Origin of the sequence: Amaricoccus solimangrovi, from assembly GCF_006385685.1 — a bacterium.
GTDB classification, from domain to species: Bacteria; Pseudomonadota; Alphaproteobacteria; order Rhodobacterales; family Rhodobacteraceae; genus Amaricoccus; species Amaricoccus solimangrovi.
On record NZ_VFRP01000014.1, the window covers coordinates 55,950 to 111,458 of the forward strand.

At 70.6% G+C, this 55,509-nt stretch carries 46 protein-coding genes (1 of these 46 cut by a window edge); 21 read left to right on the forward strand and 25 right to left on the reverse strand.

The genetic code is table 11. The features are described 5' to 3' along the window. From FJM51_RS14340 to FJM51_RS14375, 8 genes are all read left to right on the forward strand, one after another. Window positions 1-398, forward strand: the final stretch of a protein-coding gene (locus FJM51_RS14340) for a carbohydrate ABC transporter permease (protein WP_438502758.1). The gene continues 490 nt to the left of window position 1, outside the view; only the last 398 of its 888 coding nucleotides appear in the window; its start codon lies off the left edge, out of view; its stop codon occupies window positions 396-398. Window positions 399-469: 71 nt separating this feature from the next. Beyond that, window positions 470-1,555, forward strand: coding sequence for an ABC transporter ATP-binding protein (locus FJM51_RS14345; protein WP_140454869.1), 1,086 nt, complete (start codon window positions 470-472; stop codon window positions 1,553-1,555). Between the two features lie 14 nt (window positions 1,556-1,569). After that, window positions 1,570-3,954, forward strand: coding sequence for a glycoside hydrolase family 2 protein (locus FJM51_RS14350; RefSeq protein ID WP_140454822.1), 2,385 nt, complete (start codon window positions 1,570-1,572; stop codon window positions 3,952-3,954). Between the two features lie 16 nt (window positions 3,955-3,970). After that, on the forward strand, window positions 3,971-4,726 hold the full coding sequence (locus FJM51_RS14355; RefSeq protein WP_140454823.1) for a sugar phosphate isomerase/epimerase family protein: 756 nt from the start codon (window positions 3,971-3,973) through the stop codon (window positions 4,724-4,726). A gap of 3 nt (window positions 4,727-4,729) precedes the next feature. Continuing rightward, window positions 4,730-5,869 (forward strand): Gfo/Idh/MocA family protein, encoded by a 1,140-nt coding sequence (locus FJM51_RS14360; protein ID WP_140454824.1) that lies wholly within the window; start codon window positions 4,730-4,732, stop codon window positions 5,867-5,869. A gap of 15 nt (window positions 5,870-5,884) precedes the next feature. Beyond that, a complete protein-coding gene (locus FJM51_RS14365; RefSeq protein ID WP_140454825.1) occupies window positions 5,885-6,289 on the forward strand; it encodes a hypothetical protein in 405 nt (134 codons plus the stop codon). Window positions 6,290-6,300: 11 nt separating this feature from the next. Then, window positions 6,301-7,332, forward strand: coding sequence for an L-glyceraldehyde 3-phosphate reductase (gene mgrA / locus FJM51_RS14370; protein WP_140454826.1), 1,032 nt, complete (start codon window positions 6,301-6,303; stop codon window positions 7,330-7,332). Further along, window positions 7,329-8,930 carry a glycoside hydrolase family 43 protein gene (locus FJM51_RS14375; RefSeq protein WP_140454827.1) on the forward strand — a complete coding sequence of 534 codons (1,602 nt, stop codon included), beginning with the start codon at window positions 7,329-7,331 and terminating at the stop codon, window positions 8,928-8,930. Before mgrA ends, FJM51_RS14375 begins: the two co-directional genes overlap by 4 nt. A 37-nt stretch (window positions 8,931-8,967) precedes the next feature. On the opposite strand, the gene FJM51_RS14380 is transcribed toward FJM51_RS14375, so the two are convergent. The 6 genes from FJM51_RS14380 to FJM51_RS14405 form a co-directional block, all read right to left on the reverse strand. Further along, window positions 8,968-9,906, reverse strand: coding sequence for a substrate-binding domain-containing protein (locus FJM51_RS14380; RefSeq protein ID WP_140454828.1), 939 nt, complete (start codon window positions 9,904-9,906; stop codon window positions 8,968-8,970). Between the two features lie 56 nt (window positions 9,907-9,962). Further along, window positions 9,963-10,967, reverse strand: coding sequence for an ABC transporter permease (locus FJM51_RS14385; RefSeq protein ID WP_140454829.1), 1,005 nt, complete (start codon window positions 10,965-10,967; stop codon window positions 9,963-9,965). Then, window positions 10,964-12,490, reverse strand: coding sequence for a sugar ABC transporter ATP-binding protein (locus FJM51_RS14390; protein WP_140454830.1), 1,527 nt, complete (start codon window positions 12,488-12,490; stop codon window positions 10,964-10,966). Before FJM51_RS14390 ends, FJM51_RS14385 begins: the two co-directional genes overlap by 4 nt. After that, entirely contained in the window at window positions 12,487-13,662 is a 1,176-nt protein-coding gene (locus FJM51_RS14395; protein WP_140454831.1) for a Gfo/Idh/MocA family protein, read from the reverse strand. The genes FJM51_RS14390 and FJM51_RS14395 overlap by 4 nt, the downstream gene beginning before the upstream one ends. Next, window positions 13,659-14,723, reverse strand: a complete 1,065-nt coding sequence (locus FJM51_RS14400) for a sugar phosphate isomerase/epimerase family protein (RefSeq protein WP_140454832.1) — start codon at window positions 14,721-14,723, stop codon at window positions 13,659-13,661. Before FJM51_RS14400 ends, FJM51_RS14395 begins: the two co-directional genes overlap by 4 nt. A gap of 121 nt (window positions 14,724-14,844) precedes the next feature. Next, entirely contained in the window at window positions 14,845-15,870 is a 1,026-nt protein-coding gene (locus FJM51_RS14405) for a LacI family DNA-binding transcriptional regulator (protein WP_140454833.1), read from the reverse strand. A 146-nt stretch (window positions 15,871-16,016) separates the two neighbouring features. On the opposite strand from FJM51_RS14405, the gene FJM51_RS14410 reads away from it, so the two are divergent. After that, window positions 16,017-16,625 carry a 4'-phosphopantetheinyl transferase family protein gene (locus FJM51_RS14410; RefSeq protein ID WP_140454834.1) on the forward strand — a complete coding sequence of 203 codons (609 nt, stop codon included), beginning with the start codon at window positions 16,017-16,019 and terminating at the stop codon, window positions 16,623-16,625. A gap of 6 nt (window positions 16,626-16,631) precedes the next feature. On the opposite strand, the gene FJM51_RS14415 is transcribed toward FJM51_RS14410, so the two are convergent. The 6 genes from FJM51_RS14415 to FJM51_RS14440 all read right to left on the reverse strand — a co-directional run bounded on the left by FJM51_RS14415 (window position 16,632) and on the right by FJM51_RS14440 (window position 22,968). Further along, window positions 16,632-17,171, reverse strand: a complete 540-nt coding sequence (locus FJM51_RS14415; protein WP_140454835.1) for an RNA polymerase sigma factor — start codon at window positions 17,169-17,171, stop codon at window positions 16,632-16,634. 119 nt (window positions 17,172-17,290) lie between these two features. Beyond that, window positions 17,291-18,556 (reverse strand): lysine N(6)-hydroxylase/L-ornithine N(5)-oxygenase family protein, encoded by a 1,266-nt coding sequence (locus FJM51_RS14420; protein ID WP_181164563.1) that lies wholly within the window; start codon window positions 18,554-18,556, stop codon window positions 17,291-17,293. Further along, complete coding sequence (locus FJM51_RS14425; protein WP_140454836.1) at window positions 18,553-19,608, reverse strand: GNAT family N-acetyltransferase; 1,056 nt, start codon at window positions 19,606-19,608, stop codon at window positions 18,553-18,555. The genes FJM51_RS14420 and FJM51_RS14425 overlap by 4 nt, the downstream gene beginning before the upstream one ends. A gap of 11 nt (window positions 19,609-19,619) precedes the next feature. Continuing rightward, window positions 19,620-20,489 (reverse strand): alpha/beta hydrolase, encoded by an 870-nt coding sequence (locus FJM51_RS14430; RefSeq protein WP_140454837.1) that lies wholly within the window; start codon window positions 20,487-20,489, stop codon window positions 19,620-19,622. Continuing rightward, complete coding sequence (locus tag FJM51_RS14435; protein ID WP_140454838.1) at window positions 20,486-21,646, reverse strand: PLP-dependent transferase; 1,161 nt, start codon at window positions 21,644-21,646, stop codon at window positions 20,486-20,488. The genes FJM51_RS14430 and FJM51_RS14435 overlap by 4 nt, the downstream gene beginning before the upstream one ends. Then, a complete protein-coding gene (locus tag FJM51_RS14440) occupies window positions 21,643-22,968 on the reverse strand; it encodes an MATE family efflux transporter (RefSeq protein WP_181164564.1) in 1,326 nt (441 codons plus the stop codon). Before FJM51_RS14440 ends, FJM51_RS14435 begins: the two co-directional genes overlap by 4 nt. A 133-nt stretch (window positions 22,969-23,101) precedes the next feature. Between FJM51_RS14440 and FJM51_RS14445 the strand changes: the two genes are divergently transcribed. From FJM51_RS14445 to FJM51_RS14455, 3 genes are read left to right on the forward strand one after another with little or no spacing between them, the layout of a single operon-like run. Further along, window positions 23,102-23,305: an MbtH family protein gene (locus FJM51_RS14445; RefSeq protein ID WP_140454840.1), complete on the forward strand. Its 204-nt coding sequence runs from the start codon at window positions 23,102-23,104 to the stop codon at window positions 23,303-23,305. Continuing rightward, window positions 23,302-27,165, forward strand: a complete 3,864-nt coding sequence (locus tag FJM51_RS14450) for an amino acid adenylation domain-containing protein (protein ID WP_210240293.1) — start codon at window positions 23,302-23,304, stop codon at window positions 27,163-27,165. Before FJM51_RS14445 ends, FJM51_RS14450 begins: the two co-directional genes overlap by 4 nt. 59 nt (window positions 27,166-27,224) lie before the next feature. Beyond that, entirely contained in the window at window positions 27,225-29,330 is a 2,106-nt protein-coding gene (locus FJM51_RS14455) for a TonB-dependent siderophore receptor (protein WP_140454841.1), read from the forward strand. 46 nt (window positions 29,331-29,376) lie between these two features. Here FJM51_RS14455 and FJM51_RS14460 read toward each other — a convergent pair whose 3' ends face one another. From FJM51_RS14460 to FJM51_RS14485, 6 genes are all read right to left on the reverse strand, one after another. Further along, window positions 29,377-30,147 (reverse strand): ABC transporter ATP-binding protein, encoded by a 771-nt coding sequence (locus FJM51_RS14460; RefSeq protein ID WP_140454842.1) that lies wholly within the window; start codon window positions 30,145-30,147, stop codon window positions 29,377-29,379. Beyond that, entirely contained in the window at window positions 30,144-31,136 is a 993-nt protein-coding gene (locus FJM51_RS14465; RefSeq protein WP_140454843.1) for an iron chelate uptake ABC transporter family permease subunit, read from the reverse strand. Before FJM51_RS14465 ends, FJM51_RS14460 begins: the two co-directional genes overlap by 4 nt. After that, complete coding sequence (locus FJM51_RS14470) at window positions 31,133-32,119, reverse strand: FecCD family ABC transporter permease (RefSeq protein WP_140454844.1); 987 nt, start codon at window positions 32,117-32,119, stop codon at window positions 31,133-31,135. Before FJM51_RS14470 ends, FJM51_RS14465 begins: the two co-directional genes overlap by 4 nt. After that, window positions 32,116-33,108 carry an iron-siderophore ABC transporter substrate-binding protein gene (locus tag FJM51_RS14475; RefSeq protein WP_140454845.1) on the reverse strand — a complete coding sequence of 331 codons (993 nt, stop codon included), beginning with the start codon at window positions 33,106-33,108 and terminating at the stop codon, window positions 32,116-32,118. Before FJM51_RS14475 ends, FJM51_RS14470 begins: the two co-directional genes overlap by 4 nt. 245 nt (window positions 33,109-33,353) lie before the next feature. Next, a complete protein-coding gene (locus FJM51_RS14480; protein WP_140454846.1) occupies window positions 33,354-35,426 on the reverse strand; it encodes an NAD(+) synthase in 2,073 nt (690 codons plus the stop codon). 105 nt (window positions 35,427-35,531) lie between these two features. After that, window positions 35,532-36,308: a DeoR/GlpR family DNA-binding transcription regulator gene (locus FJM51_RS14485; RefSeq protein WP_140454847.1), complete on the reverse strand. Its 777-nt coding sequence runs from the start codon at window positions 36,306-36,308 to the stop codon at window positions 35,532-35,534. Window positions 36,309-36,579: 271 nt separating this feature from the next. On the opposite strand from FJM51_RS14485, the gene glpD reads away from it, so the two are divergent. The 7 genes from glpD to FJM51_RS14520 all read left to right on the forward strand — a co-directional run bounded on the left by glpD (window position 36,580) and on the right by FJM51_RS14520 (window position 44,283). Continuing rightward, window positions 36,580-38,172 carry a glycerol-3-phosphate dehydrogenase gene (glpD, locus tag FJM51_RS14490; RefSeq protein ID WP_140454848.1) on the forward strand — a complete coding sequence of 531 codons (1,593 nt, stop codon included), beginning with the start codon at window positions 36,580-36,582 and terminating at the stop codon, window positions 38,170-38,172. Window positions 38,173-38,226: 54 nt separating this feature from the next. Then, window positions 38,227-39,321 (forward strand): ABC transporter ATP-binding protein, encoded by a 1,095-nt coding sequence (locus FJM51_RS14495; protein ID WP_140454849.1) that lies wholly within the window; start codon window positions 38,227-38,229, stop codon window positions 39,319-39,321. A 2-nt stretch (window positions 39,322-39,323) separates the two neighbouring features. After that, a complete protein-coding gene (locus FJM51_RS14500) occupies window positions 39,324-40,397 on the forward strand; it encodes an ABC transporter ATP-binding protein (RefSeq protein WP_140454850.1) in 1,074 nt (357 codons plus the stop codon). Beyond that, window positions 40,397-41,269 carry a carbohydrate ABC transporter permease gene (locus tag FJM51_RS14505; protein WP_140454851.1) on the forward strand — a complete coding sequence of 291 codons (873 nt, stop codon included), beginning with the start codon at window positions 40,397-40,399 and terminating at the stop codon, window positions 41,267-41,269. The genes FJM51_RS14500 and FJM51_RS14505 overlap by 1 nt, the downstream gene beginning before the upstream one ends. Further along, on the forward strand, window positions 41,269-42,072 hold the full coding sequence (locus FJM51_RS14510; RefSeq protein ID WP_140454852.1) for a carbohydrate ABC transporter permease: 804 nt from the start codon (window positions 41,269-41,271) through the stop codon (window positions 42,070-42,072). The genes FJM51_RS14505 and FJM51_RS14510 overlap by 1 nt, the downstream gene beginning before the upstream one ends. Continuing rightward, window positions 42,072-42,482: a DUF2160 domain-containing protein gene (locus FJM51_RS14515; RefSeq protein WP_140454853.1), complete on the forward strand. Its 411-nt coding sequence runs from the start codon at window positions 42,072-42,074 to the stop codon at window positions 42,480-42,482. Before FJM51_RS14510 ends, FJM51_RS14515 begins: the two co-directional genes overlap by 1 nt. Window positions 42,483-42,576: 94 nt before the next feature. Next, entirely contained in the window at window positions 42,577-44,283 is a 1,707-nt protein-coding gene (locus FJM51_RS14520) for an ABC transporter substrate-binding protein (protein WP_181164565.1), read from the forward strand. A 37-nt stretch (window positions 44,284-44,320) separates the two neighbouring features. On the opposite strand, the gene FJM51_RS14525 is transcribed toward FJM51_RS14520, so the two are convergent. The 6 genes from FJM51_RS14525 to FJM51_RS14550 form a co-directional block, all read right to left on the reverse strand. Beyond that, on the reverse strand, window positions 44,321-46,213 hold the full coding sequence (locus tag FJM51_RS14525; RefSeq protein WP_140454855.1) for a bifunctional sugar phosphate isomerase/epimerase/4-hydroxyphenylpyruvate dioxygenase family protein: 1,893 nt from the start codon (window positions 46,211-46,213) through the stop codon (window positions 44,321-44,323). A 68-nt stretch (window positions 46,214-46,281) separates the two neighbouring features. Continuing rightward, window positions 46,282-47,121, reverse strand: a complete 840-nt coding sequence (locus FJM51_RS14530; protein ID WP_140454856.1) for a shikimate dehydrogenase family protein — start codon at window positions 47,119-47,121, stop codon at window positions 46,282-46,284. 64 nt (window positions 47,122-47,185) lie between these two features. Next, window positions 47,186-48,577 (reverse strand): MFS transporter, encoded by a 1,392-nt coding sequence (locus FJM51_RS14535; RefSeq protein WP_140454857.1) that lies wholly within the window; start codon window positions 48,575-48,577, stop codon window positions 47,186-47,188. A 185-nt stretch (window positions 48,578-48,762) separates the two neighbouring features. Beyond that, the gene (locus FJM51_RS14540; protein WP_140454858.1) at window positions 48,763-49,692 is read right to left on the reverse strand and encodes a LysR family transcriptional regulator; all 930 of its coding nucleotides are present in this window, start codon (window positions 49,690-49,692) and stop codon (window positions 48,763-48,765) included. A 119-nt stretch (window positions 49,693-49,811) separates the two neighbouring features. After that, on the reverse strand, window positions 49,812-50,696 hold the full coding sequence (locus FJM51_RS14545; protein ID WP_140454859.1) for a sugar phosphate isomerase/epimerase family protein: 885 nt from the start codon (window positions 50,694-50,696) through the stop codon (window positions 49,812-49,814). 109 nt (window positions 50,697-50,805) lie between these two features. Next, window positions 50,806-51,813, reverse strand: a complete 1,008-nt coding sequence (locus FJM51_RS14550) for a LacI family DNA-binding transcriptional regulator (protein ID WP_140454860.1) — start codon at window positions 51,811-51,813, stop codon at window positions 50,806-50,808. Window positions 51,814-52,035: 222 nt separating this feature from the next. Here FJM51_RS14550 and FJM51_RS14555 point away from each other — a divergent pair, with 222 nt between their 5' ends. Then, on the forward strand, window positions 52,036-53,064 hold the full coding sequence (locus tag FJM51_RS14555) for a sterol desaturase family protein (RefSeq protein ID WP_140454861.1): 1,029 nt from the start codon (window positions 52,036-52,038) through the stop codon (window positions 53,062-53,064). 129 nt (window positions 53,065-53,193) lie between these two features. Here FJM51_RS14555 and FJM51_RS14560 read toward each other — a convergent pair whose 3' ends face one another. Continuing rightward, the gene (locus FJM51_RS14560; protein WP_140454862.1) at window positions 53,194-54,225 is read right to left on the reverse strand and encodes a LacI family DNA-binding transcriptional regulator; all 1,032 of its coding nucleotides are present in this window, start codon (window positions 54,223-54,225) and stop codon (window positions 53,194-53,196) included. A gap of 122 nt (window positions 54,226-54,347) precedes the next feature. Here FJM51_RS14560 and FJM51_RS14565 point away from each other — a divergent pair, with 122 nt between their 5' ends. Beyond that, window positions 54,348-55,478 (forward strand): fatty acid desaturase family protein, encoded by a 1,131-nt coding sequence (locus FJM51_RS14565; protein WP_233713132.1) that lies wholly within the window; start codon window positions 54,348-54,350, stop codon window positions 55,476-55,478. The last annotated feature ends 31 nt before the right edge of the window (window positions 55,479-55,509 follow it).

Sequence of the window (55,509 nt, forward strand, 5' to 3'; positions counted from 1 at the left end):
CGATCTTCGGGATGCCGATCCTGACGCTGCTCTTCCGCAACTACTTCGCCTCCGTGCCGGAGGAGCTCTTCAAGGCCGCGCGGGTGGACGGGGCCGGGTTCTGGGGGATCTACTTCAAGATCATGCTGCCGATGAGCCTGCCGATCTTCGTCGTGGCGATCATCCTGCAGGTCACCGGCATCTGGAACGACTTCCTCTTCGGCGTGGTCTACACGAAGCCCGACACCTATCCGATGACGGTCCAGCTCAACAACATCGTCAATTCGGTGACGGGCGTGAAGGAATACAACGTCAACATGGCGGCGACGATCATCACGGGGCTCGTGCCGCTCACGATCTACTTCATCTCCGGCAAGCTTTTCGTGCGCGGCATCGCCGCGGGCGCGGTGAAAGGATGAGCGCCATGATCGCACAGCAGAGCATCGACGCGCGGCGGGTTCCCGAGGCAGAGGAGCGCCGGGTGATCGGGATGCCGGGCGCGGCGCGCGCCAGCAGCGTCTCGGTCAGGGATCTGCGGCTCGCCTATGGCGCGCTGACCGTGCTCGACCGGCTGAGCCTCGACATCGCGGAGGGCGAGTTCATCGTGCTGCTCGGCCCCTCGGGCTGCGGCAAGTCGACCCTGCTCAACTGCGTCGCCGGGCTCCTCGAGATCACCGACGGCCAGATCTGGATCAAGGGCCGGAACGTCACCTGGGAGGAGCCGAAGGACCGCGGCATCGGCATGGTGTTCCAGTCCTACGCGCTCTATCCGCAGATGACGGTGCGCGGCAACCTCGCCTTCGGCCTCAGGAACGCCGGCCTGCCGAAGGCCGAGATCGAGACGCGCATCGCGCGGGCGGCGGAGATCCTGCAGATCGAGCCGCTGCTCGAGCGCAAGCCCGCCGCGCTCTCGGGCGGGCAGCGGCAGCGCGTCGCGATCGGCCGCGCGCTGGTGCGCGACGTCGATGTGTTCCTGTTCGACGAGCCGCTCTCCAACCTCGACGCGAAGCTGCGCTCCGAGCTCCGGGTCGAGATCAAACGGCTGCACCAGCAGCTGAGGAACACGATGATCTACGTGACCCACGACCAGATCGAGGCGCTGACGCTCGCAGACCGGATCGCGGTGATGCGCGGCGGGATCATCCAGCAGCTGGCGGATCCGAAGACGATCTACAACCGGCCCGCGAACCTCTTCGTCGCCGGCTTCATCGGCTCGCCCGCGATGACCTTCCTGAAGGGCCGGATCGCGGAGCGGGGCGGCGCCAGCTTCTTCGAGGCGGGCGGCGCGGCCATCGCGCTCGACGGCTATCAGGGCGAGGTGCCGCCGGCGGGGCGCGAGGTGATCCTCGGCGTGCGGCCCGAACATGTGAGCGTGGGCGCGGAGGGCGCCCCGGCGACGGTCGATATCGACGAGCCGATGGGATCGGACAGCCTGCTGTGGCTGACCTTCGGCGGACAGTCGCTCTCGGCGCGCGCGCCGGCGGAGCACGGGTTCGGCCGCGGCGAGAAGGTCGGTCTCGGCTTCGACATCTCCAAGGCGTCGCTGTTCGATCCACGCAGCGAACAACGGCTCTGAACCCCGGAAAGACCATGCTGGACCTGACAGGCGACTGGACGCTCCGCGACGCGGAAGGCGAATACGCGACGACCGCGCGGCTGCCCGGGGATGTGCATTCCGCGCTCCAGGCCGCCGGAATGATCCCGGATCCCTACGCCGGGCGCAACGAATACGATCTGCGCTGGATCGCGGATCGCGACTGGATCCTGTCGCGACGGTTCGAGGATACCGGCGGGGCGCGGCTGCTCCATTTCGACTGTCTCGACACCCTGGCGGAGGTGCGGCTGAACGGCGCGCCCGTGCTCGAGGCGGCGACGAGCTTCCGGGGGCACGACGCGGCGGTGGAGACGCTCGCGGGCGAGAACCGGATCGAGATCACGCTGCGCTCGAATACCCGCGCGGCCGACGCGCTGGCGGCGGCGCAGCCCTTCCCGGTGCCCTATCACAGGGACAACTGCCCGATCCCGAACGGCAACATGCTGCGAAAGCCGCAGTGCGATTTCGGCTGGGACTGGGGTATCGCGCTGGCGCCGACCGGGGTTCATGGCCGGATCGCGCTGATCGGACCGGAGGGCGAGATCGCCGGGCCGGTGGTGGAGCAGGTCCACGAGGGCGGGGCGGTCCGGTTGCGCGTCCGCGCGCGGCTCAGAGGCTTCGCGCCCGGCGCGGCGCCGTGGCGGATCGCGGTCGGCAGCGCCGAGGCCGCGGGCGAGATCGATCCGGCGGCTAGCGAGCCGGTGGCCGAACTGGTGCTCGGGAACCCCGCGCTCTGGTGGCCCTCGGGATACGGGGAGCAGCCGCTCCACGCGCTGGAGATCGCCGTGGGCGGTCAGCGCCGGACCTTCCCGCTCGCGATCCGCGACATCCGGCTGGTCTCCGAGCCCGACGCGGCGGGGCGGAGCTTCCTCGTCCGGGTCAACGGGCGCGACGTCTTCTGCCGGGGCGCGAACTGGGTTCCGGCGGATTCCCTGCCCGGGCGGATCACCCCGGAGAGGACCACCGCGCTGCTCCGCTCGGCGGCCGGGGCCGGGATGAACATGATCCGGGTCTGGGGCGGCGGGCGCTACGAGCCGGACTCATTCTACGAGACCTGCGACGCGCTGGGGCTCCTCGTCTGGCAGGACTGCATGTTCGCCTGCCATCTCTACCCGGCGACCGCGGAATTCCTCGGCGAGGTGGATCGGGAGATCCGCGAGCAGGCGGCGCGGATCGGGCATCACGTCGCGCTCTGGTGCGGCGACAACGAACTGCTCGGCGCGCTGAACTGGTTCGAGGAATCCCGCGCGAACCGGGACCGCTACCTGGTCGCCTACGACCGGCTCAACCGGACGATCGAGCGCGCGCTGGTGGAGACGCTGCCGGGCGCGAACTGGTGGCCGTCGAGCCCCTCGCCGGGTCCGATGTCCTTCGGCGACCCATGGCACGACGACGGGGCGGGTGACATGCATTTCTGGTCGGTCTGGCACGAGGGCCGCGACTTCGAGCATTACCGCGACGTGAAGCCCCGCTTCTGCTCCGAATTCGGCTTCCAGTCCCACACCTCGCTTCCGGTGATCCGGAGCTTCGCCTCGGAGGCGGATCTCAACATCGCCTCGCCGGTGATGGAGAGCCACCAGAAGAACGCCGGCGGCAATGCGCGGATCGCGGAGACGATGTTCCGCTACTTCCGCTTTCCGAAGGATTTCGCGAGCTTCGTCTGGCTCTCCCAGATCCAGCAGGGCGTCGCGATCAAGACCGCCGCGGACTACTGGCGGAGCCTGAAGCCGCGCTGCATGGGCGCGCTCTACTGGCAGCTCAACGACACCTGGCCGGTGGCGAGCTGGTCGAGCCTCGATTACGGCGGCGGCTGGAAGCTCACGCATCATATGGCGGCGCGGTTCTTCCGGCCGGTCAACGTGGTGGCGATCCCCGAGGGCGGCGCGATCCGGCTCGTCGGGGTGAACGACACGGCCGGGCCGGTGGAGATCGGCGCCGAGGCCTTCGCCGTGACGCTCGAAGGGATGGCGCGGCCGCTCGCCACTGCCGGAGGACGCGTCGGAACCGAGGCCGCGCACTGCCTCGCGGAGCTGCCGCGCGACGCGCTGGCGGCGGGGGAGATCCTCGCCTTCCGCTGGAGCGCCTCCGACGGCGCGTCCGGCGGCGACATCCACGTCCCCGAACGCTGGAAGAACCTCGACCTCCCCGATCCCGGCGTCACGCTCGCGCTCACGCGGGAGGAGGGCGCGCTCCGCGCCCGGCTCTCGGCGCGGGCGGTGGCCTTCTTCGTGACGCTCGAGGCGTCGAAGCCCGGCCGGTTCTCGACCAATGCCATCACGCTCTTTCCCGGCCACGCGGCCGAGATCGTCTTCACCCCGGAGGATGGCGACACCGCCGGGGTGACCCTGACCACCCGCGACCTCCATTCGAGCTTCGCCTGACCCCGGAGACCACCCGATGACCGATTTCTCCTATCAGCTCTATTCGTCGCGCAACTTCCCGACCCTGGCGGACACGCTCGCGATGCTGGCGGCGGCCGGCTACAAGGGGGTGGAGGGCTATGGCGCGCTCTACGCCGACGATGCGAAGGTCGCGGAACTGACCGCCGGTCTCGCCGCGCACCATCTGCGGATGCCCACCGCGCATTTCGGCCTCGACATGCTGGAGAACGAGCCGGAGAAGGTGCTCGGCATCGCGAAGGCGCTCGGGATCGAGACGATCTATTGCCCCTTCCTGCCGCCCGACCAGCGCCCGACCGACGGCGCCGGCTGGCTCGCCTTCGGCGCGCGGCTCCAGGCGGCCTCCGAACCCTATCGCGCGGCTGGGCTCGGCTTCGGCTGGCACAACCACGATTTCGAATTCGTCCCCGCCGCCGATGGCGTGATCCCGCTCGAGGCGATCTTCGAGGGCGGCCCGGATCTCGAATGGGAGGCGGACATCGCCTGGATCATCCGGGGCGGCGCCGACCCGATGGAATGGATCCAGACGCACGGGCGCCGGATCACAGCCGTGCATGTGAAGGACATCGCGCCCGAGGGCGAGAACGCCGACGAGGACGGCTGGGCCGACGTGGGCGCCGGCACGGTCGACTGGAAGGCAATCATGACGGCGCTGGAGAACCGGCAGGTGAAGGCCTTCGTGATGGAGCACGACAACCCGAAGGACCACGCGCGTTTCGCCGCGCGCTCCATCGCCAATGCGAAGGAGTTCTGAGCCATGGGCGAGAAGCTCGGGATCGGGATCGTCGGCTGCGGCAACATCTCCACCGCCTATTTCCGGCTCGCGCCGCTCTTCCGCGGCCTCGCGGTCCGCGCCTGCGCAGACATCTCCGCCGCCGCCGCCGAGACGCGGGCGGCCGAATTCGGCGCGCGGGCGGAGACGGTGGAGGGGCTGCTCGGCGCGCCGGACGTCGATGTGGTGATCAACCTCACCATTCCGGCGGCGCATTTCACGGTGACGAAGGCGGCGCTCGAGGCGGGCAAGCACGTCTATTCGGAGAAGCCCTTCGTGCTCACGACCGGGGAGGGTCTGGAACTGCGCGCGCTCGCGCGGGCGAAAGGGCTCGCCGTCGGCTCGGCGCCCGACACCTTCCTCGGCGGCGCGCATCAGCAGGCCCGCGCGCTGATCGACGAGGGCGCGCTCGGCACGATCACCGCCGGCACCGCCTTCGTGCAGAGCCACGGCATGGAGCACTGGCATCCGAACCCGGATTTCTTCTTCCTGCCGGGCGGCGGGCCGATGCTCGACCTCGGCCCCTATTACATCGCCGATCTTGTCAACCTGATCGGCCCGGTCCGCCGCGTCGCCGCGATGACGGGCGCGGCGACGCCCACCCGCACCATCGCGGTCGAGGGGCCGCGCAAGGGCGAGACGATCCCGGTCGAGACGCCGACGACCGTGCAGGCGCTGCTCGAATTCGCGAGCGGCGCGCATGTGATGGTCAACACGAGCTGGGACGTCTGGGCGCATCGCCACGGCCAGCCGATCGAGCTCTACGGCACCGAGGGAACGCTCTTCGTGCCCGACCCGAACTGGTTCGGCGGCAAGCTCGAAATCGGCGGCCGCGACGGGGAGGTGCGCGAGGTCACGCCTTGGGACCACCCCTTCGGCGTGCCGAACGACACGCGGCCGGGGGGCACCTTCGCGAACTACCGCGCCGCCGGGCTCGCCGACATGGCGGCGGCGATCCTCGAGGGGCGCGACGCGCGCTGCGGGCTCGACCGGGCGCTCCATGCGATCGACGTGATGAGCGCGATCATGCGCTCCGGCGAGACCGGCGAATTCGTGACGCTCGAGACCACCTGTACCCGGCCCGAACCGCTCGATCCCGAGGCGGCGCGGGCGCTCTTGGCCTGAGGGAGGAACCTTGTCATGCGGATTCTGCGCAGGCCGTCCCAGCTTCTGCTCTCCGCCGCCGAGGCCCATGAGATCATCGTCTGGCTCTACGGCTCTACGCAGGTTCCCGTTAGCCAGATAACCGCGGACGACCGTGGCTTCGCGCAAGCAATGCTTCAAGACATGCTCGAGCGCAGTTTCGAGATCGGTTTCGTCGAGGCGCTGTTCCGCTCCCTGGCGAAGCTCCCTCAGGGCCCGCGCAAAATCATTTCGAGCTTCCTGATAGGAGCAGGCAAGAACCTGGTGAAGTACGGCAAACGCGACGACCTGGAGACCATGATCCGAGAGCCCCGGATCTACCAGATGGTCAAGGACGACACCGTGCGACACACTCGCTCGGCATGGAACGTGCGCGAGCAAACGGGCGAGTTGACCTATTGAAGGAGCCCCTTATGAGCTACGTTCCGGCCGACGACCGCTACGAGCGGATGGTCTATCGCCGCTGCGGCGCGAGCGGGCTGACGCTGCCCGCGATCTCGCTCGGCCTCTGGCACAATTTCGGCGAGGACACGCCGCACGAGACCAGGCGGGCGATCGTCCGGACCGCCTTCGACCGCGGCATCACCCATTTCGACCTCGCCAACAACTACGGGCCGCCCCCCGGCGCCGCCGAGACCGCCTTCGGGGAGATCCTGCGCACCGATCTGAGGGGCTATCGCGACGAACTCATCATCTCGTCGAAGGCGGGCTACCTGATGTGGCCGGGGCCTTACGGCGAATGGGGGAGCCGGAAGTACCTGATCGCCTCCTGCGACCAGAGCCTGAAGCGGATGGGCCTCGACTACGTCGACATCTTCTATTCGCACCGCTTCGACCCGGACACGCCGCTCGAGGAGACGATGGGGGCGCTCGATGCGATCGTGCGCTCGGGCCGCGCGCTCTATGCCGGGATCTCCTCCTACTCCGCGGCCAAGACCCGCGAGGCGGCGGCGATCCTGCGGGATCTCGGCACACCCTGCCTGATCCACCAGCCGAGCTACAACATGATCAACCGGTGGGTGGAGCGCGACGGGCTCAAGGAGACGCTGGCCGAGCTCGGCATCGGCTCGATCGCCTTCACCCCGCTCGCGCAGGGGATGCTGACCGGCAAGTATCTCAAGGGCATTCCCGAGGGCAGCCGCGCGACGCAGGGCAAGTCGCTCGCGCCCGAATTCCTGAACGACCGGGTGATCGAGAACCTCCGCGCGCTCGACGCCATCGCCTCGCGCAGGGGCCAGACGCTGGCGCAGATGGCGATCGCCTGGGTGCTGCGCGGGGGCGCCATCACCTCGGCGCTGATCGGCGCCTCGCGGCCGGGCCAGGTCGAGGATTGCGTCGGCGCCGTCGCGAACCTCGATTTCACCGAGGAGGAACTCGCCGAGATCGACAGCTACGCCGACGAGGAGAGCATCAACCTCTGGGCGCGGTCGTCGGAGGCGGAATGATCCGGAACCCGATCCTCAGGGGCTTCAACCCCGATCCCTCGGTGGCCCGGGTTGGGGAAGACGTCTATATCGCGACCTCGACCTTCGAATGGTACCCGGGCGTCCGGATCCACCATTCGCGCGACCTCGTGAACTGGCGCCTCGTCGCCCGGCCGCTCGACCGGGCGGCGCAACTCGACATGCGCGGCGCGCCGGACAGTTGCGGCGTCTGGGCGCCCTGCCTCTCCTTCGCGGACGAGCTGTTCTGGCTGATCTATACCGACGTCAAGCGGTTCGACGGAAATTTCAAGGACGCGCACAACTACCTCGTCACCGCGCCGAGCGTCACCGGGCCGTGGTCGGATCCCGTCTATCTCAACTCCTCCGGTTTCGACCCGTCGCTGTTCCACGACGATGACGGGCGCAAGTGGCTCCTGAACCAGCAGTGGCGGCACCTGACGGACGGGGTGGGCGGCCAGCCGCGACATCCGGCCTTCGACGGGATCCTGGCACAGGAATACGATCCCGTCGCGCGGCGGCTGACCGGGCCGATCCGCGACATCTTCGCCGGATCGCCGCGCGGGCTGGTGGAGGGGCCGCATCTCTTCAAGCGGGAAGGGTGGTACCATCTCACCGTCGCGGAGGGCGGCACGGGTTATGACCACGCCGTCACCATGGCCCGGTCGCGGCGCCTGACCGGGCCTTATGAACTGCACCCCGACACGTTCCTGATGACCTCGAAGGACGTGCCCGACGCGCCGCTCCAGCGCGCCGGGCACGGGCAGATCCTCGAGATGCCCGATGGCGCGGTCTATCACACGCATCTCTGCTCCCGCCCGCTGCCCGGCACGCGGCGAAGCCCGCTCGGGCGGGAGACCGGACTGCAACGCTGCGTCTGGGGCGAGGATGGCTGGCTCCGGCTCGCACAGGGCGGCCTCGTCCCGGCGGTGGAGGTGGACGCGCCGGCGGGGGCCGCTTCCCCCGAACCGTCGCGGCCGGTCGAATACCGGTTCGTCGGGGTGGCCTTGCCGATGGATTTCCAGTGGCTCCGCACGCCATATCCCGGGCGGCTGTTCACGCTGACTGGCGATGCGCTGCGGCTGCACGGCCGCGAGTCGCTCGGAAGCTGGTACGAGCAGGCGCTGGTGGCACGGCGGCAGGAGCATCACGCGTATCGCGCCGAAACCCGGCTCGCCGCCTTCGCGCCCGACACCTACCAGCAGGCGGCGGGGCTGACGACCTATTACAACCGCTTCAAGCTCCACGCGCTGATGGTCTCGCACGACGCCGCCGCGGGAGGCCGGACGCTCACGATCATGTCCTGCCCCGGCGACTGGCCGGATGGCCGCCTCCGTTATCCCGCCACGCCGCTCCCGCTGCCCGACGGCCCGCTCGACCTCGCGGTCGAGGCGCGGGGCGCGACGCAGCGCTTCTTCTGGCGCGGGGGCGGGGAGTGGCAGCCGTTTGGCCCGGAACTCGACGCGAGCGCGATCTCCGACGAGGCCGGCCGCGGCGAGCACGGATCCTTCACCGGGGCCTTCGTCGGCATGGTGGCCTTCGACACATCGGGCCGCGGCTGCCCGGCGGATTTCGCCTCGTTCCGCTACGCGCCGCTCTGAGCGGGGGCGCCGCCGGGTCCGGTGGCGCCCGCCTGGATCAGAACGGAGAGTCGGGGAAGTAGAACTCCTCGGCGTTGTCCTTGGTGATCAGCGTCGCATCGAGGATGTAGTTGCCGCGCACCGGCACCTGATCGTAGAAATTCGCCACCGTCAGCTCCATCGCCGTCGCCACCATCGCCGGCGGATAGAGCACGTCGACCGGGATCATCGGATCGCCGTCCGCGACCTTCTTGATCATCTCCTTCATGCCGGCGCCACCGATCACCATCTTGATGTCGGTCCGGCCGGATTGCTGGATCGCCTCGAGCACGCCCACGGCCATGTCGTCGTCCTGGCACCAGACCGCGTCGATCTTCGGGAACTTGGTGAGATAGTCCTGCATCACCTTGAAGGCGTCGTCGCGCGACCAGTTGCCGAACTGCTTGTCGAGCACGTTGATCCCGGACCCCGCGATCGCCGCGTCGAAGCCCTGCTGGCGCTCCTCGTCGATCACGATCGGCAGGCCCCGGATCACCACGACGTCGCCGCTCCCGAGGTTCTCCTTCAGGTATTCGCCGGCGACCCGGCCGAGTTCGGGGTTGTTGCCCGCGACGTAGAGATCCTGAATCGTCGGGTCGGAAAGCGCGCGGTCGACCACGGTGACGAAGATGCCCTGGTCCTTCACGCTCCGGATCGGGTCGGTCAGCTCGTCGGAATTGTGCGGCAGCGTCACGAGCGCGTCGACGCCCTGCGTCACCAGATCCTCCAGCGCGTTCGCCTGGCTCGCGCCGTCGGGCGAGGTCTTGACGATGATCTTCAGACCCGGATGCGCCGCTTCCAGCAGCTCCTTCGCGCGTTCGGCGTGATAGACCACGCCGCCGGTCCAGCCATGGTCGGCGGCCGGGATCGAGACCGCGATGGTCACGTCCTTGTCCTGCGCGCTCGCCATTCCCGCGACGAGGGCGGCGGTGGCGAGGCCGAGCAGCAGTTTCTTCATTGTCTTCCTCCCTGAACGAGCCGTGTTCCGACGCGGGCGGCCCGATACCCCGGCGGTCAGCGCCCGCGCGAGAGCGCGCGCTGGACCAGCATGGCGACGATGATGATGGCGCCCTGCACGGCGCCGATCAGGTATTCGCTGACAAGGTCCGAAAGGACCATGATGTTGCCGATCAGCTCCAGGATCAGCGCGCCGCAGACCGTACCCCAGATCCGGCCGACGCCGCCCCGGAGCGCGGTGCCGCCGATCACCACGGCGGTGATCGCCTGCAGTTCCCACATGAGCCCGGTGGTCGCGGTGGCGGAGCCGAGCCGCGGGACGTAGACGAGCACCGCGATCGCGACGCAGACGCCCTGGATCACATAGGTGAGCGTCCGGACCCGCCCGACCGGAATACCGGAATAGCGCGCCACCTCCTCGTTCGAGCCGACCGCGATCACGTGGCGGCCGAAGGCGGTCCGGTTCAGGATGACCGCGCCGAGGAGCGCCACGACGAGGATCACGATGACGGGCGCCGGCACGCCCCAGAGCTCGCCGAAATAGACCGGACGATAGGCCGCGCGCACCTCCTGGCTCCTGACCGCGATCGAGCCGCCCTCGGCGAGCCAGACCGTCAACGCGCGGAAGATGCCCATCGTGCCGAGCGTGACGATGAAGGGTTCGAGCCGGCCGAGCGTCACGAAGAGCCCGTTCGCGAGCCCGCAGAGCGCGCCGGTGACGAGCGCCATCGTCATCGCGAGCGCGATCAGCGCGACGTCGCCGCCGACGGGCGCGGCGTTGATGAAGAGGATCATCGTGCCCGCGACGAAGGCCGACATCGAGCCGACCGAGAGGTCGAGCCCGCCCGCCGAGATGACGAAGGTGGCGCCGACCGCGATGATCGCGATGAAGGCGGAGCGCGAGAGCACATTGAGCAGGTTGTCGACCGAGACGAAATTCGGATTGAGGCTCGCCCCGAACAGGATCAGCGCCGCGAGCGCGACGAAGGGCGCGACCGCGCGCAGGTCGAGGTCGCGCCAGGAGCGCCGCGCGGGGCGCGAGGCGACCGGGGTTTCGCTCATGCGCTCTCCGCCATCATCGCGGCCTCCTTCTCGCTGGCGCCGGTCGCGAGGACCGCGATCTCCGTCTCCGTCATCCGCGCGCCCGCCAGTTCGCCCACGATCCGCCCCCCGCGCATCACGAGGACGCGGTCGCAGATCCCGATCAGTTCCGGCATTTCCGAGGAGACCACGATGACCGACTTGCCCGAGGCGGCGAGCGCGGCGATCCAGCGATAGATCTGCTCCTTGGTGCCGATGTCGATGCCGCGCGTCGGCTCGTCGATGATGACGACCTCCGGCTCGAGCAGCATCATCTTGGCGAGCAGCAGCTTCTGCTGGTTCCCGCCCGAAAGCTGGCCGGCGTCGAGGGCGCGGGAACGCGCGCGGATGTCGAAATCGGCGATGGCCCTGTCGAGCGCCGCCGCCTCGCGCCCCCGGTCGACGAGCCCGGCGCGGGTGAAGCGGGCGAGAGCGGCGAGCGTCAGGTTCACGGTCAGGTCCTGGCCGAGCAGCAGGCCCTTTCCCTTGCGGTCCTCGCTGAGATAGACGACGCCCGCGCGCTGGCTCTCGCGCGCGTCGTGGAAGCGGACGGGCGCGCCCCGCAGCCGGAGCCTGCCCCGGCCCGGACGAAGCCCCGCGATGCCCTCCATCAGTTCGGTGCGACCGGCGCCGACGAGGCCGGCGAAGCCGAGGATCTCGCCCCGGCCGAGGCGGAAGCGCGCGCCCGAGACGAAGCCCGGTACGTCGAAATCCTCGACCTCGAGCACCGGGGCCGCCGTCTCCGGCGGCGCGCGGTCGGGATAGAGTTTCGAGACGTCGCGCCCGACCATCAGCTCCGCCATCGCATGCGGGTCCAGCCCGGCGGCGGCCCGCGTCGTGACGAGCGCGCCGTCGCGCAGCACGGTGACCTGGTCCGCGATCGCCTTCACCTCCGGCAGCCGGTGCGAGATGTAGAGCACCGCCGCTCCCCCGGCGCGGATCTCGCGGATCACGCCCAGCAGCGCCTCGGTCTCGCGCGGGGTCAGCGAGGCGGTCGGCTCGTCGAAGATCACCACGCGCCGCGTCCCGAGCAGCGCGCGGGCGATCTGCACGAGCTGGCGCTGCGCGATCGAGAGCCGGCGGACGGCGATGCGCGGGTCGAGCGCGGCGCCGAGCGCGGCGACCGCCTCGGCGGCGCCCGCGTTCATCGTGGGGTCGTCGACGAAGGGGCCACGCCGGATCTCGCGGCCGAGATAGATGTTCTGCGCCACGGTCAGATCCGGCGCGAGCAGGATCTCCTGATGCACCAGCACGATGCCGAGCGCCTCCGCCGCCACGGGCCCGGCAAAGGCGACCCTCGCCCCGTCGAGCCGGATCTCGCCGCCCGAGGGTGCGAGATGGCCCGAGAGAAGCTTCATCAGCGTGGACTTGCCCGCGCCGTTTTCCCCGATGACCGCGTGGACCTCGCCCGGCATGAGGGTCAGATCGATGCCGCGCAGCACCTCGATCCCGCCGAAGGATTTCGACAGGCCGCGCGCTTCGAGCACCGGCGCCGGCGCGCTCATCCGATCGGCGTCCAGCGGTTGCCGGCCTGGGACGAGGCGACCGCCGCGGCGATGAAGCGCATGCCGGCGAGTCCGTCCCGGACGGTGGGATAGGTGACCTCCGGCGGCGTCTCCTCCCCCGCCCGCGCCGCGCGGATCGCGCGCGCGGCCTCGGCGTAGATCGTGGCGAAGCCTTCGAGATAGCCTTCCGGATGGCCGCCGGGGATGCGCGTCACCCGCGCCGCCGCCGGCCCCGCGCCCGCGCCGCCCCGGGTCAGCAGCTGCCTCGGCTGTCCGAGCCGGGTGAACCAGAGCCGGTTCGGCTCCTCCTGCGCCCATTCGAGCCCCGCCCTCGTGCCATAGATCCGGAGCCGGAGCGCGTTCTCGTTGCCGACCGCGACCTGGCTCGCCCAGAGCATTCCGCGCGCCCCGCCCGGATAGCGCAGCAGGATCTGCACGTCGTCGTCGAGCGCGCGGCCGGGGACGAAGGCGGTGAGCTGCGCGAGCAGTTCCTCCGCCTCCATCCCCGCGACGAAGCAGGCGAGGTTGTAGGCATGGGTGCCGATGTCCCCGATCGCGCCGCCGGCGCCCGAACGGGCCGGATCGGTGCGCCATTCCGCCTGTTTGGAACCCGACCGCTCCAGCGGCTCGGAGAGCCAGTCCTGCGCGTATTCGACCTGTACGAGCCGGATCTCGCCGAGCTCTCCCGAGGCGACCATGTCGCGCGCCTGCCGGATCATCGGATAGCCGGTATAATTGTGCGTGAGGATGAAGAGCCGCCCGGATCCCTCCACCTTCCCGACCAGATCCTCCGCCTCGTCCACGCTCAGCGTCATCGGCTTGTCGCAGATCACATGGATCCCCGCCGCGAGAAAGGCCTTGGCGACGGGCGCGTGCATGTGGTTCGGCGTCACGATCGCCACCGCCTCGATCCCGTCGGGGCGCCGCGCCTCCGCCTCCGCCATCTCGGCGTAGCCCGCGTAGCTGCGCTCCGGGTCGAGGCCGAGTTCGGCGGCCGAGGCGAGGGCGCGTGCCGGATCGGAGGAGAGGGCGCCCGCGACGAGGTCGAACTGGTCGTCGATCCGGGCGGCGATGCGATGGACCGCGCCGATGAACGCGCCCTGGCCGCCGCCGACCATGCCGAGCCGGACGCGGCCCGCGCCCGCTTCCGCCTTCGAGGCTTCGATGGTCATCGCGCGCCTCCCAGCCCGAGGATCGTCCGGTTCGCTGCCTCGTCGGTTCCGCCGGCGGCGAAGTCGTCGAAGGCGTGCTCGGTCACGCGGATGATGTGGGCGGCGATGAACCCGGCCCCCTCCCGCGCGCCGTCCTCCGGATGCTTCAGCGCGCATTCCCATTCGAGCACGGCCCAGCCGTCGTAGTCGGAAGCGGCGAATTTCGAGAAGATCGCGCCGAAATCCACCTGCCCGTCGCCGAGCGAGCGGAACCGTCCGGCCCGGTCGACCCAGTTCTGATAGCCGCCGTAGACGCCCTGCCGCCCGGTCGGGTTGAACTCCGCGTCCTTCACGTGGAAGGCGCGCACGCGCTCCATGTAGATGTCGAGATAGTCGAGATAATCGAGCTGCTGCAGCACGAAATGCGACGGGTCGTAGAGCAGGTTCGCCCGCGGATGCCCGTCCACCCGCTCGAGGAACATCTCGTAGGTGACGCCGTCGTGCAGGTCCTCGCCCGGATGGATCTCGTAGGCGACATCGACGCCCATCTCCTCGGCATGGTCGAGGATCGGGCGCCAGCGCCGGGCAAGCTCGTCGAAGGCGGTCTCGACGAGCCCGGCCGGCCGCTGCGGCCAGGGATAGAGATAGGGCCAGGCGAGCGCGCCGGAGAAGGTCGGATGCGCCGAAAGGCCCAGATGGCGCGAGGCGGTCAGCGCGCGCTTCACCTGATCGACGGCCCATTCCTGCCGGGCGGTGGGGTTCCCGCGCACTTCCGGCGCGGCGAACCCGTCGAAGGCGCTGTCATAGGCGGGATGCACCGCGACGAGCTGGCCCTGGAGATGGGTGGAAAGCTCGGTGATCGCGAGCCCGTGGCCGGCGGCGACGCCCGCGATCTCGTCGCAGTAGTCCTTCGATTCGGAAGCCTTCGCCAGATCGAAGAGCCGCGCGTCCCAACTCGGGATCTGCACCCCCTTGTAGCCGAACGAGGCGGCCCAGCCGCAGATCGCATCGAAGGAATCGAACGGCGCGGCATCCCCCGCGAACTGGGCGAGGAAGATCCCCGGCCCCTTGATGGTCCTCACGCGTGTCTCCTCCCTGTCACGGCCGCGCCCTTCGGAGCTTCGGTTCGGGGTGTCGCCGGTGTGGTTTCCCGATCCGTGGCCTGTGCTTTGTGAGGAGCGTACATCATCCCCGGCAACGCCGCTACGGGGCATTGTCGCGGAGATAGACCTCGACGCGGATCCGCTCCTGGGCCTCGTTGAGGGGGGCGCCCTCGGCCGCCGCGCGGAGGATCCTGAGCGCGCTGCGCGCCTCGTGGCCGGCGTCCTGATGGATGACCGCCTGGATCAGCCCCGCGCGCAGCGCCGCGCGCGTATGCGGTGTCAGTTCGTGCGCGACCGCGAGCGGACGCCCGCTCTCGGGCAGGGCGCGCAGGAGGTCGATAACGCCCCGGTTGCCCGCGCCCATGTTGTAGAGGCCCGCGATCCCAGGCTCCCGGGCCATCAGCGCGGCGAGCGCCGCGCGCGTCGCCGCCGCGTCGTCCCGGCCCTCGATCACCGGCAGCGGCGAGAGGCGGGGGAATTCCGCCCGCGCCACCTGCTCGAAGCCCATCCGCCGCTCGACGTGATCGCGCACCAGCATCGAGCCGGCGACGAGCGCGACCGTACCCCCACGCGGTCCGAGGAACCGGCCGAGCAGACTCGCGGCGGTGCGGCCGGCGGCGACGTTGTCGATGCCGACGTAGCGGCTTCTGGGCGCGAAGGGCACGTCGGAGACGAGGGTCACGACCGGCACCCCGGCCGCGGCGAGCCGGACGAGCGCGTCCCGTGCCACCGCCGCGTCGGTGCCGACGAGCGCCACGCCGGACACCTCGCCGGGCGCGAGCGCATCGAGCGCCGCGGCCAGCGCCTCGCCGTCGAAGGGCGGGACGCCGACCACCTCGACCGCGACCCGCGCCGGCCGGACCTGCTCCCCGAGCGCGCGCGCCTCAGCCTCCAGTTCGCGCATGAAGGTATTGGGGCCGGTGGGGATGAGGAAGACGAAGCGGTAGTCGCGCCGCCGCGACAGGTTGGCCGCCGCGAGGTCGCGCACGAAGCCGAGCCTCGCCACCGCCGCCTCGACGCGCAGGATCGTCCCGGCGCGGACGCCGGGGCGCCGGTTCAGCACGCGGTCCACGCTCGCGAGGCTCACCCCCGCCTCCCGCGCGACGTCGCGGATCGTCGGTCGCATCCCGAAGGCCCTCTCGCCGCCGAAGGGGACAGCATCGCACGGCGCCTGAGGTACGCCAATCGGAATCGAGCCCGGGAGCGCGACGCCATCCCCGCTCGCCTGGGCCGATGAATTGGGGGATACCGGGCTTCGATGAGGAGGACGGGATGACCGCTGCGACGCCGAGAGACCCGCGCGCCGGGCTTGCCTTCACGATCGAGATCGGCGCGTCCGCCGGTGTGATCGTCGCCGCGAGCGAACGGCGCGCCGCGATCGCGGCCGCGCGCCGCCGGCTCGGGCTGCCCGAAGGGCCGGTCGGACGCGAGGCGCGGGGCGCGCCGGTCTGGCCGGCGGGACAGCGCGGCTCGCTCAGCCACTGGGCCGGGATCAGCGTCTGCCTGCTCACGCGGGGGGAAAGCGTGGATCCGGGCGTCGATCTCGAGGGTTTCGCCGACGCGCCGACGCGCGGGGCGATCCGTCAGGAGGCGCTGAGCCCGACGGAGGCGGGGCGGCTCGACGCAGCGCGCCTGCCGGAGGGAGCCGGGGAGGCGCTCGTCTTCTCGGCGAAGGAGAGCTTCTTCAAGGCGGTCTATCCCCGGATCGGCCGGCGGATCGGCTTCGACGCGGCCGAGCTTCACGAGACGCCGGGCGAGGGGCGCCTCGCCCTGCGGGTGACGCGCCGCCTCGCCGCCCATCTGCCCGCGGGCCGCGTGCTCCGCCTCGAGTTCCGGATCCTCGACGGGGCGGTGCTCACCTGGCTGACGCTGCGGAGGTGAGCGCGCTCAGGCGGGGGCTTCCAGACCGGCGCGGAGCCTGTCCTGCGCGCGCGCGATGATCGCGTTGACCCGCGCCGGGGAGAGGCCGATCCGCGCGGCGATGTGCTTCTGGCGCGCGTCCCTCAGCCGATGCTCGATCAGGATCTCCCGGTGCAGGGGTGGCAGGCGGCTCAACTCGTCCGCGAGCCGCGCCAGCGCCTGACGGTCCGCGAGGCATTTCTCGGCGCAGGGCAGGTCGCAGGTGAATTCCGCCTCCTCCGCCATCGGCGCGGCCGGCTCCCGGCCGGACCGGCGGGCCTGGTCGAGCGCGAGATTGCGCACGACGCGGCGCAGCATGCCGCGCGGGCAGATGACCGGGCAGCCGAGCGCCTCGCTTTCCAGACATCGTATCGCCGCGTCCTGCAGCACGTCCTCGGCGCGGTCGCGGGATCCGAGGATGCGCGCCGCGTCCGCGAGGAGCACCGCGCGCTCGGCGATGAGACAATCGAGAAGCCGGCGCCGGACCGCGACGGCGACCGGCTCCGGACGAACGGAGGCGTGCGGCATGAACTCACCCTGCCAGGCAATGGACCGAAATGCGTCTGCCTGGCCGCGGGGCTGAGTGGACGGAAGCCGTTATAGGCGCCGCCGCGCACTTGTCAAAGCCGAAGGGCGGCGGGCCCGTGCTATTCCGCGGCCAGCGCGAAGCCGCGGTGCCCTTGCGCCTCGATGGCCTCCGCGATCTCGTCGGAACGCAGCGCGAGGACGGAGAGCAGCGTGTCTCCGACGCCATGGGTCGGCTCGCTCTGGCCCTGGACGAAGACGGCGGGGCCGAACCCCGCTGCCATCGGCAGGCGATAGTCGCGGGCGGGCGGCGCGCCGGTCCACCAGTCGCCGATCCCGCCGAGCAGGGCGCGGTCGATCCCGCGGCGGTAGCCGGTGGCGAGGATCACCAGATCGTAGCCGGCGCGGGTCTCCCCTTCCGCGCCGACAAGGCGCAGGCGGATGCCGTCGGCGTCCTCGGCGGCGGCGAGAACCGAGGTCCGGGCGCGAAGCGCGAGGCGGTCCTCGCCGCGCACGGACTGTTCGTAGAGCAGATCGTACATGGTCGCGATCAGGTCATGGTCGACGACCGAGTAGTTGGTGGGCTGGGCCTCGGCGAGCCGCCGTTCGCGCGCCTCGGGCGGCAGGGCGTGGAAGCGGCCGGTCTCCTCCGGGTGGAAGATCTCGTTCACGAAGGGCGAGTCGTCCGACGGCCTCGGCGCGCCCGCGCGCAGGATCATCTCGACCCTCGGCGCCTCGGGACGGCCGGCGAGATCGGCGAAGATCTCGGCGCCGCTCTGCCCGCCGCCGATCACCGCGATCCGCGTCCCCGGCCGGAGCCGGGCCGCGACGCCGCCGAGGTAGTCTCGGGCGTGGAGCACGCGCGCCGAGCCGCGCAGCGCGGCGAAGGGCTCCGGCCAGTACGGCCGCCCGCCGGGCGCGAGCACGAGGTTGCGCGCGAGGAAGTGTTCGCGCGCGCCCGAGGCGCTCTCGGCCGAGACCCGGAGCGCGGAGATCTCGCCGCCGCTCCGGACCGGCTCGATCGCCGTGACGCGGCGGTCGTAGGAACAGACGTCGAGCTGGCCCGCGACCCAGCCGAGGTAGTCGTTGAATTCCTCGCGGCTCGGGAAGAAGGTCTTGCGGTTGATGAACCGCGTGAGCCGGCCCTTCGCGTGCAGATAGCTCAGGAAGGAGAAGGCGCTGCGCGGATTGCGGAGCGAGACGAGGTCCTTCAGGAACGACACCTGCATGTCGCTGCCCGCGATCATCATGTCCGGGTGCCAGGCGAAGGCCGGCCGCGCCTCGAGGAAGCGCGCGACGAGGCGCGATCCGCGCTCCCTCAGCGCCACGGCGAGCGAGAGGTTGGAGGGGCCGAAGCCCACGCCGACGAGATCGAAGGTGTCGCTCACCGGGTTGCTCCTTCCACCAGAAGCCGCGCGGGCGAGAGGGCGAGCGGCGTGCCCCGCCCGCTCTCCGGCCGCGCCCAGATCCGCGCCTCGAAGAAATGCTGCCGCTCGAGCCGGACCAGCGCCGAGCGCTTGTGCGGGAAGTCGAAGTCGCGCAGATGGCCGAAGCCGCAGCGGCCGAGATTGGCGAGCTGGCGCGCGTGGCTCGCCTTCGGCTCGCCCACCACGGCTTGCGTGCGCGGCTCCGCGAGGAACATGTAATGCATCAGCGAGGGCATCCAGGCGGTCACGTAGTCGGCGCCGCGCAGGTCCGCCTCCCCGACGAGCACGTGCCAGCCCCGGTCCCAGGCGCCGGCGTCGTAGTGCGCGCCGATCCGGTTCTCCCGCGCCCAGTAGAGCTCGAAATAGACGAAATCCCGCCCGTCGAGCGCGCCGATCAGCGGCAGCATGTGCGGATCGGCGAACATCCGGGCCAGATAGGCGCGATGCTCCGCGAGCGTGCCGCTCTCCTCGAAGAACTCGGCCACGCGCGGGTCGTTCTGCCAGCGGTGGAAGGTCGGCAGGTCCTCCATCGTCATCGCGCGCAGCGTGAACCGCTGGTCGAGCCAGGGGATGTGGCGGGCGTAGACGGTGCCGCGCGGCTTCGGCGGGCGGACCGGGTGCCGGCCATGCGGGCCCGGACGCCAGAGCGTCGGCCAGGGCGCGGGCGCGCGGCCGAGCCAGCGGTCGGGCACCTGCCAGAAGGCGGCGGGGAGCACCGCCGGCGTGTCCCCGATCAGGAACGCGGCGCCGGTCTCCAGGAGTCGCGGCAGCAAGGGCGCCCAGCCGGGGCCGGAAAGGCGGATCGCCGCTTCGCCGCCCCGGTTCGTCAGCGCCTCGACGGCGGCGAGCGCCAGGTCGAACCCGGTCCCGGGGTCGGCCGTCTCGGGCGCGGCGAGATCGATCCATCCGTCGCCCCGCTCGCCCAGCGTGAGCGGCGGGGCGTCTCCGAAGAGGATCCGGTCGCCGTCGCGGCGGGCGAGTGGCGGGGTGGCGGCGTGCATGTCCTTCGGCATGGGAACTCCTTTCAGGCGGCGCGGTCGAGCGCGAAGGTCCAGCGGATGGCGCGGTTCACGGCCACGGGCAGGACAGACATGTGGGTCTCGTCGGGGTAGATCTCGGAGGCGGTCTCGAGACCCAGAGCGGCGAGCGCCCCGGCCATCTCGAGGGCGGCGGCGACGGTGCGCTCGCGCGCCTTGCGGGCGAGGCGTTCCCCGGCGTCGGGGGCGTCGCGCTGGAACGGCGCGAGTTCCGCGCCCTCCCATTCGCCGGCGGAGAGATGGACGCGGGGCGCGTGGCCGGCGGGGTCGAACCGCGCCAGATGGTCGAGCAGGAAGCTCTCCTCCCAGGTGATCGCGGGACTGGCGGCGATCCAGTCGCGGAAGGCGCCGGGCCGGGTGAAGAGCAGCCAGAGCGCGAAGAGCCCGCCGAAGGAATGGCCGAAGAGCGCCTGCCGGCCGGGGTCGAGCGGCAGCCGCGCCGCGACGAGGGCGCGCGCGTCCTCGAGCAGGAAGCGCGCCATCTCGGCGCCGCCGCCGGTCCGCACCTCCGGCCCGCCGGGATGGAACGGCGGATAGCTCCGCCCCGGCGGCGGGCCGAGATCCCAGGAGCGGCGGAACGGATCATAGGCCTCGTCGGTCGGATAGCCGACCGCGACCAGCGCGCCCGGGCCGATATTCGTGCCCGCGGGCCAGGAGGCCTGCGCGCGGAGCGCGTCGACCGCCGTGCCGATCACCGCGTTGCCGTCGAGCAGCCAGAGCGCGGGCCATCCCCTCTCCGGCGCCGCGCCGGGCGGCGCCCAGAGGAAGATCCGCCGCGCCGCGCCGGTCGCGCTGTCCGCGAGGTCGAACCAGCGCGTGCCCGCGTGGTCCGGCCCGCCTTCCGCGAGCGGCGTCACGCAGCCACCCGCCGGGCGCTCGCGATTGCGCGGAAGAGGTCGGCGACGATCTCCTCGGCCGGTTCCAGCCCGACGGCGAGCCGGATCGTACGCGGATCGACGCCGAAGCGGCGGAAGGAATTCGCCGGCCCCGCGAGGCCGCGCGCCGCCTGGCCGGGCACGATCAGGCTCTCCGGACCGCCCCAGCTCACCCCGAGCCGGATCAGCCGGAGCGCGTCGCAGAAGCGCTCGACGTCGACGCCTTCGGCGAGATCGAAGGCGAAGAGCCCGCCGAAGCCGGTCAGCCCCTCGGGCCGCGCGGCGTCGAGGCCGGGATGATGGACCGCCGTCACCGCTTCGTGCCTGCCGAGCGCGCGGGCGACCTTGAGCCCGCTTTCCATGTGGCGCCGCATCCGGAGCTCGAGCGTGCGCATGCCGCGCAGGATCAGGAAGGCGTCCATCGGCGCCATCCGGCCACCGAGAAGATGCGTCGCCTCGTGGTCGATCCGCTCGATTAGCGCGCGCGACCCCGCGACGAGGCCGCCGAGCGTGTCGCTGTGGCCCGAGAGATATTTCGACGCGGCATGCACGACGAGATCGACGCCGAGCGCCGCCGGGCGCTGGAAGACCGGCGTGGCCCAGCTGTTGTCGATCACCGAGAGCACGCCGAGGCTCCGCGCCCGCTCCGCCACCGCGCGCAGATCCTGGATGTGGAAGGTCCAGGAGGTCGGGCTTTCGAGATAGACGAGCCGCGCGCCCGGCAGGGCCGCGAGCATCGCCTCGGTGTCGCGGCCGTCGACATAGGTCGTCTCGACGCCGAAGCGGCTGAGCACGGTCTCGAACAGGCGGAAGGCGTCGGAATAGAGATGCTGCACCGCGACGATCCGGTCGCCCGCGCGGACGAAGGGCAGGATCGCGCCGCAGATCGCCGCCATGCCGGAGGAAAAGCCGCGCGCGGCCTCGGTCCCCTCGAGCCGGGCGATCAGCCCTTCGAGTTCGGAGACGGTCGGATTGTCGCCGCGCGAATAGATGTAGCGGTCGGAGCGGCCGGCGAAGACGTCGGCGATCGCGGCGTAGCTCTCGAAGAGGAAGGAACTGGTCTGGAAGATCGGCGGGGCGCTCGCGTCGAGTGGCCGGGGCAGGGGGGGCGAGATCAGGTCGAGGGGGGTGGAGGTCATCCGAAGGCTCCGACGGGTGCGGGGGGAAAGGCCGCGCGGCGCAGCACGGCGCCGGCGAGGAGCGCGGCGCCGAGCGCCGCGAGGGTGATCGAGAGCGGCAGCGCGGTCACGCCCAGCCGGGGCAGTGTGAGGCCGAGCACGGGCCAGAGCAGCCAGCCCATCGGCGCGAGGCCGAGCACCGCCGCCATCCGCGCCCGCGCCATCGCCTGCAGGCAGATCTGCGCGATCACCCGGAGCGCCATCGCCGGCAGCGCGGGCGCGAGGCAGAGGAGCGCGGCCGAGGCCGCGGCGATGACGGCGGGATCCCGGCTCATAAGCCCGGCGAGCCGCTCCGCCGAGAGGGCGAAGCCGAGCGCGAGCGTCCCGCTCACGCCGCAGGCTACGAGGACGAGCCGGCGCAGCGCGCGGCCGGCGCGCTCGGGCTGGCCGGCGCCGAAGGCATGGGCGAGCACCGGCTGGGCGCCGATCGCGAAGCCTTCGAGCGGCAGGGTCACGACGAGCACCAGCCGGAGCGCGATGCCGAAACCGGCGAGCGCCGCCTCGCCGCCGATCCCGGCCGCGAGCCGCAGCAGCGCCATCATGCCGAAGGTGGTGATCGCGACCGAGCCCGCCTCCGGCAGCCCGACGCGCAGGATCCGGGCGAGGAGCGCGGGGGAACCGCGCAGCGGACGCCGCGCGGGGGCGCGGAAGTACCCGGCCCAGACCGCGAGAGTTACGAGTTGCGCGGTCAGCGTCGCCCAGGCCGCGCCGGGCAGGCCGAGCCCGAGGGCGAAGATGAACACCGGATCGAGCAGGATGTTGAGCCCGAAGCAGAGCGCCAGCGTCCCGAGGCTGAAGCGCGAGTCCCCCCGGCCGATCGCGACGAAGTCGCAGACGATCTGCACGGTGCCGAGGCCGAGCGTCAGGGCGAGAACGGGGTAGTAACCCCGCGCCGCGCCGGTGAGCGCGTCGGGCATGGCGAGCAGCGCGAGCGCGGCGTCGCGCGACGCGAGGAGCGTGGCGAGGGCGAGGAGCGCGACGGCGCCGCCCGCCGCGAGCGCCGTGCCCGCGACACGGCGCGCCTCGGTCGGCTCACCCGCGCCGAGCGCCCGCGCGAGCGCGCTCGCCGCGCCGGTTCCGAGCCCGACGCCGAGTGCCACGGTCAGTCCGCCGACCGGCGCGAGCAGGGCGAGCACCGCGAGCGCCTCCGCGCCGAGCCGGCCCACGAAGAACGCGTCCGCCACCTGATGCGCGGCGTTGAGCGAGAGCCCCGCCATCGCCGGCAGGCCCAGCCGCCAGATCAGCCGCCCCAGCCGGGGATCGGACAGGTCGATTTCCGCCATCGCAGTCTCCTTGTCGTCAGGCAGGACGATGGCGGGGCGCCGAAATTCACCCGTCCGCGGAAAATTTTCACGAGGCGGTGAATTTCCGCGCCGCCGGTTCGTCCAGAGCCCGAGAGCTTTGACGGAGACCGACATGTCACGTTCGACACTGCCCGAGGCGGAGTGGCTGGTGCTGAGGAACCACGAGGGACGCCAGTCCGTGGCGCCGGCCAGCCATCCGGTGCCGGCGGGCTGGGAGCCGGGGGGCTTCCGGGGACCGCGCCCGGCCTGCCTCGCCCATATCGCCGCGACCTGGACCGACATGCGGACCGAGGCCCTGAAGGCGGCCATGGCATGAACCGGGAACTGATCTTTCCCGCGCCCCGGCCGCTCACCGCGCTGGAGCGCCGGATCCTCGCACATGCGCGGGTCGGCGAACTCGCGCCCTTCGCGGTCGAACGGCTCGTGCTCGGCTTCGACCCGCGCTTCGGGCGGGACCGGCTGGTCGCCGCGATCGAGGATCTGCTGACCACCCATCCGGCCTTTACCGCCCGGTTCGAGCTCCTGCCCGGCGGCGAGGCGCGCCGCCACGGCGACGGGGCGACGCGGCTCGCGGAAATGGGCCAGGGCGGGCTCGACGCGGCGCTGGCGCGGGCGGAGCGGCACCGGCCCGATCCGCGCGGCGTGTCGGCTTTCGCCGAGTTCTGGGACGACGAGGCCGGCGGGCATCTGCTGGCGCTGACGCTGCACCCGATCCTCGGCGACGACACGACCTTCGGCTCGATCGAGGCGGAGCTTGCCCGCGCGCTCGGCCAGCCGGTCGCCCGCCGCGCCGCCGGCGCGCCGCCCGCGCTCCCGCGCGAGGAACGCGCGCAGAGGCTCGACCACTGGCGGGAGAAGCTCGACGCCTTCGCCATCGCCCGGCCGCCCCGGCGCCACGACGCGGTCGAAGGCCCGGAACGGCGGGTCAGCGCGCATGTGCTCCCTCCCGACCTCGGCGCGGCGCTCGACCGAGCGGGGCCGGAGACGGCGCTGGCCGCGGCGCTCGGCCTGCTGCTCGCGCGCTATTCCGGCCAGAGCGACCTCCGTTTCGCGCTCGGCCTGGAGAGGGAGGGGGCGATGGAGCGCGCCGGCACGCTGCTGCCGCTCTGCCTCGCCCTTGACCCGGGGCTGGGCTTCGGCGCGGCGATGGAGGGGACGGCGGCGGCGCTCGCCGAGGCGCGGGCGCATGTTCTGCCCGCCGACGCGCTGGTGCAGGACCGGCTGCGCCACGCGGGCGCGGACGCCCATCCGCTCGGCGCGGTCGTGCTTCATGTCCGCCCAGCCCGTCCGCTGCCCGAAGGCATCCGGCGCCTCCGCCGGCCCGCGCCGCCCTCGGCCGGCGAGCTGGTGCTGACCGCCGAGCAGGGCGAGGAGGGCTGGCGCCTGATCGGAGACGCCGCGGTGGGGCTGTTCGAGCCCGCGCTGATCGACCGCTTCCTCACGCATCTCGCCCGGCTGCTCGAAGCCGGACTCGCGCATCCCGAGGCTCCGGCGGGGCGGATCCCGCTGCTCGCGCGCGACGAACTCGACGCGCTTTCCGCGCCCTATCCCGACGACACGCCGATCGACCCGCGCGCGACGCATGAGATCATCGCCGCCCGCGCGGCGGCGCATCCTGAGAAGATCGCGATCATCCATGGCGCCACGCGCTGGACCCATGGCGAACTCGACGCCCGCGCCAACGCGCTCGCGCACCGGCTGGTCGCGCTCGGCGTCGGCGCGGAGACGCCGGTCGCGATCCTGATCGAGCGCGGCGCCGAGGCGGTGATGGCGATCCTCGCCACGCTGAAGGCCGGGGGGGCCTACATCCCGGTCGAGCCCGATCATCCGGCGAGCCGCAACCACCACATCCTGACCGACGCCGGCGTGAAGGTCGTGCTGACGCGCGGCCGCTACCGCGACCGGCTGCCGGAGCGGCTGGCGGCGGAGGTCGTCCGGCTCGAGGATCTGGACGATGCGCCCCGCGTCGACGCGCCGGCGGTGACGATCCACCCCGACCAGCTCGCCTATGTGATGTACACCTCCGGCTCGACCGGCAAGCCCAAGGGCGTCGCGGTCGAGCACGGGCCGCTCTCGAGCCACAACCAGACCACCGCGCGCGTCTACGAGATGCATGCCGACAGCCGCGAACTGCCGTTCCTGCCGTTTTCCTCCGATGGGGGGCACGAGCGCTGGATGGTGCCGCTGATGATGGGCGGCTCGGTCCTCATCCCCGACGGGCCGCTCTGGACGCCGGAACAGACGCTCGGCGCGATGCGCGAGCATGGCTGCGACAATGCCTCGATCCCGACAACCTACCTGCGGCAACTCGCCGAATGGGCGGAGGAAACCGGTTCCGCGCCGCCGACGCGGCTCTATTCCTTCGGGGGCGAGGGGCTGGCGCAATCCACCTTCGACCTGCTGAGGCGGTCGCTGAACGCGCGGACCCTGATCAACGGCTACGGTCCGACCGAGACGATCATGACGCCGATGGTCTGGAAGGTCGCGGCCGGCACGCGCTTCGCCGGCACCTACGCGCCGCTCGGCCGCGCGGTCGGCGAGCGGCGGGCCTATGTGCTCGACGAGGAGCTGATGCCATGCCCGCCGGGCGTGGTGGGCGAGATCCATCTCGGCGGAACCGGGGTGGCGCGCGGCTATGTCGGGCGGCCGGACACGACCGCGGACGTGTTCATTCCCGACCCGTTCGGCCCCGAGCTCGACGGGACCAGAGGCGCGCGGCTCTACCGGACCGGCGATCTCGGCCGCTGGCGCGAGGACGGGACGATCGACTTCCTCGGGCGGGTCGATCTGCAGGTGAAGGTCAACGGCTACCGGATCGAGCCGGGCGAGATCGAGGCGGCGCTGCTCGCCGAGCCGGAGGTGGGCGAGGCGCTGGTCCTGCTGCGGGGCGAGGGAGAGGAGCGGCGTCTGATCGCCTATGTCACCGGCCCCGCTCCGGACGCGGGCGAGGCGCTGCGCGCGGCGCTGGAAGGCCGCCTGCCCCGGCACATGCTGCCCGAGGCGGTGGTGGTACTCGACAGGATGCCGACCAACCCGAATGCGAAGCTCGACCGCGCCGCGCTGCCGATGCCGGGCGCGCGCGCCCGGGCCGCGCGCGGGGTTCCGCCCGAGGGCGAGATCGAGGCCGGCGTGCTCGCGATCTGGCGCGAGGTGATCGGCGCGCCGGAAATGGGCGTCACCGACGATTTCTTCGCCATGGGCGGCAAGTCGCTTCCCGCGCTGAAGGCGCTGGCCGCGATGCGGCGGCGCTGGCCCGGCATGGCGCTCACCATCGCCGATCTCTTCGACGCGCCGACGCCGCGCGCGATCGCCGCGCGCATCTCGGCCGGAGATCGGACCGGGCGCCGCGCGATCGCGCTTCGCGCCGGCGGGACCCGGCCCCGGCTCTACTGCTTCCCGGGCCTGCTGGTCTCGACCCGCGAATACCTGCGGCTCACCGACCATCTCGGGCCGGACCAGCCGGTGACGGGCTTCCTCTGCCATTCGCTGAACGAGGAGAAGCGGCTCAACGTCTCGGTTTCGGAGGTGGTCGCGGAATACGCCGCGCACATCCGCGCCGAGAGCGCGGGCGCGCCTTGCGCCTTCCTCGGCTGGTCCTGGGGCGGCCTGCTCGCCTGGGAGGCGGCGCGCCAGCTCGCGGGCGAGATCGACCTCCGGCTCGTCGGCATGGTCGACGTCTGCGATCTCGGCGCCGATTTCACCCCCGGCGCCACGCCCCGCTTCGGCCCCGGCGAGCGGGAACGGCTGGAGGCGGAGCTCCGCGACTGGCTCGCGAAGACCCGGATGCGGGCGCGCTGGGACGAGCTCATCGCGGCGATGGACGCGGAGACCTACGCGCAGTTCCTCCGCTTCATCGGGAACGAGGCCGAGCCGCTGCCTTTCGACGGGCCGGATATCTCGAGCCGGGAGCACACGTTCTGGGTGCTGATCGACAACGCGCTCGTCTTCCGCCGCCATGCGATGACCCGGCTTCACGCGCCGGTCGCCTCGTTCGGCGCGGCGGACAGCCTCAGCCGCGGGCTGAACCTGATCGACTGGCGCGCCTGGAGCGACCGGGCCGGGCCGGCGGAGGTGATCGCCGGCACCAACCATCTCCACATCATCGGCGAGCGCGCCTTCCACGAGCGCTTCAAGGCGCGGCTGGACGCGGCCTTCGCCGGTCTCCCGCTCACCTGACCCATCGGCCCGGCCGGGCGAAGCCGCGGCGCGGTCCCTGCGATCCTCGGAGGACAAGATTGAAACGTAGCCTGATCGCGGCCATGCCCGCGCTTTTCATCATGGGGGGCGCCGCCGGCGCGCAGGAGGCCGACGAATTCGACGGCGAGACCCTCGTCCTGCCGACGCTCACGATCGACGCGGCGCAGGACGAGGGGCTGGTGCCCTTCGCCTCGGCGGTCGCGACCAAGACCGACACGCCGATCGAGCGGATCCCGCAATCGGTCTCGATCGTGACCGAGGAATCGCTCGAGCAGCGCCGGCCGCAGAGCATGGAACAGGCGATCTCCTACGTTCCCGGCGTCGTTCCGGCGCCCTGGGGGCAGGACAGCCGCTTCACCCAGTTCCTCGTGCGTGGCTTCGACATCGGCCCCTACGGCACGTTCCGCGACGGGCTGCCGCAGAAGGTGATCGGCTTTTCGGGCTTCGTGATGGAGCCGTACAGCCTCGAGGGCATCGACGTGCTGAAGGGGCCAAACGCGGTGCTCTACGGCGAGACCGATCCGGGCGGCATCGTGAACGCGGTGACCAAGCGCCCGACCTTCGCGCCGCTCCGGAGCGGCTTCCTGACCTACGGGCCCCATGACACCGTCCAGGCCGGGGTCGACGTGGGCGGGCCGATCGGCGAGAGCGAGACGCTCGCCTGGCGGCTGACCGGGCTCTACCGCGACGGCGAGACCGGGCTCGAGAATTCCGAGGACGACCGCCAGCTGATCGCCCCCGCGCTGACCTGGCGCCCGGACGACCGCACCGAGCTCACGATCCTCACCAATTTCCAGAGCGACAGGACCACGCCCGGGCTCTACCTGCCGATCGCGGGCGAGGATTATCCGCTCGCCTCCGGCGATCTGCCGGACTGGATGTGGGACTTCTCGCCCGAGATCTCGCATTTCGACGCGGACATGTCCTCGGGAGGCTATCTCTTCTCGCATGAGGTCTCGCCCGGGCTCGTGATCCGCCAGCAGGCCCGCGTCGCGCGGCAGGACACGGACTACCGCGACTTCTACTTCAACGGCATGGCCTCCGACACGGAGATGAACTACGCCGATTTCACCGTGGACGAGACGGCGGAGACGCAGGCGGTCGACACGCAGGCGCAGATCGACTTCGCGCTCTGGGGCGTCGAGAACACGCTCCTGCTCGGGCTCGACTACAGCCGGATGAAGGTCGATACCTCGCGGGGCTACGACGCGAGCTATCTCATCCCCGTCGACGATCCCTCCTTCGACTTCGCGATCCCGCTGCCGGGGATCTACTACGACGGCGTCCAGACCGTCGAGCAGTACGGGATCTACGCGCACAACCAGTCCCAGCTGACCGACCGGCTCTTCGCGAGCTTCGGCCTGCGCCAGACCTGGGTCGAGAACCGGTTCGACGACCATCTCTACGGCGCCGACACGAGCCAGGACGACCAGAAGCTGGTCTGGGACCTGGGCGCGACCTACGACCTGCCGCGCGGCTTCACGCCCTATGCGAGCTACTCGACCGGCTTCGTGGTCAACACCGGCGCCGAGTTCGATGGCACGCTCTATGAGCCGACCGAGGCGGAGCAGTACGAGATCGGCCTGCGCTGGCGGCCGGAAAGCTTCAACGCGCTCTTCTCCGCGGCGCTCTACCAGATCGACAAGACCAACGTGCTGACGACCGATCCCGACAACATGGGCTTCTGGGTCCAGACCGGCGAGGTGCGCCACCGCGGCCTGGAGCTCGAGGCCAACGTGTCGCTGATGGACGGGCTTTCCGCCGTCGCGGGCTACAGCTACATCGACGCCGAGATCACCTCTAGCAACGACGGCGACGAGGGCAACCGCCCGGCGCTGGTGCCCGAACACGAGGCCTCGCTCTGGACGAACTACGCCTTCCAGGACGAACGTTTCGAAGGGCTGAGCCTCGGCGCCGGCGTGCGCTACGTCGGATCGAGCTACGGCGATTCGACCAATACCCGCGAGACGCCCGCCCATACCCAGGTGGACGCGGCGCTGCGCTACGCGCGGGGCGCGGTCGAGGGGGCGCTCAACGTGACGAACCTCTTCGACGAGGATTATTACGCGCTCTGCTACCCCTACGGCGGCTGTACGAAGGGCGACGGGCGGCAGGTCCAGCTCACGGTAAGCCTTGCGTTCTGAGCGAAAAGGGGCGGCGCGGGTTCCTTCGCGCCGCCCTCCCGTCAAGTCAGCGCGGTATCACCATCGGCGCGCCGGTGACCGGGTCGGGATGCACCTCGGCGGAAAGGCCGAAGGCCGCCGCGAGATGGGCGGGGGTCAGCACCTCCGAAGGCTCCCCCCGCGCGACGAGGCCGCGCGGCCCGAGCAGAACCAGCACATCGCAGAAGCGCGCGGCCAGGTTGAGGTCGTGCAGCACGCTGACGACCGTCAGCCCCCTTTCACGCCCCCGGGCGCGCAGCAGGCCGAGCAGGTCGAGCTGGTGGGAGAGGTCGAGGAAGGTGGTCGGCTCGTCGAGCAGCAGGAGCGGCGTCGCCTGGGCGAGCACCAGCGCGATCCAGGCGCGCTGCCGCTGCCCGCCCGAGAGCTCGTCGAGCGGCAGCCCGGCGAGCTCCGAAAGCTCGACCGCCGCCATCGCCTCGGCGCAGGCGCGCTGGTCCTCGGCGCGCCACGGGCTCAGCATCCCGCGCCAGGGCAGGCGCCCGCGCCGGACGAGATCGCCGACGCTGATCCCCTCGGGCGCGACCGGCGATTGCGGCAGGATCGCCATCCGCCGCGCGAGCGCCTTCGTGTCGAGCCGCCGGATGTCCTCGCCGTCGAGCGTGACGCGGCCCGCCTCGGGCGCCATCAGCCGGCCGAGCGCGCGCAAAAGCGTGGATTTGCCGCAGCCGTTCGGACCCAGGATCGCCGTCATCGGCGCTTCGCCGAGATCGAGATCGAGCCCCTCGATGATCCGCCGCCCGCCGTAGCCGAGCGCGAGGCCCCGCGCGCGAAGCGTCATAGCCCGCCTCCTTCCATTTCCCGCGACAGCCGCCAGAGCAGATAGGGCGCCCCGAGAAGCCCGGTCAGCACCCCCGCCGGCAGTTCGGTCCCGGTGAGCGCCGAGCGCGCGATCGTGTCCGACAGCGTCAGTATGAGCGCGCCCGCCCCGGCCGCGGCGAGCATCCGGCCCACGAGGCCGCGCGCGCCGGTGAGGCGGGCTCCGAGCGGCGCGGACATGAGCGCCACGAAGGGCACCGGCCCCGCGACCGCGACCGCGAGTGCCGCGAGCAGCACACCGGCCGCGACGAAGCCGCGCCGCGCCGCCGCGACCCCGACGCCGAGGCCCGCCGCGAGGTCGGAACCGAGTTCGAGCGCGCCGAGCAGGCGGATCCGGACGAGCAGCGCCGCGGCGAGCAGCGCGCCGGGGATCCAGATCCGCGCGACGTGATCCCAGCTTCGCGCCGCGAGCGAGCCGGTCATCCAGCGCTGCGCCTCGCCGGCCTCGTTCGAGGGCAGGAGCGTCATCAGGAAGGTGGCGAGCGCCGAGGTCATGAAGCCGATGCCGAGGCCCACGAGGATCATCGTCAGCGGCGGCGTCGCATGGCCCCGCCGGTAGCTCGCCACGCCGACGAGCGCCGCGCTCGCGAGGCCCCCGGCGGCGGCCACGAGCGACATCGGCGCGATGAGGCCGAAGGCCGTGGCAGCGACCACCGCGAGCGCCGCGCCGGAGTCGAACCCGAGGATGTCGGGCGAGGCGAGCGGATTGCGGAACAGCGTCTGGAACAGCCCCCCCGCGATCCCGAGCGCCGCCCCGGCGCCGAGCGCGGTCGCGACGCGCGGCCCCCGGAAGGTCGAGAGCATCGCCGCCCCCATCCCCTCGCCCGAGACCGCGCCATGCCAGAGCGCCGCCGGGCCGACGGTGATCTGCCCCCAGGCGAGGCCGAGCATGGCCGCGGCGATGAGGAGCAGCGGAAGCAGCGCCGCGCGCGCCGTCATGCCTCCCGTCATGCCTGGGCCCCCGGCCGCAGGCCGCGGGCGATCCAGATGAAGACCGGGCCGCCGATCACCGCCGTCATGACCCCGACCCGCACCTCGGCGGGGGCGAGCACCAGCCGCCCGAGCGTGTCGCAGAGCAGGAGCGTGGCGCCGCCGAGCAGGAAGGCGGTCACGAGCTCCATGCGCAGCCGGTGCCCGACGAGGCGGCGCGCGAGCGGCGGGACCATGAGCCCGAGAAAGGCGATCGGCCCCGCGACCGCCACCGCGGCCCCCGTCGTCAGCGCGACCGCGGCGAGTGCCATCCCCTGCGTCCGCCCCGGCCGGATGCCGAGCCCGCGGGCGAGCGCGTGACCGAAGGAGAGCGCCTCGATCCGGGGCGCGATGGCAAGGGCGAGAATCGCGCCCGCCGCGGCGGCCAGCGCCATCTCCGCGAGTGGCCGGGAGCCCGCCGGGGCGAGCGAGCCCGCCACCCAGAAGCGCATCATGTCGAGCGACTCGCGCCGCAGCAGCACCGCCCCGGTGACGAGCGAGAGCAGGAGCGCGTTCAGCGCCGCGCCCGCGAGCGTCAGCCGCATCGGGCCCGTGTCCCCGCGCAACCCGCCCGCGAGGCCGAAGACCGTGAGCGCGGCCAGCGCCGCGCCGGGGAAGGTCAGCATCGCCACGCGGGTCTGGTCGAGATCCCCGAGCAGCGCGCCCCCCGCGAGCAGCGCGAAGGCCGCGCCGGCGTTGATCCCGAGCAGGCCCGGATCGGCGAGCGGGTTGCGCGTGATCCCCTGGAGCACCGCGCCCGCGACGCCGAGCGCCCCGCCCGCGATGATGGCCCCGAGCACCCGCGGAAGCCGCACGGTCGCCAGGGCGACGTGATCGGCGTTCGTCGGGTCGAAGGCGAGCATCATGTCGAGATAATCCGACGGCCCGATGGGCCGGACCCCGAGCGCGAGCGAGGCGGCCGTGACGAGGAGCAGCGCGAGCGCCGCGCCGAGAACCGCCTTCAAGGCGCGAGCCCCGTCTCGACGGCGGGGGGAACCGGGGTTGCCGGGTCGCCGTCGAGCGCGAGCACGATCAGGGGCTCCATCTCGCGGAGCGCGAAGGGCAGCGACAGGATCGTGCCGAAGGAGAGCGCGCCGGTCAGCACCTCCTCCAGCGGGATCTCGCGCCCCTCGCGCCGGGCGCGCATCGCGCCGCGCATCGGCAGCGCCGCGATGTCGGAGGCATGCGCCTGGCCGGAGATCCAGATCACCAGATCCGCGTCGATCGGCGAGAAATCCTCCGATGAGACGATGGCGTAGAACCCGTCGAAGGAGGGCAGCGCCGCGACCGCCTCGGGCGGGCGGAAGCCGAGCTCGCGCAGGAACCGGGGCCGGGTGTCCTCGTCGGTATAGACCCCCGTCTGGCCCGAATCCTGCCAGACGGCGACCGCGGTCCGGCCTTCCCATTCCGGATGGCGCGCCCGGGTCTCGGAGAACCGGCGCTCGAGATCGGCTATGAGGTCCGCGGCCAGGGCGTCCTTGCCCACGGCCCGGCCGAGGGTGCGCGTCAGCGTCTGCCACGAGGTGCCGTAGGTCGAGGTTCCCGGCTCCTGCATCAGCACGGGCGCGATCCGGGAGAGGAGATCGTATTCCTCCCGCGACATGCCCGAGCCGATGCCGACGATGAGATCGGGCGCGAGGCTCGCCACCGTCTCGGCCGAGATCTCCCCCCCGATCACCACCGGCTCGGCGTCGCCGAGCAGGGGCTGCGCCCAGGGCCAGACACCGTAGGGGTAATCGCCGTACCAGCTTCGGATCGCGAGCGGGGCGACACCGAGGGCGAGCAGCACGTCATGCGAATCCGACCCGAGCGAGACGACGCGCGTGGCCGGGGCGGCGAGTTCGATCTCGCCGAACACATGCCGGAAGCGCACCCCGCTGCCCGCGGCCCGGACGGGCGGCGCGATGACGAGCGCGCCCGCGCCCGCGAGAAGCGCGCGTCTCGACAGGGCCATTCCCCCGGCCGGGAGCCGAAGGGATCCCACGCCGTCCCGCGCGCCCATATCCGTCGTTGCGACAGGCTTCCGCCCCATCCGATCACCTCTGCGACTTCCCGATGTCCTAGGCTGGCTTTCGCAGGGAGAAGACGTCGAGAACTCTCGTCGCGGATCGCTGGCGGCGGCCCGGTTCTACCCGCTCCGCCGCGGCGAGGGAAGCCGGATTCGGGCGCGCCGCGCGCGCCCGCCTCGGGGCCACGGCCTCAGGGCTTGCCCCCGGCAAGCCTGCCGAGTTCCGCGAGCCAGGGCGAGGCGGAGGCGTCGGAGGGCGCGCGCCAGTCGCCGCGCGGCGAGAGCGCGCCCCCGGCCGAGACCTTCGGCCCGTTCGGCATGGCCGACCGCTTGAACTGGCTGAACTCGAAGAAGCGGCGCAGGAAGCGCTCCAGCCAGAGCGTGATCGTCGCGAGGTCGTATTCGTTGCGCGCGGCCTCGGGAAAGCCGATCGGCCAGCGGCCGGCGGCGGCGTCGCGCCAGGCGTGCCAGGCGAGGAAGGCGATCTTGCTGGGCGGCAGCCCGTAGCGGAGCGTGTAGAACAGGAAGAAGTCGTTGAGCTCGTAGGGGCCGATCCGCGCCTCGGTGCTCTGGAGCCCGCCCTCGGCGTCGGCGGGGACGAGTTCGGGCGAGATCTCGGTACCGAGGATCGCCTCCAGCACCGCGTTCGTCGCGGCGTCGAACTGGTCCGAGCGCTCGACCCAGCGGATCAGGTACTGGATCAGCGTCTTCGGCACGCCCGCGTTCACCGCGTAGTGGCTCATCTGGTCGCCGACGCCATAGGTGCACCATCCGAGCGCGAGTTCCGAGAGGTCGCCGGTCCCGATCACGAACCCGCCGTGCTGGTTGGCGAGCCGGAACAGGTAGTCGGTGCGCAGACCGGCCTGGACGTTCTCGAAGGTCACGTCGTAGACGGGCTCCCCGCCGGCGAAGGGGTGGCCCATGTCGGAGAGCATCTGGCGCGCGGCCGGGCGGATGTCGATCTCCGCCGCCTCGATCCCGAGCGCGGTCATCAGCTTCCAGGCGTTGCCCTTCGTGGTCTCGCCGGTCGCGAATCCCGGCATGGTATAGCCGAGGATCGTCTCGCGGGACAGGCCGAGCCGGTCGCAGACCTTGGCCGCGACGATCAGCGCATGGGTGGAATCGAGCCCGCCCGAGACGCCGATGACCATGCGCGTGCCGCCGGTCGCGCTGAACCGGCGGCTGAGCCCGTCGACCTGGATGTTGAAGGCCTCGTAGCAATCGCTGTCGAGATGGGTCTCGCGGTCCGGCACATAGGGAAAGCGGCGGATCCGGCGGACGAGGCCGACGTCGCCCGGCGCGGGCCGGAGCGCGAATTCCACCCGCCGGTAGCGCGGCGCGGCGCTCGCCTCCTCGTCGGCGCAGTCGCCGTAGGTCTGGGTGCGCATCCGCTCGGCGATGATCCGGCCGGTATCGACATCGGCGACGCAGAGCGCGGGATCGGTCCGGAACCGCTCGCCCTCCGCCAGCAGATCGCCCAGTTCGAAGATCATCCCCTGTCCGTCCCAGGCGAGATCCGTGGTGCTCTCGCCATGGCCGGCGGCGGAATAGACATAGGCGGCGAGCGCGCGCGCCGACTGCGCCCGGCCGAGCAGGCGGCGGTCGTCGGACTTGCCGATGATGATGTTCGAGGCGGAGAGGTTGGTCAGGATCGTGGCGCCGGCGAGGGCGGCGTGGCTCGAGGGCGGGATCGGCGCCCAGTAATCCTCGCAGATCTCGATGTGAAACACGAAATCCGGCAGATCCTGCGCCGCGAAGAGGAGGTCGACGCCGAAGGGCACGCTTTGCCCCGCGATCTCGGCCATCTCCCCGACCGCCCGACGCCCGTGCGAGAACCAGCGCTTCTCGTAGTATTCGCGGTAGTTCGGGAGGTAGGATTTCGGCACGCAGCCGAGCAGCCGCCCGCGATGGACGGCGAGCGCGCAGTTGTAGAGCCGCCCCCGGAACCGGATCGGCGCGCCGACGAGGATCACCGAGGGCAGCGACTCGCTCGCCGCGACGATCCCGCCGATCCCTTCCTCCACCGCGCCCAGCAGCGCGGACTGCAGGTGCAGGTCGTCGATCGCGTAGGAGGAAACGCAGAGTTCGGGACAGACCAGCAGGTCCACGTTCCGCTCGGCGGCGCGCCGGGCCTCCACGAGGATCGCCTCGGTGTTGTAGGCGACGTCCGCGGGTCGGACCCTCGGCGTCGCCGTCGCGACCCGGATGAAGCCGTGCCGGTGCATGTCGCGGAAATCGTCCCCCGCCGGGTGGTCGTCGTTCATGTCCATCTCGCGCCGTTCCGTCCGCTCGCCGCGGAACCTCCATCGTTATCCGCTGAAACGGCGAAAGGATCCATCCGGGGCCGCGCCGGCGCCCCCCGGCCGCTTTTAGGCGGGATCGCCCGGCGCGGTCACATGCACCTCCGTCCCCCACTCGGCGCAGCGGCGCGAGAGGGGGGAGGGGAGGGGCAGGTCGGTGAAGATGCCGGAGATCTCGGCGAGCGAACCGAGCAGCGCCGGCGCGGAGCGGCCGAACTTCGAATGGTCGCAGACGAGATAGCTCCGGCGCGCCTGTTTCAGGATCGCCCGCGAGACGCGCACCTCGGCGAGGTCGAAATCGAGCAGGTCGCCGTCGGGATCGATGGCCGACACGCCGACCACCGCGAAGTCGACCTTGAACTGGCCGAAGAACTCGCTGGTCAGGTCGCCCACCAGCCCGCCGTCGGACCGGCGCAGCGCGCCGCCCGCGACCATGATGTCGCAGCCGGGATTGGCGAGCAGGATGTTCGCGACGTTCATGTTGTTCGTCACCACCGTGATGTTGCGATGGTTCATGAGTTCGCGCGCCACCGCCTCGGTCGTGGTGCCGAGGTTGAGGATGATCGAGCTGTTGTCCGGGATCGTCGCGGCGCAGGCGCGGGCGATGGCGGCCTTGGCCACCTCGTTCATGCCGCGCCGCTGCTCGTAGCCGAGATTGGTCACGCCGGTTCGCGGCACGGCGCCGCCATGGACCCGGTCGATCAGCCCCGCGTCGGCGAGATCGGCGAGATCGCGGCGGATCGTCTGCAGCGCGACCTCGAACCGCTGGGCGAGATCCTCGACGAAGACCCGGCCCTCGCCGCGGGCGATTTCCAGGATTTCCGACTGGCGCAGGCTGAGAGGCATGACGGGCCCCCGATGTTCGCTTGGGTGCGAAAAGTCCGCGATCGCGCAACGGCGGTCAACTGCCAAAAGGCACCGGTCACGCCGGAAGACGAACTTGCCGCGGCGCAGCGCGAAATTGCGCGCCATGCTGCGGTTGCGTAGGCTTGGCGCCCGGATGACGCGCGCGAACGTTCGTTTTCCGGGATTTCGCGCATTTGCGCGCAGTTCCCCGTTGACGGCCACGCCCGGGCGGAGGTACGCCGGAAACAGGGGCCGGGAAGGGGACGCGCGGATGGCCGCGGAAGCCGAGATCACCGATCTTTTCGTCGTCGGCGGCGGCATCAACGGCTGCGGTATCGCGCGCGACGCCGCCGGACGCGGGCTTTCGGTGGTGCTCGCGGAACAGGGGGATCTCGCCTCCGCCACCTCCTCGCGCTCGACGAAGCTCTTTCACGGCGGCCTGCGCTATCTCGAATATTTCGAGTTCCGGCTGGTGCGGGAGGCGCTGGAGGAGCGGGAGACTCTGCTCGTCGCCATGCCCCATATCAGCTGGCCGATGCGCTTCGTCCTGCCGATCAGCCCCGAGATGCGCTTCGAGAGCGAGACACCGACCTCGCGCCTCCTCTCGGCGATGATGCCCTGGATGCGCGGGCGGCGGCCGGCCTGGCTCATCCGGCTCGGCCTCCTCTTCTACGACACGCTCGGCGGGCGCGGCATCCTGCCCGCGACGCGCGCGCTCGATCTGACGCGCGATCCGGCGGGGGCGCCGCTCCAGCCGCGGTTCACGCGCGCCTATGAATATTCGGACTGCTGGGTCGAGGATTCGCGGCTCGTCGTCCTGAACGCGCGGGACGCGGCGGCGCGGGGGGCGCGGATCCTGACGCGGACGCGCGTCGTCTCCGCCGCGCGCGAGGGGGATCTCTGGCGCGTCGCCGTCGAGGGGCCGGAGGGCCGGCGGGACTACCGCGCGCGGGCGCTCGTCAACGCGGGCGGACCCTGGGTCGAGAGGATCATCCGCGACGTGGTCCATGCCGAGGCGCGCGGCGGCGTGCGCCTGGTGCGCGGCAGCCATATCGTGACGCGCAGGCTCTACGACCATGACCGCTGCTATTTCTTCCAGGGGACCGACGGGCGGATCATCTTCGCGATCCCCTACGAGCAGGACTTCACCCTGATCGGCACCACCGACATGGATCACCGCGGGCCGCCTGAGGCGGCGCGCTGCACGGAGGAGGAGCGCGACTACCTGCTCGCCTTCGCCTCGCGCTATTTCGCGAAGCCGGTGACGGCGGAGGATGTGGTCTGGAGCTATTCCGGGGTGCGGCCGCTCTACGACGACGGGGCGAGTTCGGCGACGGCGGCGACGCGGGATTACGTGCTGACGCTCGACGCGGAGGCGGGCGCGCCGCTCCTGAGCGTCTTCGGCGGCAAGATCACCACCTATCGCCGGCTCGCCGAGGCGGCGCTGGCGAAGCTCGCGCCCTTCACGCCGCGCGCCTCGGGCGCCTGGACCGCGCGGGCGCCGCTGCCGGGCGGGGATTTTCCGCATGACGGCGTCGCGGCCCTGACGGCGCGGCTGCGCGCGCGCTACCCGTTCCTGAGCGGATACTGGGCCGGGCGGCTGATCCGCGCCTACGGGACCGAGGCGGAATGCGTGCTCGGACCCGCGGCGACCGCCGCCGATCTCGGCCGCGACTTCGGCGCCACGCTGACCGAGGCGGAGGTGCGCTGGCTCGTCACCCGCGAATTCGCCCGCGACGCCGAGGACATCCTCTGGCGCCGGAGCAAGCTCGGCCTGCGGATGACGCCGGAACAGGCGGCGGAACTCGACGGCTTCGTCGGGGAACTTGTCCATGCCCCCGGGGTCATCACCTCGGCGGCGTGACGGAAATCGGACCGGGGCGGCACGATCCCGGCCGGAAAGCACGAAGGGGAGGGAATGGCGCTCGCGCTGGAAGGAGTGACACGCGTGGTTCGGGGGCGGACGCATGTCCACCCGACCGATCTTGTGCTCGGCAAGGGCACGATGAACGTGCTGCTCGGCCCGACGCTCTCGGGCAAGACCTCGCTGATGCGGCTGATGGCGGGGCTCGACCGGCCCACGCGGGGCAGGATCCTCTGGGACGGCGCGGAGGTGACCGGCGTCCCGGTCCAGCGGCGCAGGGTCGCGATGGTCTACCAGCAGTTCATCAACTACCCCACGCTCTCGGTCTACGAGAACATCGCCTCGCCGCTCCGCCTGCTCGGGCGGAGCAAGGCGGAGATCGACCGCGCGACGCGGGAGACGGCGGAGATGCTGCGGCTGACGCCCATGCTGGACCGAAAGCCCCTGGAGCTCTCGGGAGGCCAGCAGCAGCGCTGCGCGCTCGCCCGCGCGCTGGTGAAGGGGGCGGGGCTCGTGCTGCTCGACGAGCCGCTCGCCAATCTCGACTACAAGCTCCGCGAGGAACTGCGCGTCGAGATCCCGCGCATCTTCGAGGCCTCGGGCGCGATCTTCGTCTATGCGACCACCGAGCCGGAGGAGGCGCTCCTGCTCGGAGGCAATACCGCGACGCTCTGGGAGGGGCGGGTCACCCAGTTCGGCCCGACCGCCCATGTCTACCGGCGGCCCTGCGACGCGACCACGGCGCGCGTCTTCAGCGATCCGCCGATGAATTTCGTCGCCTGCCGGAAGGAGCGGGGCCGCGTCAGCTTCGGCGCCGGCGCGGCGACGGCCACGGCGGCGGCGGGGCCGTTCGCCGCGATCCCGGACGGGCGCTATCTCGCGGGCTTCCGGCCCAATCATCTCGACCTCGTGCGCCGCTCGGGCGACGCGCTCGGCTTCGACTGCGCGCTGACCGCGAGCGAGATCACCGGGTCGGAGACCTTCCTCCATGCCCGCCACGACGGCGAGGCCTGGGTCGGCCTGCTGAAGGGCGTGCACGAACTCGGCGCCGGCGCGGCCGTCACGCTCTGGCTCGACCCGGCCCATGTCTATCTCTTCGACGCCGGGGGGCGGCTCGCCGCGCCCGCGGCCTATGCGATGGCGGCCTGACCATGGCGCGGATCACCCTCTCCCGGCTCGCCCACAGCTACCTGCCGAACCCGGCGGACGAGGCGCAGTTCGCGCTGAAGGAAATGACCCATGTCTGGCGGGACGGCGGCGCCTACGCGCTGCTCGGCGCCTCGGGCTGCGGCAAGACCACGCTGCTCAACATCATCTCCGGTCTGCTCCGCCCCTCGCAGGGCCGGGTGCTCTTCGGCGAGACCGACGTGACCGACCTGCCGACCGAGGCGCGCGACATCGCGCAGGTGTTCCAGTTCCCGGTCGTCTACGACACGATGACCGTGCGCGAGAACCTCGCCTTCCCGCTCCGGAACCGAGGCAAGGCGCCGGGATACATCGCCGCGCGCGTGGCCGAGATCGCGGCGATGATCGGCATGGAGGCCGTGCTCGACCGCAAGGCGCGCGGCCTGACCGCCGACGCGAAGCAGAAGATCAGCCTCGGCCGCGGCATGGTCCGCGAGGATGTGAACGCGATCCTGTTCGACGAGCCGCTCACGGTCATCGATCCGCACATGAAATGGGAGCTGCGCACCCAGCTGAAGGCGCTGCACCGCCAGTTCGGCCATACGATGATCTATGTCACCCACGACCAGACCGAGGCGCTGACCTTCGCCGATCAGGTCGTGGTGATGCACGATGGCCGGGTGGTGCAGACCGGCACGCCGGAGGAGCTTTTCGAGGCGCCGGCGCATACCTTCGTCGGCTATTTCATCGGCTCGCCGGGAATGAACCTGCTCGACGCCCGCGTCGAGGGCCGCCGTGCCCATCTGCGCGGGGGCACGGTCGAGCTCGGCGCCGCCTATCCCGCGCTCGAAGGCCGGGTCCGGATCGGCATCCGGCCGGAATACGTCGCGCTGACCGAGGGGCCGGGGCTGCCGGTCTCCATCCGCCGCGTCGAGGACGTGGGCCGGCACCGGATCGTCCGGGCCGAACTCTCCGGCGCGCCGATCGACATCGTGGCGGAGGAGGGCGAGCGGCTGCCCGCCGAGCCGCGCGTCGTCTTCGCGCCGGAGAAGATCAACGTCTACGCCGACGACTGGCGCGTCGAGGGGGAAGCCGCCTGATGGAGAAGACCCAGAACAACCGCGCCTGGTTCCTGGTCCTGCCGATGCTCGTCATCGTCGCCTTCTCGGCGGTGATCCCGCTGATGACGGTGGTGAACTACTCGGTGAACGACACGTTCGGCAGAAACGAGTTCTTCTGGGCCGGGCTCGAATGGTTCGACGAGACCCTGCGGTCCGAGCGGCTCTGGAGCGCGCTCGGCCGCAACGCGCTCTTCTCGGCCATCATTCTCGCGATCGAGGTGCCGCTCGGCATCTTCGTCGCGCTCCACATGCCGAAGAAAGGTTTCTGGGCCTCGTTCTGCCTCGTCGTCATGGCGCTGCCGCTGCTCGTGCCCTTCAACGTGGTCGGCACGATCTGGCAGATCTTCGCGCGCACCGACATCGGCCTGCTCGGGCATACCCTCTGGTCGCTCGGGATCGACTACAATTACACCGCGAACCCGCTCCACGCCTGGCTCACCATCATCGTGATGGATGTCTGGCACTGGACCAGCCTCGTGGCGCTGCTCTGCTACGCCGCGCTCCAGTCGATCCCGGAGGCCTATTACCAGGCCGCGAAGATCGACCAGGCGAGCCGATGGAAGGTGTTCCGCTACATCGAACTCCCGAAGATGAAGGGCGTCTTGGTGATCGCGATCCTGCTCCGCTTCATGGACAGCTTCATGATCTATACGGAGCCCTTCGTCGTCACCGGCGGGGGCCCGGGCAATTCGACCACCTTCCTCTCGATCGATCTCGTGAAGATGGCGGTGGGCCAGTTCGACCTCGGCCCCGCCGCCGCCTTCTCGATCATGTATTTCCTCGTGATCCTGCTCGTGTCCTGGGTCTTCTACACCGTCATGACCAACATGGACAAAGAGGAGGGCGTCTGATGCGTCCGAGGTTCTCGCCGCTGATCATGACGCTCTACCTGCTCTTCCTGATGATTCCGGTCTACTGGCTCGTCAACATGAGCCTCAAGACCAATACCGAGATCATCTCGACCTTTTCGATATTTCCGAAGAACCTGACTTTCGCGAACTACCGGACGATCCTGACCGATCCGAGCTGGTACATGGGCTATGTCAACTCGATCATCTACGTGGTGATGAACACGGTGATCTCGGTCGCCGTGGCGCTGCCCGCCGCCTATGCCTTCAGCCGCTACAGCTTCATGGGCGACAAGCACCTGTTCTTCTGGCTGCTGACGAACCGGATGGCGCCACCGGCGGTCTTCGCGCTGCCCTTCTTCCAGCTCTATTCCTCGGTCGGACTGTTCGACACGCATATCGCGGTGGCGCTCGCGCATTGCCTCTTCAACGTCGCGCTCGCGGTCTGGATCCTCGAGGGCTTCATGCGCGGGGTGCCGAAGGAGCTCGACGAGACCGCCTATGTCGACGGCTATTCCTTCGGGCGGTTCTTCGTGAAGATCTTCATGCCGCTGATCGCGAGCGGCATCGGCGTCGCCGCCTTCTTCTGCTTCATGTTCTCCTGGGTCGAGCTCCTGCTGGCGCGCACGCTGACCGCCGTCAACGCGAAGCCGATCGCCGCCGTGATGACACGCACGGTCTCGGCCGCCGGAATGGACTGGGGCGTGCTGGCCGCGGCCGGCGTGCTGACCCTCGTCCCGGGCGCGCTGGTCATCTACTTCGTGCGGAACTACATCGCCAAGGGCTTCGCCCTGGGGAGGGTGTGATGACGCGGCGGGGCTGGGCCGTTCTCGCCGGCGCCGTCTTTCTCGCCTTCGCGGCGATCCTCGGCCTGCTCGTCCGCGCGGTGCCCCGGGGCGACGAGGGGCCGGACTGGACCGGCCAGCTCGTCGAGGGCGGCTGGATGGCCTGGACCTTCCCGGTCGCGGTCTTCTTCCTCGCGATCGCCGCGCTGCTCGCGCTGATGACGCTGCTGGCGCTCCGCTTTCCCGAGCAGCCGCGGCGGGGCGTGCTCCGGATCGAGACGACGCGGGGCGACCGGCTCTTCGTCACGCTGCTCGGCTCCGCCTTCATCAATCTCGCCTGGCTCTACGTCTTCGGAATCGACGGCCCGCCCCTCTGGGGGGCGCTGATCCTTTGCCTCGTCTACGCCGCCGCGGTGTTCCGCTGGGTGTGACGGGGAAACGCGGACCCGGCGCGCGCTCCGGGCACAAGAACAAGACTTCGTCAAGCTCACTCCAAGGGAGGAAAACGTGAGACACGGACGGACGATGACCGCGGTGGCGCTCGCGCTCGCGGCGATGGCGGTGCCCGCCTGGGCGGACATGGAGGCGGCGAAGGCCTTCCTCGACAAGGAGATCGGCGATCTCTCCACGCTCTCCCGGCCCGAGCAGGAAGCGGAGATGCAGTGGTTCATCGACGCCGCCAAGCCCTATGCCGGCATGGACATCAAGGTGGTGTCCGAGACGATCACCACGCATGAATACGAATCGAAGGTGCTGGCGCCGGCCTTCACCGCGATCACCGGCATCCGGATCACGCACGACCTCATGAGCGAGGGCGACGTGATCGAGAAGCTGCAGACGCAGATGCAGAGCGGCGAGAACATCTACGACGCCTATATCAACGACTCAGACCTGATCGGGACGCACTGGCGCTACCAGCAGGCGCGCGACCTGACGAAATGGATGGCCGACGAAGCCAAGGAGGTGACGAGCCCGACACTCGACCTGCCCGACTTCATCGGCCTGAGTTTCACCACCGCGCCGGACGGCGAGCTCTACCAGCTGCCCGACCAGCAGTTCGCGAACCTCTACTGGTTCCGCTACGACTGGTTCTCGGACCAGAAGACCAAGGACGACTTCAAGGCGAAGTACGGCTACGATCTCGGCGTCCCGGTCAACTGGACCGCCTATCAGGACATCGCGGAATTCTTCACCGGCCGCGACATGTCCTACATGGAGGGCGGCCCGAAGAGCGCCTGGGGCAACATGGACTACGGCAAGAAGGACCCCTCGCTCGGCTGGCGCTATACCGATGCCTGGATGTCGATGGCCGGCATGGGCGACAAGGGCGAGCCGAACGGCCTGCCGGTCGACGAATGGGGCGTGCGGGTGGACGAGAATTCGCGCCCCGTCGGCTCCTGCGTCGACCGGGGCGGCGCGACCAACGACGCCGCCGCGGTCTACGCGGTGACCAAGGCGATCGAATGGCTGCGGGAATACACGCCCCCCGAGGCGCAGGGGATGACCTTCTCCGAGGCGGGACCGGTGCCGGCGCGCGGGGACATCGCCCAGCAGATGTTCTGGTACACCGCCTTTACCGCCGACATGGTGAAGCCCGGCATCGCGGTGATGAACGAGGACGGCACGCCGAAATGGCGGATGGCGCCCTCGCCGCATGGCGCCTACTGGAGCCAGGGGACGAAGATCGGCTATCAGGACGTGGGCTCCTGGACGCTGATGAAATCAACGCCGGCGGACCGGGCCAAGGCCGCCTGGCTCTACGCCCAGTTCGTCACCTCGAAGACGGTGGACGTGAAGAAGTCCCACGTCGGGCTGACCTTCATCCGCGACTCCACGATCCACGACAAGTCCTTCACCGAGCGCGGGCCACAGCTCGGCGGGCTGGTCGAGTTCTACCGCTCGCCCGCGCGCACGCAGTGGTCGCCGACGGGAACCAATATCCCGGACTACCCGAAGCTCGCGCAGGTCTGGTGGCAGAACATCGGCGATGCGATGTCCGGCGCCAAGACCCCGCAGCAGGCGCTCGACGCGCTCTGCGAGGATCAGGAAAAGGTGTTGTCGCGGCTCGAAAGGTCGAAGGTGCAGGGCGATCTCGGTCCGAAGCTGAACGAGAAGCAGGATCCGCAATACTGGATCGACCAGCCGGGCGCGCCGGTGGCGAAGCTCGAGAACGAGAACCCGAAGCCCGAGACCGTTTCCTATGACGAGCTGGTGAAGTCCTGGGAGAACTGAGCCGGAAGGGCGGTCCCGCGGGGGGCCGCCCGTCCGGTCAGCGGCGCGGCACGTTCCGCGGCCGCGCGTGCCGCGTCTGGGCGGCGATGCGGAAGGGCGCGTTCGGCGCGCCGTAGCCGCGGTAGCCGCCCCGGCGCTCGACGATCTCGAAGAAGAACCCCTCGCCGTAATTCGGGCTGTAGAGCTGGAAATACTCGCCGTGCTCGTCGCGGTCGTAGAGGATGTGCAGCGCGCGCAGCCGGTCGGCGAATTCGGGATCCAGCCCGAACCGCGCCTCGACGTCGTCGAAATAGTTGGGGGAGATGACGAGGCCCTCGAACCCGCCCGCGCGCAGCGCCTCCGCCGTGGCGAAGATGTCGCGCGTCTCGAAGGCGAGATGCTGCACCGCCGAGCCGAACGTGTCCGCGATGAAGCGCCCGGCGAGGGTGCGCGCGTTCTCAGCGCCGTTCAGCGTCAGCCGGAAGGTGCCCTCGTCGTTCTCGATCACCTGGCTGCGCACGATGCCCGAGGGGTCGATCACGTCGACCATCGGTGTCTTCCGGGTGCGAAAGATCGAGGTGTAGAACAGCAGCCAGGACAGCATCTCGTCATGCGGCATGGTCTGGGCGACGTGATCGATCCGGACCAGCCCCACCTCCGCGCCGGGCGCGACGTCGGTCACGGGGGTGAATTCGACCTCCCAGACCCGCGAGAGTTCCGGACCCCCGTCCAGGAAATGCAGCAGCGCGCCGCCCACGCCCCGGATCGCCGGGATCTCGAGTTCGCCCGGCCGGCGGGTCTGGCCGAAGCGCTTCGCGCCGAGCGCCTCGGCGCGGGCGAGGGTCGCGGCCGCGTCCTCGACGCGCAGGCCGATGTCGCAGACGCCCGTCCCATGCGTGACATAGGCGGCGTGGGCGAAACCCTCGGGCTCGGTATTGACGACGAGATTGATGTCCCCCTGCCGGTAGAGCGTCACCTGCCGGCTGACATGGCGCCCGGCTTCGCGGAAGCCGAGGGCGCGGAGCATCCGGACGAGGCCGGGCGCGGTCTCGCGGGTGGCGGCGAATTCGACGAACTCGATCCCCTCGACCGCGATCCGGTCGGGCATCGGCGGCGCGAGTTCCCCGGCCGCCGGTTCGCACCGCCGCACCTGATCCATCAGATAGACGAGCGAGCGGTGGCCGTCGGCCGCGATCTGGCGCGCGGAGCCACCGCGGAACTGGTCGTTGAAGATCTCCAGCGAGAGCCAGCCGTCGTAGCCGGTCGCGGCCACGGCGGCGAGGAAGTCGCGCACCGGCAGGTCGCCCTCTCCCGGCATGTTGCGGAAATGCCGGCTGAGATAGAGCAGGTCCATGTCGATCAGCGGCGCGTCGGCGAGCTGGACGAGGAAGATCCTGTCGGCCGGGATCGCCCGGATCGTCGCCGGATCGATCTTGCGCGACAGCGTATGGAAGGAATCGAGGATCACGCCGACATTGGGATGGTCCGCGCGCCGCGCGATTTCCCAGGCGTCGCGATGGTCGTTCACGTGGCGCCCCCAGGCGAGCGCCTCGAAGCCGATCCGGATGCCGCGCTTCGCCGCCCGCTCGCCGAGCTCGCGCAGATCGGCCGCCGCGCGGTCGATGCCGCCGAGCGAGACGGACGAGGTATTGGAGCAGACCAGGATCAGATCCGCGCCGAGTTCGCCCATCAGATCGAACTTGCGCTCCGCCCGGTCGAAGGCGCGGGCCCGCTGCGGCTCCGGCATCCCCTCGAAATCGCGGAACGGCTGGAACAGGTTCAGTTCGAGCCCCGCGTCGCGGACCATGCGCCCCACCTCGCGCGGCGTCGCATCATAGGCGAGGAAGTCGTTCTCGAAGATCTCCACCCCGTCGAACCCGGCGGCGGCGATCGCGGCGAGCTTGTCCGGGAGCTCGCCGCTGATGGAAACTGTGGCGATCGAGGTTTTCATCTGGCACTGGCCTCCGTTCCGTCCCGGCGCGGAGGCACGCTCCGCGCCGTCATCATGTCATGTCCGGCTCAGGCCGTCAGGAGGGCGCGCAGGCGCGCCTCCTCCACCTCGATCCCGTGGAAGATGCTGATCGCATGGAGGCCCTGGTAAAAGTAGAGTTCGTAGCCCGAGAGGATTTTCAGCCCCTCGGCGGCCGCGTCGCCGAGGAATTCGGTATCGACCGGCGTATAGACCGCGTCGAAGGCCCAGGAGGCGCCGCGTATCAGCGCGCGGGGCAGGGGCGTTCCGCCGTAGCCGACCATGCCGACGGGCGTGCAGTTGACGAGACCGTCCGCGCCCCGGGCCGCGGCCGGGTCGGCGGAGACGCCGACGACGAGGCCGGGCGCCGCCGCGCGGAGCTGTTCGGCCAGCGCCTCGGCCTTCGGCAGGTCGCGCTCGACCAGGCGGAGTTCGCGCATCCCGAGATCCGCGAGGCCGAAGGCCACCGCCTTGCCGACGCCGCCCGCGCCGATCATGCAGACCGTGCCCGGCGCGGCGTCGCCGAAGCCGGTCCGGTAGGCCGCCTTGAAGCCCGACCAGTCGGTGTTGAAGCCCTTCGCCCCCTGGGCGGTGAAGAGCACCGTGTTGCAGGCGCCGAGCCGCGCGACCTGAGGCTCGTCCACCGTCACCCGGGCGGTCACCCGTTCCTTGTAGGGATAGGTGATGTTGAGCCCGCGGTAGCCTTCCTCGCGCGCCTTGTCGAAGACCGCGTCGAAATCGAGACCGAGGGTCTTGGGGACGAGGCGGTCATAGGTGGTGGGCCGGCCGATCATGTCGCCGGCGAGCTCGTGCAGGCGGGGGGATCTCGAATCGGCGATGTTGTCGCCGATCAGGCCGAGTTTGACGGTCGTGGTCGCGGTGGTGGTCATGTCGAGCTCCGGCTCTGGCGCGGCGGGAAGGGAGCCCGCGGGAACGCGGGCTCCGGAGGCGGTATCAGGCGTGGCCGGCGAGCGAGGCCGCGCGCATCCGATCATACTCCGCCCTGGGCACCGGCACCGCGTCGGATTTGCCGAGGTCGTTCATGTGCACCCGGTAGGTTTCGCGGGCCGACCAGGCGGCGACGGCCGCGACGCAGGTGATGCCGAAGGCGAGCGAGCCGATGATGAGCGGGATGTTCTCGGTCCCGGGCGCCGCGACGCTGGCGAAGAGCGCGGGCAGGAGCGCCGTGATCGTAGTGCCGATGTTCTGGCTGATCGCCATCGACGAGACGCGGGTGCGGGTCGGGAAGAGCTCCGGATAGAAGCTCGGGAAGATCGCGTTGTAGCCCTGGTAGACGATCCCCCACATCAGGAGCGACATCAGGATCGCGAGCGGCACCGAATGGATCGAGATCGCATAGAGGTAGCCGAAGGCGAGCAGGCCCGAGCCGAGGCAGCCGACGATAATGGGCGGGCGGCGGCCGATCCGGTCCGAGAGGTTGCCGACCAGCGGGATCACGACGCAGGCGACGATGTTGCCGAGCACCGGGATCCAGAGATAGACGTCCTTGTGGAAGCCGATGCCATAGGCGGCCTGCACGGCGTAGGCGGCGCCGAAGACGGTGGCGACGACGGGGATCGTGTTCATGAGCGACATGCAGATGACGCGGATCATGTCGGGCCAGCTGGTGGTGATCGCCTCGACGATCGGCGAGCGCGGAGCGGCGTTCTGGCTCTCCTCCTCCTGGAAGGCCGGGGTCTCCTCGACTTCGCGGCGGATGACGTAGCCCGCGATGATCACGACGAAGCTGAGCAGGAACGGGATCCGCCAGCCCCAGGAATTGAAGGCCGCGTCGGGCATGAAATGGGCGAGCGGAAGGAAGACGGCGGCCGCGAGGATCTGGCCCGCCTGCACGCCCTGGAGCGTGAAGCTCGCGAAGAAGCCGCGCCGTCCGAAGGGCGCGTGTTCGACGATCATCGAGCTCGCGCCCGAAATCTCGCCGGCGACGGCGAAGCCCTGGATCAGGCGCAGCGCCACGAGCAGCGCCGGCGCGAGCAGGCCGACCTGGGCATACGTGGGCAGCAGGCCGACGGCGAGCGTCGAGAAGCCCATCAGGAACATGCAGAGGATGAGCACGCGCTTGCGCCCATGGGTGTCGCCCCAGTGGCCGAGCACGAAGGCGCCGATGGGCCGGGCGACATAGCCGACGCCGTAGGTGGCGAGCGAGGCGATGATCGCGACCCGCGGATTCTCCGAGGGGAAGAAGATCTGCGGGAAGATCAGCGACGCGGCGGTCGCATAGATGAAGAAGTCGTAATATTCGAGGGCGGAGCCGATCCAGCCGCTGGCCGCGGCCTTTCTGGATTGGTGCCTTCCCTTGGGTTCGTGATATGTCGCGTCGGCCATCGACGGTCTCCTCCTGGGATCTTTGTCTTGCGCGCGCACGGCCGCCGCCGCGGCTGACGGTTGCCTGTGCTGTCGCGAATGTGAGGTTTCGATCTGCGTCCGGGGGTTACCCGCCTTGCACGGACAACATAGCTCGATTCGGCCCCCGCGACCATGATCGGGATGCCGGGCCGCGTAACATCATGTTAATCCGCCTGGGCGCCCCACGGGCGCGTCGCGATGGTGTGGGCGAGTTCGTCGCGCAACCGGCTGATCGTGTATTCCGCGAAGCTCGACAGGATGCGGCCCGCCTTCTGCGCCGCGAAGACCGAGATCTCGACGCGCTCCTCCAGCGGCAGCCGGACGAGCCCCGGCATGTAGACGCCCGCGACCGAGAATTCATCGATGACCGCGACGCCGAGTCCGTGGCGCACGAGGCTCACCACCGTCTGGGCGAAGCGCGCCCGGATCGAGAGGCGCCGCTCCAGCCCCGCGCGCCGGAACGGCTCCGCCGTGATCGCCCCGTAGGGGTCGGAGGCGTCGACGCCGATCAGCATGTCCCCGGCGAGCCGGTGCGCCGGCACCGGCGCCCGCGTGGCGGCGAGCGGATGATCCTCCGGCACGATCGCGACCAGTTCGCCCACGCCGAGCGGGCGGAAATCGAGCGAGGGATGCGGGAAGCGATAGGACATCGCGACGAACTCGCCCCGTTCGAGCAGGAGGTAGTCGACCGCCTCCTCGATCTTGAGCACGTTGAGATCGATGTAGAGCTCCGGGAAGCGGCGGCGAACACGGCGGATCGCCTGCGCGGCGAGGAACTGGGCGATGGAGGGGACCGAGGCGAAGGCGAGTTCGGCCTCGCGCCCGCGCTTCAGCGACTGGAGCGCGTCCGTGAGCCCCGCCATCTTGTCATAGACCTGGTGGATCTGCTCGAAGATCGTCGCCGCCTCGGCCGCTGGCACGAAGAGCCCCGCCTTGCGCTCGAAGAGGCGCACACCGAGGCTTTCCTCCGTGTGCTTGACCAGACGGCTGATGCCGGGCGCCGACACGTTGAGCAGTTCGGCGGCGCCCGCGATCGTGCCCGCCATCATGACGGCGCGGATGACCTCGACCTGGCGCAGGGTGAGATCGCGCATCGCTCAGCCCGCGCCGCGCCGCCGTTTCGCGCCCCTGGTGCGTGACAAGGCTCGCCTCCCCCTTCCGCCGTCCGCTCCGGAACATAGCGCGCGGCCGGGCCGAGGGCGAGCCGGGAGGCTCAGCCCGCGACGGTCTCCCCGCGCGCGGGTTTCGCGCCCGGCGCGCTCGCGGCCCAGAGGTCGCGCGCGATGTCGCGCAGGATCAGCGATTCCTCCCAGCGGTCGGTCGTGTCGTTCCCGTCCCGGCCGATGATCGCATAGGGCTTCGGGCCCAGTTCGCAGGTGAAGGCGAGGGTCGCGTCCGGCGCGGCGCGGCGGCGCCAGCTCGCGAAACCATGGGCCCACCAGCGCTCGAACAGCTCGACCCACATCCGATGCGCGGGAAAGGAAATCTCCACCTGCACCTGCTCGCGCGAGGCGACGCGGCCATGAAAGGCCCAGGAATTGTCGAGGATACGCTCGATCATCGCGTGATTCTCCTCCTCCACCGGCCAGGCGAATTCGCGGCCGACGAGGAAATGCGACAGATCGGCGACCAGCGGCAGGTCGGGCATCGCGTCGAGAATGTCGAGCGTGAAATAGAGATCCGTGGTCATCCGGTCGCGGTGGGTCTCGATCAGCACCGGAAAATCGACCTCCTCGGCGAGGCGCATCCAGCCTTCGAGCAGCGGCAGGCAGTCCGCGAGCCGGCGCGGCCGGACGTCGGGCTGGATGTCGAGATGATGGAGCGGAAATTCGGAGGCGATCTCGAGCACCGGCTTCAGGTCGTCGACGGTCTTCGGAAAGCACTGTCCCTCGGCGGTCATGCCCCGTTCGCGCAGCAGCGCGGACAGCCGCGAGACCTGTTCGCGGTCGGTCCAGTGCGTGCTGACGCCGTCGAAACCGGCATCGGCGATCATCGCGACATTCTCTTCCAGCGACCGCTCGACGCCATCGGTGTGCCGGCGCTCCATCGCCCAGAGCGACTGGAGCACGAGGAGCCCCTGTTCCCGCCGAGTTTCCATGAGGCCGGTCTCCTTCCTTCGCTGCGCGGACGCGTTTCCGGAACGCCCGCCTTCGCCTCGCATATCGCTCAGATTGAGGCGTCGCGCAACGCTCAAGCCGACGCGGGCATCATCCGCGCGGCATCACGAAGGCCGGCAGGTTGAACCGGGTGTAGATGCCGAAATCGACGTGATGGACCGGTTCCTCCCCCGCGAGCGAGGGCAGGGTCGCCAGGCGGAGCGCGCGGCGCACCATCGAGGAGGTATCCTGCGCCAGCGCGTAGTCGATCACGCCCTCGCGCAGCAGCGGCGCGGTAATGTGATTCGTCTCGTGCGTCAGCACGATCGGCCGCCCCACGCGCCCCGCCGCGCGCAGCGCCTCGGCGAGGCCGGCGTTGCCGCCGGCGACATTGTAGACCGCGTCGAGATCGGGATGGGCGGCGAGCATCTCCGCCACCGCCCGGCGGGTGTTCTCGAACTCATCCTCGCCGCCGCCCTCGTGCACGATCTGGGCGCGCGGAAAATGCGCGCGCAGATGGGCGCGGAAGCCCATCTCGCGCTCCTCGTGGCAGGAGAAGGCGTAGTCGCCGAAGATCACTCCGAACCGGGCCTCGCGCTCGCGGAACAGCCCGCCGAGCACGAAGGCCGCGCATTCCCCGGCCATCCGGTTGTCGATGCTGACGAAGGCGTCGCGCGCGTCATGCGGGAGATCGGAGATGAAGGTCACGATCCGCTTGCCCCGCGCCCGCGCCTCGGCGAGTTCGGCGCGCAGCGGCTCGGCGCTCTTCGCGGTCAGGATCAGCGGGCGCGACGGGTCGGCGCAGAGCTCGCGCGCGCGGGCGAGCATCCCGGCGTCGCTCTCGCCATGCATGTCGTGCAGCCGCGCCGAGGGCCGGTCGAGCATGGCGAGCGTACCGGCGACCTGGGCCATCATGCCGCGCCCGACGCGGAGCAGGACGTCGAGCGGCCTGTCCTCGCCGACCGGCGCCGCCGCGCCCGAGCGCAGCTCCTCGAGCGCCGCGTCGATGACCTTGCGCGTGCGCGGATGCACGCTGCCCCGCCCGTTCAGCGCGCGGTCGATGGTCGCGCGCGACAGGCCCGTCGCCTCGGTCAGTTCCTTGATGGTGATCTTTCTCAAGCGGGTCCGCCCCTGCTGCGCGCCTCATGATAAACCATCGAACCCGTCCCGGCACAACCGGAGCGGGGAAAACCCAAATCGCCTCATAATGATTGACTATGTGAAGCATCTAACCTCATATTGAGGCGTCTCAGCGACGCGGATTCGGTGCGCGCGAAGTCTCATTGACATGGGAGGGTCCGGAGCCCGGGCGGACCCTTCCGGCGAAAGAGGAAACGACTCATGGATGAAAGCGCCTACGGCAGCCGCGACCGGCGCGGTCACTATACGCCCGACAGGCTGGTCAGGACCGGCCCGCTCTTCGAACTGCCGTTCAGGCCCCGCGTCGTGGCGCGGTGGCTTTTCGGCTGGGGCGGCTATCTCTGGCCCTACAACCTGTTCTACGCGCTGGTCGGCATCGGCGTCTGGCTGTGGCTGACCCCGCCGATGGAGCGGATGCGCGACTTCGAGGCGGGCTGGATCGCCTTCATCTGGCTGCGCAACGCCGGGCTCATCCTGCTGTGGTTCGGCGCCTTCCATCTGCGCCTCTACGTCCAGCGCGCGCAGGGGACGCGGTTCAAGTACAACCCCAACTGGCCCTCGACCGACAACGACGCCTTCCTGTTCCGCGACCAGACCGTCGACAACATGATCTGGGCCTTCGGAAGCGGCGTCACGATCTGGACCGCCTACGAGGCGGTGACCTGGTGGCTGTTCGCCAATGGCTACGTGCCCTGGGTGAGCTGGGCCGGGCATCCCGTCTACATCGTGGCCTTCATGCTGCTCATCCCGCTGTTCCGGGAGGTGCATTTCTACCTGGTCCACCGTCTCATTCACGTGCCGGTGCTCTACAGATACGTGCACAGCCTGCACCACAACAACGTGAATCCCGGCCCCTGGTCCGGCCTCTCGATGCATCCGGTCGAGCATCTGCTCTATTTCTCGGGCGTCGCGCTGCACTGGATCGTGCCGTCGCATCCGGTCCATGCGATGTTCCACCTCGTCCATCTCGCGATGTCGCCGGCACCGGGGCATACCGGGTTCGAGAAGGTCGTCGCGGGGGAGGACAGCGCGCTCGATACGCATTGCTTCGCCCATTACCTGCACCACAAGTATTTCGAGGTGAACTACGCCGATGGCGGCGTGCCGCTCGACCGCTGGTTCGGCACCTTCCACGACGGCTCCCGGGAGGCGGAGGAGCGGATGAACGCCCGGTTCAAGGCCCGCAACGCGAAGCGGCGGGCGAAGGCGGCGAAGGCCGCTCCCTCCTGACCGCCGCCTTCCGGTCCGGCGGCCGGGACGCCTCCTCCCACCCCGGCCGGCGGACCGGATCCCTGTCATGGCGACGCGCCCGTGTCGCCATGACGCCTTTCCGCGCCATGCGAAACCGCGGAGCGCCCGTCAGAGGTTCTCCGGCGTGAAGAGATCCATCGGCAATGTGACATGATTGGGCAGCCGCGCGCCTTCCCCCTCGAGCGACAGCACGACGAGCTCCATCAACCGCTCGCAGAGGCGGTCGATCGGCTCGCAGACCGCGGCCGTCAGCAGGCGTTCGGAAAGCGCCGCCCGCGCGACGGGCGGCAGTTCGGGCCCGACCAGCGCGGGGCGCCGCTCCTCCGGAACGCGCCGAAGCCCCGCCACCGCGCCCGCGATCCCGCCGCCGGCGAGATAGACCCCGACGAGATCGGGATAGGCCTCGACGAGCTGGACGACGGCCTCCTCCGTCGCGGCGTCGGATTCGGAATTCACCACCGCCTCCAGCACCCGGAAACCGGGGGCCAGTTCGCGGAAGTAGGAGCGGAAGCCGATCTCGCGCGACTCGTGCCCCTGGAAGCGCCGGCTGCCGACGATCACCCCGACCCGCCCGGGCCTGAGGGCGGTGTGATGGATCACCCAGGCGGCGGTCCGCCCCGCCTTGCGCCCGTCGATCCCGATATGGCTCGTCCGCGCCGAGGTCGGCAGATCGGAGAGCAGCGTGAAGACCGCGACGTCGCGCGCTGCGAGATCCGCGACGGCCTCGGCCACCGCCGGGTGATCGGGGCTCACCACGGCGACCGCCCGCGCGCGCCGGCCGAGACGGCGAAGCCGGGCCGCGATGTCCTCCGCGTCGTCGACGCTCCAGAAATCGGCGCGCACGACGCCCCGGAACAGCCGGGACCCCGTGATCGTCGCGGTCAGCCGCGCGGTCAGATCGGCGTAGAAGGGGACATCCGGCCGTTGCAGCAGCACCCCGACGACGACCTCCGGCAACTGCTCCCTCAGCCGGGACCGAATGAGCCCCGCCGCGTGGAAGCCGAGCCGGTGGGCCGCGTCGAGCACGCGCCGCGCGGTATCCTCGCGCACCGGGAGCCGGCCGTTCACCACGCGGTCGACGGTGGCGACGCTCACACCCGCCTCGCGGGCGACGTCGGCGATCGTGGCGCGGGCGACCATGGCGACTCTCCTTTCAGCGCGATGATATGTTCTGATAGATTTACCTGCAAGACACGTTGTGATTCGGTAGTCCGAAGCGCATCTTCCCTCAAAATCGCCGCGTCTCGGGAGGATCCTGGCAAATGACGGAAATGACCTCGGATTTCAGCGATGGAACGCCCGCTCCGCGCGGCCGGAAGCGCGACTACAGCCTGCTGGGCGAGGATGCGCGCCGGGCGGTCGAGAACGGGCTGAAGGCGGCCGAATGGTATCACACCGACCTGCCGCGCAAGGAAATGAAGGCCTTCATGCAGCGTTCGGACCAGCCGGCGATCCGCGACACGATCCTCTGGCTCGGCGCGATGGCGGTCTTCGCGGGCCTCGGCGTCGCGCTCTGGCTGGCGGGCCACCCCTGGCTGTCGATCCCGCTCTGGCTCGCCTACGGCGTGCTCTACGGTTCCGCCTCGGATTCGCGCTGGCACGAATGCGGGCATGGAACGGCGTTCAAGACGCGCTGGATGAACGACTGGGTCTACCAGATCGCCTCCTTCATGATGATCCGCAACCCCTACACCTGGCGCTGGAGCCACACGCGGCACCACACCGACACCTACATCGTCGGCCTCGATCCGGAAATCGCGGTGATGCGGCCGCCGGCGTTCTTCAAGCTCGTCCTGAACTTCTTCGGCGTGATCGATTCCTGGAACGGCCTCGGCCGGATGCTCTACAACGCTACCGGCCGGATCCATCCGGAGGAGGCGACCTTCGTTCCGGAGATGGAGCAGCCCAAGGTGATCCGCGTCGCACGGATCTGGACGCTGATCTACGCCGCGACCATCGCGCTCGCCATCGCCACGCAGTCGGTCCTGCCGCTGATGGTCATCGGCCTGCCGCGTCTCTACGGCGCCTGGCACCACATCATGACGGGCCTTCTGCAGCATGGCGGGCTCGCGGACGACGTGCTCGACCACCGGCTGAACTCGCGCACCGTTTACATGAACCCGATTTCGCGCTTCATCTACTGGAACATGAACTATCACGTGGAGCACCACATGTTCCCGATGGTGCCCTACCATCAGCTGCCCGCGCTGCACGAACGGATCCGGCACGACCTGCCCGCGCCGAACCGCTCGATCGCCGAGGCGTTCCGCGAGATGTGGCCCGCGCTCGTTCGCCAGCTCCGCTACGAGGACTACTTCCTGAAGCGCGAACTTCCCGCGACGGCGAAGCCCTATCGCGAGGACTTCCACGCCGAGGCGCTCGGCGCCGCCTGAGCGGAGCCCGCGCCCGGGAAACAGCCAGAAA

Excerpts from the sequence above, each read along its gene's own strand:
- FJM51_RS14345 (WP_140454869.1), top strand. The coding sequence starts at position 470 with ATGCCGGGCGCGGCGCGCGCCAGCAGCGTCTCGGTCAGGGATCTGCGG.
- FJM51_RS14350 (WP_140454822.1), top strand. The coding sequence starts at position 1,570 with ATGCTGGACCTGACAGGCGACTGGACGCTCCGCGACGCGGAAGGCGAA.
- FJM51_RS14355 (WP_140454823.1), top strand. The coding sequence starts at position 3,971 with ATGACCGATTTCTCCTATCAGCTCTATTCGTCGCGCAACTTCCCGACC.
- FJM51_RS14360 (WP_140454824.1), top strand. The coding sequence starts at position 4,730 with ATGGGCGAGAAGCTCGGGATCGGGATCGTCGGCTGCGGCAACATCTCC.
- FJM51_RS14365 (WP_140454825.1), top strand. The coding sequence starts at position 5,885 with ATGCGGATTCTGCGCAGGCCGTCCCAGCTTCTGCTCTCCGCCGCCGAG.
- mgrA (WP_140454826.1), top strand. The coding sequence starts at position 6,301 with ATGAGCTACGTTCCGGCCGACGACCGCTACGAGCGGATGGTCTATCGC.
- FJM51_RS14375 (WP_140454827.1), top strand. The coding sequence starts at position 7,329 with ATGATCCGGAACCCGATCCTCAGGGGCTTCAACCCCGATCCCTCGGTG.
- FJM51_RS14380 (WP_140454828.1), bottom strand. The coding sequence starts at position 9,906 with ATGAAGAAACTGCTGCTCGGCCTCGCCACCGCCGCCCTCGTCGCGGGA.
- FJM51_RS14385 (WP_140454829.1), bottom strand. The coding sequence starts at position 10,967 with ATGAGCGAAACCCCGGTCGCCTCGCGCCCCGCGCGGCGCTCCTGGCGC.
- FJM51_RS14390 (WP_140454830.1), bottom strand. The coding sequence starts at position 12,490 with ATGAGCGCGCCGGCGCCGGTGCTCGAAGCGCGCGGCCTGTCGAAATCC.
- FJM51_RS14395 (WP_140454831.1), bottom strand. The coding sequence starts at position 13,662 with ATGACCATCGAAGCCTCGAAGGCGGAAGCGGGCGCGGGCCGCGTCCGG.
- FJM51_RS14405 (WP_140454833.1), bottom strand. The coding sequence starts at position 15,870 with ATGCGACCGACGATCCGCGACGTCGCGCGGGAGGCGGGGGTGAGCCTC.
- FJM51_RS14410 (WP_140454834.1), top strand. The coding sequence starts at position 16,017 with ATGACCGCTGCGACGCCGAGAGACCCGCGCGCCGGGCTTGCCTTCACG.
- FJM51_RS14415 (WP_140454835.1), bottom strand. The coding sequence starts at position 17,171 with ATGCCGCACGCCTCCGTTCGTCCGGAGCCGGTCGCCGTCGCGGTCCGG.
- FJM51_RS14425 (WP_140454836.1), bottom strand. The coding sequence starts at position 19,608 with ATGCCGAAGGACATGCACGCCGCCACCCCGCCACTCGCCCGCCGCGAC.
- FJM51_RS14435 (WP_140454838.1), bottom strand. The coding sequence starts at position 21,646 with ATGACCTCCACCCCCCTCGACCTGATCTCGCCCCCCCTGCCCCGGCCA.
- FJM51_RS14440 (WP_181164564.1), bottom strand. The coding sequence starts at position 22,968 with ATGGCGGAAATCGACCTGTCCGATCCCCGGCTGGGGCGGCTGATCTGG.
- FJM51_RS14445 (WP_140454840.1), top strand. The coding sequence starts at position 23,102 with ATGTCACGTTCGACACTGCCCGAGGCGGAGTGGCTGGTGCTGAGGAAC.
- FJM51_RS14450 (WP_210240293.1), top strand. The coding sequence starts at position 23,302 with ATGAACCGGGAACTGATCTTTCCCGCGCCCCGGCCGCTCACCGCGCTG.
- FJM51_RS14460 (WP_140454842.1), bottom strand. The coding sequence starts at position 30,147 with ATGACGCTTCGCGCGCGGGGCCTCGCGCTCGGCTACGGCGGGCGGCGG.
- FJM51_RS14465 (WP_140454843.1), bottom strand. The coding sequence starts at position 31,136 with ATGACGGGAGGCATGACGGCGCGCGCGGCGCTGCTTCCGCTGCTCCTC.
- FJM51_RS14475 (WP_140454845.1), bottom strand. The coding sequence starts at position 33,108 with ATGGCCCTGTCGAGACGCGCGCTTCTCGCGGGCGCGGGCGCGCTCGTC.
- FJM51_RS14480 (WP_140454846.1), bottom strand. The coding sequence starts at position 35,426 with ATGAACGACGACCACCCGGCGGGGGACGATTTCCGCGACATGCACCGG.
- FJM51_RS14485 (WP_140454847.1), bottom strand. The coding sequence starts at position 36,308 with ATGCCTCTCAGCCTGCGCCAGTCGGAAATCCTGGAAATCGCCCGCGGC.
- glpD (WP_140454848.1), top strand. The coding sequence starts at position 36,580 with ATGGCCGCGGAAGCCGAGATCACCGATCTTTTCGTCGTCGGCGGCGGC.
- FJM51_RS14495 (WP_140454849.1), top strand. The coding sequence starts at position 38,227 with ATGGCGCTCGCGCTGGAAGGAGTGACACGCGTGGTTCGGGGGCGGACG.
- FJM51_RS14500 (WP_140454850.1), top strand. The coding sequence starts at position 39,324 with ATGGCGCGGATCACCCTCTCCCGGCTCGCCCACAGCTACCTGCCGAAC.
- FJM51_RS14505 (WP_140454851.1), top strand. The coding sequence starts at position 40,397 with ATGGAGAAGACCCAGAACAACCGCGCCTGGTTCCTGGTCCTGCCGATG.
- FJM51_RS14510 (WP_140454852.1), top strand. The coding sequence starts at position 41,269 with ATGCGTCCGAGGTTCTCGCCGCTGATCATGACGCTCTACCTGCTCTTC.
- FJM51_RS14515 (WP_140454853.1), top strand. The coding sequence starts at position 42,072 with ATGACGCGGCGGGGCTGGGCCGTTCTCGCCGGCGCCGTCTTTCTCGCC.
- FJM51_RS14520 (WP_181164565.1), top strand. The coding sequence starts at position 42,577 with ATGACCGCGGTGGCGCTCGCGCTCGCGGCGATGGCGGTGCCCGCCTGG.
- FJM51_RS14525 (WP_140454855.1), bottom strand. The coding sequence starts at position 46,213 with ATGAAAACCTCGATCGCCACAGTTTCCATCAGCGGCGAGCTCCCGGAC.
- FJM51_RS14530 (WP_140454856.1), bottom strand. The coding sequence starts at position 47,121 with ATGACCACCACCGCGACCACGACCGTCAAACTCGGCCTGATCGGCGAC.
- FJM51_RS14535 (WP_140454857.1), bottom strand. The coding sequence starts at position 48,577 with ATGGCCGACGCGACATATCACGAACCCAAGGGAAGGCACCAATCCAGA.
- FJM51_RS14540 (WP_140454858.1), bottom strand. The coding sequence starts at position 49,692 with ATGCGCGATCTCACCCTGCGCCAGGTCGAGGTCATCCGCGCCGTCATG.
- FJM51_RS14545 (WP_140454859.1), bottom strand. The coding sequence starts at position 50,696 with ATGGAAACTCGGCGGGAACAGGGGCTCCTCGTGCTCCAGTCGCTCTGG.
- FJM51_RS14555 (WP_140454861.1), top strand. The coding sequence starts at position 52,036 with ATGGATGAAAGCGCCTACGGCAGCCGCGACCGGCGCGGTCACTATACG.
- FJM51_RS14560 (WP_140454862.1), bottom strand. The coding sequence starts at position 54,225 with ATGGTCGCCCGCGCCACGATCGCCGACGTCGCCCGCGAGGCGGGTGTG.
- FJM51_RS14565 (WP_233713132.1), top strand. The coding sequence starts at position 54,348 with ATGACGGAAATGACCTCGGATTTCAGCGATGGAACGCCCGCTCCGCGC.